We start from the raw sequence: 57,529 nt of genomic DNA on the forward strand, positions 1-57,529 counted from the left end.
ACGGTGGTCGCGCGAATGCCTTTGGCAGCCAAGCACTGTTCGGCGGCATCGAGAAGCCGGTCGTGCACACTGCGGGTATCGGCGGTGTCGGTCACGGGCGATGGGTCCTCGCTGTTGTCGGCCGGGCAGGGGCAAACGTACCAAAACGCGTAGACAGATTCTCGATTCTGTGTACTCTCCGTGTGAACAGGTTCTAGTTTCTGTCTACTTCGCTCGCTAGGAGCCGCTATGCCAGGACCCACCACCGCCATCATCGGCGCCGGAATCAGCGGTCTGACCGCCGGCAAGATGCTGGCCGACTACGGCGTGCCGTACACGTGCTTCGAGATGTCCGATCGGATCGGCGGCAACTGGGCGTTCGGAAACCCCAACGGGCACAGTAGCGCTTACCGCTCGCTGCACATCGACACTTCGAAACACCGGCTGTCTTTCCGTGACTTCCCGATGCCGCAGCACTACCCGGACTTTCCGCACCACACGCAGATCAAGTCGTATCTCGAGGACTATGCCGAGGCGTTCGACCTCAAGGACAACATCGAGTTCGAGAACGGCGTCAAGCATGCCCGACGTTTGGAATCCGGGGGCTGGGAACTGCAGACGCAGGATGGGCAGACGCGGCTGTTCGACTTCCTGGTGGTTGCCAATGGGCACCACTGGGACCCGCGCATGGCGGACTTCCCCGGCGAGTTCACCGGTGAGTCGATTCACGCCCACCACTACGTCGATCCGCAGACCCCGCTCGCGTTCACCGGCAAGCGGATCCTGGTGGTGGGTATCGGCAACAGCGCGGCCGACATCGCGGTGGAGTTGTCGTCCAAAGCGCTGAGCAACCATGTGACGCTGTCCACCCGGTCCGGTGCCTGGATCGTCCCCAAGTACATCGCGGGCCGACCTGCGGACAAGTACTTCAAGACCAGTCCCCACATCCCGCTGTCATGGCAGCGAAAGCTGGTGCAGCTCGGCCAGCCGCTCAGTGCGGGGCGACCGGAGAACTTCGGGCTGCCCACTCCCAATCACAAGTTCTTCGAGGCGCATCCGACGCAGTCGGTGGAACTGCCGCTGCGGCTCGGGTCGGGCGATGTCATCCCCAAGCCCAACGTCAGTCGCCTCGACGGGGCCACAGTGCATTTCGACGACAACACACAGTCCGACTTCGACATCATCATCTACGCCACGGGGTACAACATCACCTTCCCGTTCTTCGACGAGGACTTCGTGAGTGCTCCCGACAACCACATCCCGCTGTACAAGCGGATGTTCAAGCCCGGCATCGACGATCTGGCCTTCGTCGGATTCGCCCAGTCGACACCCACGTTGTTCCCGTTTGTCGAGTGCCAGTCCCGCCTCGTTGCGGCGTATGCGGTTGGTCGCTACCGGCTGCCGCCGGTGGCCGAAATGGAAGAGGTCATCATCAGCGACCAGCAGAAGTACACCGGCCACATGCTCGATCGTCCGCGGCACACACAGCAGGTCGATTTCTTCATCTACGAGCACGACATGAGGGTGAAGGAATTGCCGGACGGACTGCGCCGCGCCAGAGAAATGGGTGCACCGGCATGGGCGGGGGTGTCCTGAGATGAGTTCAGCCGAGAACACCTTCAGTGACGTCACCTTCGAGTCGGGCGGAACCCGTTGCGCTGCCTGGCACTTCACCGCGACCACTGATGCGCTCGATGGCCCGGCCGGCCGGCCGGTGGTGGTGATGGCGCACGGTCTGGGCGGCACGAAGGATTCCGGACTGGCGCCTTTCGCCGAGAGTATCGCCGCGGCAGGCATGGACGTCTTGGCGTTTGACTACCGAGGGTTCGGTGACTCCGACGGCTCGCCGCGGCAGACGGTGTCGATCAGTGGCCAGATCGACGACTACCGCGCCGCGATGACAACCGCGGCCGCCTTGCCGGGTGTGGATCCGAATCGGATTGTGCTGTGGGGGGTCTCGTTGTCCGGGGGACACGTGTTGACCGCCGCCGCGGGCCGGGACGACGTCTGCGCGGTCGTCTCGCTCACACCGCTGGTGAACGGCGCTGCCGCCGGCCGGCTCGCTTTCGCACACCACCCCGTCTCGGCCATCGCGAAATCCACTGCGGCAGGCGTGCGCAGCCGACTGTCAGGGTTACGAGGCGGCGCCGGGATCATGATGCCGATCGTGGGCAGCCCGGGTGAAGTCGCAGCTCTGACACTGGACGGTTCTTACGCGGACTACATGGCCATCGCGGGGCCCACCTGGCGCAACGAGATCGACGCGAGCATCGGGCTCGAGCTGGGTCGCCTCCGGGCCGACAAGTCGGCCAAGGATGTGCGGTGTCCGGTGCTGGTGCAGGTGGCGGACTTCGACCGTAGTGCACCGCCGCACGCCGCGGGCAAGGCGGCGTTCACGGCGCGGGCCGAGGTGCGCCACTATCCGTGCGACCACTTCGGTGTGTGGCCCGGTCAGGACTGCTTCGATTCGGCCGTGACCCATCAGGTCTCGTTTCTCCGCCGACACCTTGAGACGCCGGCGAACGACGAACCCCGGCAAAAGTCCTCCGCGGCCGCCGAACCCGTGGTCGCCGGCTGACGCCGCTGCCGAACCCCACAAACGACCAGTTCCGAACAGATCGAGGTAACGATGGCCGACACGATTCAGCAACTTCTCCGCCAACGCGCTGACGACACGAGTGTGGCGGTGAAGTACGGCGACCAGACGTGGACCTGGAGCGAACACATCGCCGACGCCGAAGCGCAGGCGTCGGCGCTGATCGGCGTCGCCGACAAGGAGCGCCCCCTGCACGTGGGTGTGCTGCTGGCCAACACCCCGGACATGCTCAGCGCCATGGCGGCTGCAGGTCTGGGCGGCTACGTCCTGTGCGGTATCAACAACACCCGGCGGGGTCCGGGGCTGGTTGCCGACATCGTGCGTGCGGACTGCCAGATCCTGATCACCGACGCCGAACACCTGCCACTCCTGGACGGTCTGTCGCTGCCGGGCGTGCGGGTCTTCACCACGGACTCGGCGGAGTGGACCCAGCTCAAGCGCGACGCGGGACCCCTTGTCCCGCACCACGAGGCGCAGGTCACCGACACCTTCATGATGATCTTCACCTCGGGAACCAGCGGCGATCCGAAAGCGGTTCAGGTGGCTCACATGATGGTGCTGTTCGCCGGTCAGATGCTCGCGGAGAAGTACGAACTGGGTCCGGCCGACACGTGTTACCTCTCCATGCCGCTGTTCCATTCCAACGCGGTGCTCGCCGGCTGGAGTGTGGCCGTCAACGCCGGGGCCGCCATGGCTCCGGCCACGTTCTCGGCGTCGCGGTTCGTCGACGACATCCGGCGGTACGGCGCCACGTACATGAATTACGTCGGCAAGCCGCTGGCGTACGTGCTGGCCACCGAAGAGCGGCCCGACGATGCAGACAATCAACTCCGGGTGGCCTTTGGCAACGAGGCCACCGACCGCGACATCATCGAGTTCGGCCGGCGTTTCGGCTGCACCGTCTGGGACGGTTTCGGCTCCACCGAGAGTGCTGTCATCATCACCCGCGAAGAGGGCACACCCCTGGGGTCGATCGGGAAGGGTTTCCCGGGAGTCGCGATCTACAACTCCACCACCATCGAAGAATGTGCTGTGGCGCAATTCGACGAATCGGGTGCGCTGGCCAATGCCGATGAAGCCGTCGGTGAGATCGTCAATCTCGAAGGGGCAGGGTTCTTCTCGGGCTACTACAACGACCCCGGCGCCACAGAGGACCGGATGCGTCACGGGATGTTCTGGTCCGGAGACCTGGCCTACCGCGATGCCGATGGATGGATTTACCTCGCCGGCCGGACCGCTGACTGGATGCGGGTCGACGGGGAGAACATGGCTGCCGCGCCGATCGAGCGGATCTTGCTGCGGCTACCAGAACTCAATCGGGTTGCCGTGTACGCGGTTCCCGACGTCGCGGTCGGCGACCAGGTGATGGCCGCGATCGTGTTGCAGGACGACGCCACGCTGACCCCGGAGCGGTTCGAGGAGTTCTTGGCGGCCCAGCCCGACCTGTCGCCCAAGGCGTGGCCGCGTTACGTGCGAGTGGCAGAGGATCTCCCGTCCACCGCGACGAACAAGGTGCTCAAGCGCGCCCTGGTTGCCGAAGGACCGACCCCGGGTACCGGCGAACTGTGGATCCGGGAGGCGCGAGGCACCTCCTACGACATCGCCAGCACGGCGGTGCACTAGAGGGCAGAAGTCATCGGCGGACCCAGAACAGTCGGGCCCAGAAGAGTCAGGCCCAGAAAAGTCAGGCCCAGAAGAGTCAGGCCCCGTATACGTCCGGACCGACCCGGCGGGTCATCCGCCGGTATCGCGACATGGACCAGGGCCAGTTGTGGGTGTCGAGCCCGTCCGCTTGCTTGTACCAGCTGTCGCATCCCGACGCCCACACCGTGCCCGGTTGCCTCGTGCGCATCGCGGTCATGAACTCGGTGAACACTTTTCGGCGCACTTCGAGGACGCTGACGGCGCCGCGCCGCAGACGCTCGACCGCAGCGACGACGTGGTCGGCTTGGGCCTCCATCAGGTAGATCACCGACCCCGAGCCGAGATTGGTGTTGGGGCCGTACATGAAGAACAGGTTGGGGAAGTCGGGCACCGACAGTCCCAGGTAGGCCTCGGGGGCGTCAGCCCACCTGTCGTGCAGTGTCATTCCGTCACGTCCGGTGATCGACACGCTGCCGGCAAAGCCGGACGTCGCAAAGCCCGTGGCGAATACCAGAACGTCGATCGGACATGCTCCGGCATCGGTCTCGACATGCCCGGGTCGGACACCGCGGATCGTGTCGGTGGACACGGTGACATTCGGACGCTGCAGGCTCTCGTGGTAGCCGTCCGCGATGAGGATCCGTTTGCATCCGATCCGGTGGTCCGGAGTGAGTGCTGTACGCAAGTCTGGATCACGCACCGTGTGCCGCAACATGATCCGGTGGATCAGTGCCAATGAGGTGAGCATCCGGGGCCAGCGCCAGAAGAACATGCCGAAGAACTCGAGGTAGAGCCACATCAGTTGTCGGGCGGCCCTCCTGAGCCGCGGATACCGCCGGTACACCGCGCTGATGCCCGGACCGTACGAACCGTCCGGTTTCGGGAACACGAACGGCGCGGAGCGTTGGAAGACGGTGAGGTGTTCGACCTCCTCTGCGATGGCCGGGATCACCTGGACGGCGCTGGCCCCGGTTCCGATGACGGCGACCCGCTTGCCGGCCAGATCGACATCGTGCCGCCATCGCGCAGTGTGAAAGGCAGGGCCGGAGAACGTCTCCAGGCCCTCGATGTCGGGAACGACCGGAATGTCGAGTTGGCCCGTCGCACAGACCACAACCTGCGCGTCCACCCGGGAACCGTCGGTCAGCTCGAGCTCCCACCGATTGTCGCGCCACGTCGCCGACGTGACGCCCACACCCAGACAAAACCGCTCGGTGATCCCGGCCTCGTCGACGCAGCGCTGAAGATAATCGCGGATCTCCGGACCGGGCGCGAAGCGCCGAGACCAGTCGACCTGCTGGGCAAACGAAAAGCTGTAGACATGGGAAGGTGCGTCGCAGGCGGCACCCGGGTACGTGTTGGCCTGCCATGTACCCCCGACGGCGTCGGCCTTGTCGTAGACCACGAAGTCGCCCTCGCCGGCGGCCCGGAGCTTCAGCGCCATCGCGATGCCGGAGAATCCGGCTCCGATGACGGCAGTCCCGACCGTTGTATGCGCCTGCGGGTCGCGAGCAGTACTCACCCCGGTACCACTCCACCCAGCTCGGCGGTGATGTCATCTGCGGTGTCCCGCAGCCGGTGTCCGATGTCGCGGAGTTCTCCACCGGTGATCGCATCCGGTACGTCGAGCAGGCACAGCGATCCGACGACCGTTCCCTCGCGGTCGAAGACAGGTGAATTGACCGAGAGTGGCCGGTAGAGCTGGGCGTCGTCTATCTCACCGACGAGCATCTCCACGTTGAGCCGTTCCTCCTGGCCTCGGGTGAACCGGGATGCGCGCTCGGAACCGTAGGCGATGGATGTCGCCGAGACCGCCACGTCGCGGAAGGCCGCGGGCTCGGGCGGATACTGCTCCACCGCGAAGCGCCGGTTCCGGATGAGGTCGAGCACCGCCCGATACCGGCTCGAGTCCTCGGCGACAACGGGATTGCGGTCCAGCCACGCGGTGATGGCGAAGTCGTCGCCCCATGCCACCAATACCGAACCCAACGGCGGCCGATGGGTGATCTTGTCCCCGGCTCGCACACCGAGGAGCGGGCGGTCGTCCGGTTCGGGATGGGCCACCTCTGCGACCACGAGGTCGCCACCGGACGGCACGATCAGGCAGCACACGTTGCCCGACTCGATGGCCAATCGCGACATCGGTTTACGGGCCGGCGCGATCGCGTTGACGGCGATCCGCGCCGAGTCACCCACGGGGGCGAGCCGGGGTCCGAGTCGGTAGGTCTTCTTGGTCGGGTGCTTGACCACCCAGCCCACCCGGGTCAGCTCGGTCAGCATCGGGAACAGTGTCGCCTTGTCGGCCCCCAGGGTTCGCGAGATGTCGGCCAGGCTGCGCCCGTCGGTGGGGCGATCGGCCAGGTACTCGACGATCTCCACCAATCGCTCGGTCTGGGGTGAACGCCTGACCATCAAACACCCATTGCGGCCACGTGTTTGAGGATGTCGGGATATCTGCGGGTGTGCGCGCCGCCGTTGAGGTCGAAGGCGGCTCCGCTCACCCACGACGCACGGTCAGAGGCCAGGAATGCAACCATCTCCGCGACTTCCTCCGGTTGTCCGCTGCGGCCGAGGGGTGTGTTCTCGATGTAGTCCTCGGTGAGACCAGGAACCAGGGCCAGGCCCGCAACGAGTGGGGTGTCGACCAGGCCGGGAGAGATCGCGTTGACCCGGATCTTCCGCTCGCCCAGCTCGAGGGCCGCGACCTCGGTCAACATCAGCACGCCCGCTTTCGCGGCGCAGTACGCGGCCATGCCGGATCCCGGCTGCCGGCCGTTCAGCGATGCGATGGTGATCAGGCTTCCGCCGTCCGCGAGGTGCCTGGCCGAGTGTTTGGTCACCAGGAACGCCCCGGTGAGGCAGACATCGATGGTGGTCTGCCAATCAGCCAGGGCCAGGTCGGTTATGGCGCCGGGGATCGTGAGTCCGGCGCAGTTGACGACGCTGTGGAGCTGCCCGTGTTCGGCCACGATCTCGGTGAAGGCGCGGTCGATGGATTCCTCGCTCGTCACGTCGAGCCGCTTGGACGTGACCGACGGGCCGATCTCGGTTGCCCGCTGTGCGGCCTGCTCGGCGTTGATGTCGGCCAGGACAACCGTGTCACCGCCTTCGGCCAGGAGGCGAGAGGTCGCGAGTCCGATACCGGAGGCGCCGCCGATGACAAGCGAGACCTTGCTGTGGGTACTGATGATGGCTCCTGTGTTCTCGCTGGTGCCGGTCAGCCGACCAACACCTGCTGCGGTTCGATGAGTACTTTCTGCTGATTCGACGGCGACCCCAGTTCGGCGATCAGCCGGCCGAGGTCGTCGAGCCCGCCGCGGCCGGTGATGAAATCGGAGACGTCGATCCTGTTTTGCTGCAACAGTTTTGCGGCGAGTGTGAACTCCTGCCTGGTGTAGTACGAGACGAAGCTCATGTCGATGTCCTTCACCACGCCGGCGACGGGCATGAAGCTGTCCTCTTCGAGGCACACTCCGGCCACCACGATCCGGCCGCGGGGCGCGACGGATTCGAGGCAGGCGGCGATCATCCCGGGCGACCCCACACACTCGAAGACGACGTCGAAACCCTCACCTGGGTGACCGGCGGTGGGATCGACAACCGAGGACGCGCCATAGACAAGCGCTGAGGTACGTCGGGAGGCGACCGGATCGGACACCACGATCTCGTCGACGCCTTGGCGGACTGCCCAGAGCAGGATGGCGATACCGACGGGCCCCGCGCCGATGATCAGCACGCGATGACCGGGCTCGATGGCCCCGCGGGCAACGGCGTGCAGCCCCACGGCGAGAGGCTCGGTGACCGCGCCGACCGCGGTGGGCGCGCCGTCGAATCGAACCGTCTCGCGGGCGCTGACCCGGATGTACTCCGCGAACCCACCGGCGCGTCCACCCAGGCCGAAAGCCTCGACCCGCGTGCATCGGGCCACGTCCCCGCACACGCAGGAAAGGCATGTGCCGCAACCGCTCACGGGCATCGCGGTCGCCGGTGTGCCGATTTGCCACTGAGCGGCGACATCGCGCCCGGCAGCGACAACGGTGCCAGAGAACTCGTGTCCCATGATCGTGCCGGCGGGCAGATAGGGCGCGGTCTTGATGTCTGATCCACAGATGCCGCAGGCGCTCACCTCGAGGATCAGATCGCCGGGTCCGGGCGTGGGATCGTCGACCTCGCACACCGAGAACGTTCCGGTGTCGACCACAGCTGCCCGCATGTTCGCTCCCCGATCACGGTCGGTGCACGCACCGGCCATCGATGCGACCCACGTCACATTTGTTCCGTCATTAGTTCACAGCAGGGCGGTACTGTCAACGAGAATCCCGCGTCTGAGTGTCAAGTGGCGCAACCGCTTTCACAATGTGTTTGCACTGTGCAAATCATTGGTGTGCCGGAGCGTGCTCAGTAGACTGCCGCAGGTGACCAATGGGGCAAACGGCGGCGGGACCACGCCGGATCAGGTGACCGTCGGTGATCTGACGTTCGACATCTCGGTGTCGCGGCCGGAGTCACCGCCGGCAGGGACTGTGCTGATGCTGCACGGGTTCCCCGAATCGCGAGCATCCTGGGGAGCTGTTGCCGACCTGCTGCGGGACGCCGGTTACGCGACGTTCGCACCTGATCAGCGCGGCTACTCGGCCGGCGCCCGCCCTGTGGGGGTCGACGCCTACCAACTCGACGAACTCGTCGCGGACGTCATCGCGATCTGTGACGCACTCGGGCTGGACACCGTGCATCTCGTGGGACACGACTGGGGAGCTGCCGTCGCATGGACCGTGGCCGCGCGCCATCCCGAACGGATCTCGTCACTGACCGCTGTATCCGTGCCGCACCCCGTAGCTTTCGCGTGGGCCAAGAGCGAAGACCCCGAGCAGCGGGAGCGTTCGGGGTACATGGAGTACTTCCAGATACCGGACGAGCCCGAGTTCAATCTGCTGGCCGACGATGCCGCTGCGCTCCGGATGGGTTTCGGGGAAGCGGTTCCCAGTGATGTGGCCGACCAACATGTGCGGGTCCTCAGCGCGCCGGGGGCGATGACCGCTGCTCTGAACTGGTACCGCGCTCAGACCCCGGCGAGCGATGACGTTCCCGTCGTCGACGTACCGACTACGTTCGTGTGGAGTTCGGGCGACATCGCGATCGCGAGGGCCGGAGCCGAGCGTTGCGGCGAGTTCGTGCGCGGCGACTACCACTTCATCGAGATCCCAGATGCCTCGCACTGGCTGCCCGACGAGCATCCGGAGGCCATCGCCGACGCGATACTCTCGCGCATCGGCCGGTCGCCGGCCACCACGGCACGAGGAGATGCGCAGACATGACACCACCGATGAGGATGACTCCCGGTCGCTACAGGAAGGTCGTCTGATGGGCGCCGAGTTCGCGGTGCTCAGCGGGGGTGCCGGTCTGTCGCTCATGTCGGCGGTGCCCGGTCCCGACCTGGCCGGCGCCGGGTATGACGAGGGTGAATACGCGGTGTCGGGGGTCGCGACGAGGTACTCAGCCGCCGACCTGCCGGCCGATGGCCGTTTCGACATCGAGCCGGCCGACGACGCCGAGTTCATCACCCGTGTGGTCACGCGAGCGCCCGCCGACGCCGAGCGCTTCAACGGCACGCTGGTGGTGGAGTGGCTGAACGTCAGCAGCGGACAGGACGCGGCCCCCGACTACACCTATCTGAGCGAGGAGATCGTCCGGGGCGGATACGCCTGGGTGGGGGTGTCGGCGCAGTTCTCCGGCGTTCAGGGCGGTTCGGCGACGGTGGCCGTCGGTGATGGCGCGCCCAAGGGCCTGGTCGGTGCCGACCCGGAGCGGTACGGCGGCCTGCAGCACCCCGGCGACGGGTACAGCTATTCGATCTTCTCGGAGATCATCGACACCTTGCGAAACGGCTCTGCGACCCCGCTGGCCCACCTCGACATCCAGCGGGTCCTGGCGGTCGGTGAGTCCCAGTCCGCGCTGGCCATGACCACGTATGCGAACGGCGTCCAGCCGCATGACCGTCTCGTCGACGGGTTTGTCATCCACAGCCGGGCAGGTGCCCCCATGCCGCTGGGGGAACCTGGCCGGGCGATCGATCTCGTCGCCGCTCTGGGCGCACCCGCCGTGCGAATCCGCGACGATCTCGATGTCCCGGTGATCCTCGTGCAAACCGAGACCGACATCTTGGGGCATCTCTGGTACCACCCTGCCCGACAGGATGATTCGGCCCGACTGCGACTGTGGGAAGTCGCAGGCAGTGCGCACGCCGACCGATTCCAGATCGGCGATTTCGAGACGTTCCTCGGATGCCCCACTGCGGTCAACGACGGCCAGCAGCGCTTTGTCGTCCGGGCCGCCCTGCGTCATCTTGATGCCTGGGTGAGCGACGGGCGCGAGCCGCCCGCCGCCGAGCAGATGGCGGTGGACGACACCGGACCCACTCCGCGGTTCGTCACCGATGCGGTGGGCAACGTCGTCGGGGGAGTGCGCACTCCGAGCGTGGAGGTCCCGACGTCGGTCCTCAGCGGGTTCAGCACGGCCACGGCGTCTCGGATCTGCCAGCTGTTCGGGTCCACCGTCCCGTTGTCCCCGTCTGAACTCACCACGATGTACGGCACACCCGAGGCCTACCTCGAGCAGTACACCGCTGCCGCCGACGAGGCGATCGCGCGCGGTTTTGTCCTCGCCGAGGATCGCGCGGAGATCCTCGGCGATGCCCACCGCGCCACTGCAGGGTGGTCGGCAGGCCGATGAAGGCGTAGATCGAAGGTTCAGATCGACTGATCGCTGGGTGAGACCGCGGCCGCGGGCGGTAGAACTGTGGTCGTGAAACTGTTGCTGCTGGCCGACACCCACATCCCCAAGCGCGCCAAAGACCTTCCCTCGGTGGTGTGGGACGAGGTCGACCGGGCGGATATGGTGATCCACGCCGGTGACTGGGTCGACCTGGCAAGCTTCGAAGCACTCGAGCGCCGGGCGAAGCGACTGATCGCGTGCTGGGGGAACAACGACGGCCCTGATCTGCGGTCGCGCATGCCCGAGCGCGCCGATGTCACCCTCGATGGGCTGCGGTTCACCGTCACACACGAGACCGGTGCGTCAGTGGGTCGGGACAAACGGATGTCGATCGCGTACCCCGACACCGATGTCCTGGTGTTCGGTCACAGTCACATCCCGTGGGACACCACCACGGGCACGGGTCTGCGGCTACTCAATCCCGGTTCACCGACAGACCGGCGGAGGCAGCCGCACTGCACGTACATGACGGCTCGCGTGGCCGAAGGCGACCTCGGCGATGTCGTTCTGCATCGGATCGAGAGGTGAACCGCTGACGCCGGGCCCGTGGCAGGACGTCAGCGAACAGGCGTCAGGCCGGTAGCGGCTGACCCGGTGTACCGCTGTCGCGACGCAGCACCCGGAGCGACCCCTGCGCGCCGACTTCGGTGAACTGCCCTGTCTGTAGGGCTTTCTCGTAGATCTCGAACGGTGGCCGGCCACCGTCCTCGGGGTTCGGGAAGACGTCGTGGATGAGCAGGGCGCCGCCCACCCGCACCCACGGTGCCCACCCCGCAAGATCGTTCTGGGCTGCTTCGCTGCTGTGGCCGCCGTCGATGAACACGAAGTCCGCGGCCCGGCCCCAGACCTTTGCCGCCGCCGTCGAGGTGGCGAGCAGTCCGATCACCGTCTCTTCGAGACCGGCGTCCCACATGGTGCGCCGGAACCGGGCCGAGGTGTCCAGTGTTCCCGTGTGCGGGTCCACCAGCGACGTGTCGTGGTATTCCCAGCCGGGCTGATGCTCTTCGGAGCCGCGATGGTGGTCGATGGTGACGATGGTGGCGCCGGTCGGTTCTGCGGCGGCTCCGAGGAAGACGGTCGACTTGCCGCAGTAGGTTCCGATCTCCACCCCGATGCCCACCGCGTCGGGAGCCGACAGGTATTGCTGCGCAACCCGATACAGCGCGACGGCCTCGTCGATCGGCATGAAGCCGGGAGCCTCGGCCGCGGCGTGCAGGTGCCGTTCGCTCGGCTGGTCGTTTCGGGTTTCGGATACAGATGTCATACCGGTGATCCTATCGGCGCCTCCGCGTAGGGTTGTGCGTTATGAAGGCGCAGATACTCACCGAAGAAACCGGCCCGAGCGGATTGTCCCTGAACGAGGTCCCGGACCCGGAGCCCACCGGCACGCAGGTGCTGGTCGACATCAAGTCCTGCGGCGTCTGCTTCCCCGACCTCCTGATGAGCCAGGGCAAGTACCAGCTCAGGGTGCCGACTCCGTTCACCCCGGGCACCGAGGTGGCGGGTGTCGTGTCGTGGGTGCCCGAGGGATCCGACCTGTCGGTGGGCGATCGGGTTCTTGTCATGTCGGTGGTGGGTGGTTTTGCCGAGAAGGTGGCTGCGGCGCCCGAGCAATTGCTGCCCATCCCGGACGGCCTCACATTCGACGAGGGTGCCGCCATGGGCATCAACTTCCAGACCGCGCTGTTCGCGCTGAAGACACGTGCCCATCTCGAACCAGGTGAGACCGTCGGCGTTCTCGGTAGCGCCGGGGGAGTGGGCGTGGCAACCATTCGAGTGGCAAAGGCGATGGGCGCCAGGGTGATCGCCATCGTGCATCGCACCGGTGCCGAAGAGATGCTGCGGGAGATGGGCGCCGACGAGGTGGTTCAGCTCGAAGAAGGCTGGGGTTCGCGGATCAAGGAACTCACCGGCAACGGTGTCGACGTCCTGATCGACCCGGTCGGGGGCGAGGTGTTCGACGAGGCGCTGCGTCAGGTGGCCCCTGACGGCCGGTTCGTGGTCATCGGGTTCGCGGCAGGCGGTATCCCCACGGTCAAGTTGAACCGGGTGCTGTTCCGGAACATCTCGGTGGTCGGCGCTGCCTGGGGCGAGTACGTCCGCACCCACCCCGGCCTGCCGGCGCAGATCCATCAGGAGCTGACCACCATGATCGCCGACGGCATGCGGCCACCGGTGAACGTGACCTATGAACTGGCCGATCTGCCCCAGGCTCTGGACGACCTGGCGGCAGGCAGGGTCCTCGGCAAGGCGGTAGTCAATATATCGGAATAGTGGGAGTGGACAACAATGTGTCGCAACATAACTGAGCTTCGTGGACTCGAACCTCCGGCCACCGACGTCGAGATCGAGGCCGCGGCCCGCCAGTACGTTCGCAAGGTCAGCGGCGTGCAGAAGCCGTCGGAGGCGAACCAGCAGGCGTTCGAACTCGCGGTCCTGAGGGTGACCGCTGCGACTCAGGAGTTGCTCCAGTCATTGCCGCCACGGCGCCAGCCCCCCAAAACCGTTCCGCCCCTGCGTCGTCCCGAGGTGCAGGCGCGGATCGCGGCGCGAGCGGCGCGCGGAGCCTAGTCGAGTCCGAACAACTCCGACGCGTTGTGGTGCAGCACCCGGCGTAACCACTCGTCGCCCATGTCGAGTCGGGTGACCGCACGAAGTGCCGTCGCGTAGCCGTAGGGGATGTTGGGGAAGTCGCTGCCCCACAGGACGCGGTGGCCCAGATCGGCCAGCTGCGCCCTGCGATCGTCGGGAAACGGTGCCATCTCTTCGGCGAAGTCGGTGAACGCCATCGTCGTGTCGAGATGAATCCGTTCGTGCCGGCTCGCGATGTCGAGGAAGTCCGCGTACTCGGGCATGCCCATGTGCGCGATGATCAACGTCAGCGTCGGAAAGCGCTGCAGCAGTTCGGCGATGGGCTCCGGGCCGGTGAAGGTCCCCGGCGCCGGGCCCGATCCGCAATGGATGACAACCGGTGTTCCCGCATCGGCGATGGCACCCCACACCGGATCGAGCAGTGGGTCGAGCGGACTGTAGTCGCCGACCTGGATGTGCGATTTGAACACCGATGTGCCCGATTCGATCGCGGCGCCGACGTACGCCGGTGCAGAGGGCTCCGGGTAGAAGGTGGCGGTTCGCAGACAGTCGGGGGTGTGTGACGCGAACTCCGCCGCCCAGCTGTTGAGCCAGGCGGCCATGTCGGGTTTGTGCGGATAGATCATCGACGTGAACGTCGTGACCCCGAAATCGCGCAGTGTCTGTACGCGCTGTTGTTCGTCGGTGCGGTAGGTGATCGGCCACTGCCTTCCGACGAGCGGGCCGGCGGCATCGAAATAGGCCCAGACCTTGTCCATCACCGACTTCGGCATGAAATGGGTGTGGACGTCGATCATTCCGGGGAGGTCCAGGTCGCTCCAGATCCTGCGAACGGCGTGCACCTCGGCCGGGGACGAGGGGAAAGGGTCGGACACCTCGCCCACGCTACCGACAGGCCCGTCGTGTTCGGCACCGCCTGATTGGACTGTTGTCCAGACACCTGTATGTTTTAATGGTCGGAGTCCGGCGGGGAACTGCTCCGCAAGGCCCGGGATGAAGGCTTGTCGATGTCAACTGATCGCATGCTCGTCACAGGAGCTTTCGGCCTGGTGGGTGCCGAATTGGTCCGCACCCTGCTCACCGATGGCCATGATGTGGTGGCCACCGACCTCGACATCGAGGCCAATCACAAGAAGGCCGCTCGGCTCAGCGGCAAGAACGGGCTCAGGGGCAGCAACGGGCTCGCCGACAGGAACGGGCTCGACGTCAGATGGGCCGACCTGACCGATCCCGCTGCGCTGAATGCGCTTGTGTCCGCGGTTCGCCCGACGGTCATCGTGCACTTGGCCGCGGTCATCCCGCCCGCTTGCTACGCGCGCCCTGACCTCGCCCGCAAGGTCAACGTGACGGCCACGCAGTCCCTGGTCGATGCCGCTGTTGCCCAACCATCCCCGCCGCGGTTCATCCAGGCGTCGAGCGTGGCCGTGTACGGGCCGCGGAACCCACACCGCGTGGACGACGTCCTCACCCCGGACATGGCGCCGGCACCGTCGGACCTGTACGGCGCGCACAAGGCGGAAGCCGAAAAGATCGTCACCGCTTCGCATCTCGATTGGGTGATCCTACGGTTGGGTGGGGTCCTGACAGCTGAACCGCGCTGGGACATTGACAAGGATCTGGTGTACTTCGAAGGGTTGCTGCCCACGGACGGCCGCATCCAGACCGTGGACGTGCGCGATGTCGCCCATGCGTTCGCCGCAGCCGCCACCGGCCAGATGAACAACAAGATCTATCTGATCGGCGGTGACGAGTCGCACCGCATCACACAGGGTTTCCTCGCTCCGGCTGTTTCGGAGGCGATGGGTCTCACCGGTGGACTCCCCGTCGGCAGGCCAGGAAATCCGGACAGCGACCGCGACTGGTTCGCCACGGATTGGATGGACACCAGCTCCGCGCAGGCGGCCCTTGGTTTCCAGCGGCACACGCTTGCAGACCTCATCGCCGAGACCCGCGATCGGGTGGGTGTCAGGCGCTACCCGCTGCGGGTGATCGCCCCGGCGATGCGCAGATACCTGCGCGCTCAGTCGCCGTATCGCCACACGCCGGGCCGGTTCGCCGATCCGTGGGGAGCGATCGCCTCCAGGTGGGGCAACCCATCGCCCGACTCACCGTCCTGACGACCGAAGATCCTGTGAGGCAGCGGATGTGACCCGGCACGGTACACCGTTGACCACCTGTGTGTTGCTCGGAACGTCGAACAGTTCTGGCGGATTGAGCAGGTTGGAGTTCGAGCCGGGGTGAGTGTTGGCGGTGGCGAGCCTCGTGCCGGCCACGCCGTGCCCCCAACCGTGCGGAAGGCACACCACCCCCGGCATCATCTCGTCACTCACCTCCACCGGTGCTGTGAGTGAACCAGCGGACGTGGTGATGTCGGCGGGCGCACCGTCGATGAGGTCCAGCCGTGCAGCGTCGGCTGGGTGCACCAACACGGTGCAGCGGTCGCGGCCGCGCATGAGCGCGGGGACGTTGTGCAGCCATGAGTTGTTGGATCGCAGATGGCGCCGGCTGATGAGCACCAACTCGTCGGCTTCTCGGTCGATGCGCCGTTCGAGTCGGACGATGTCGGCGGTCAGGTGCGGATGCACCAGTTCGATGGTGCCCGAGGGTGTGCTCAGGACCTCGTCGAGACGGTCGCCCTCGAGTTCGCCGAGCCTGAGTCCGTTCGGGTGCTCGCGTACATCGTCGAGTGTGAGGCCGCCGGGTCTTCGACCGAGATCATCTCCCCACGGCCCCAGCCTGATTCCCAGATCGACGAGTCGTTCGGGTCCCACACCCCGGAGGGCTTCAAACGAAGCGGTGGCATCGCGGCCGGCCAAAGGCGTGTCGGAACTGGTGCACAGGGTTGCCACCAGGCCACCGACATAGAGGTCGTCCATGGCGGCCACGTCCACGTCGGGGACCGGGGTGCCCAGCACGGCGCCGCTCAGCCGTAGCAAGATTTCCCACTCGGCGGGCCGGCCCGAGTCCGGGGCGAAGACCGGTTCGGACCACTTCACACACGACGCGGTTGCGTAGTTCCAGTACAGGTCATCGGCGTGGAAACGTTCAAGCGGAGATAGTCCGGGCAAGATGACATGGGCGTGGCGGGTGGTCTCGTTCAACCAGTTGTCCACCGAGATCATGGCGTCGATGGCGCCGAGCGCGGCGTCGAGCCGAGCCGATCCCGGGGCCGAGATCACCGGATTGCCTGCCACACTGATGAAGGCGCGGATCTGCCCGTCACCGGGTGTGTCGATCTCCTCGGCCAGGACACTGATCGGGAACTGGCCGAACACTTCGGGAATGCCCCGGACGCGGCTGTGATATCGGCCGAACTGCCACCCGGGTGCATCCTGATCGGGCGGCTTCATGAACATCGGTGACCAGACGGCGGGTTTCGGGAAGAGTGCGCCCCCGAGACGGTCGATGGCGCCGAGCGCGGTGTTCAGCACAAAGACCAGCCACGTGGCCAACGACCCGAATTCCTGTGTGCACGAACCGATCCTGCTGTACAGGACGGGATTCCCGGCATGTGCGAGCCCGGCGGTGAGTCGACGGATCGAGTCCGCGGGGACGCCGCATGCCGGTGCCACGCGTTCGGGTGTGAACGGCGCTGCCATGGCTATCGCGTCGTCGAGTCCGGTGACCCGGCCCTGAAGGTGTTGCGGCCGCTGCACCCAGCCGTTCGAGGCGAGAGTGTGCAAGATCGCGAACAACAGCAGGGCGTCGGTGCCGGGACGGATGGGTACCCATTCGTCGGCACCCTGCGCGGTGCGCGTGCGTCTGGGATCGATGACCACGACCCGGCCACCGCGCCGCGAGATACCGCGGATCTTGCCCATCACGTCCGGTGTCGAGAGCATCGAACCCTGTGACGCGGCGGGATTGGCGCCGAGCACCACCAGATGATCCGCGCGGTCCAGGTCTGGGATCGGTGCGTTCCACATGCCACCGAACAGCAGTGCACCGACCACATTGAGTGGCCACTGATCAACCGTGCCAGGGGAGTAATAGGTCTGCATCCCCGCGGCCTGACCCATCCCGATCAGGCCGCCGATGTAGGAGCTCAGCGACACATTGTGCGCCACCGGATTTCCCACGTAGACGGTCAGGGCCCGCGCCCCGTGACGTTCGAGGACCGGTCGCAACACCCGCTCCGCCTCCTCGTATGCGTCGTCCCAGGACACCGGAACATGCTCGCCGTTCGCGCGTTTGACCATGGGTTCGCGAAGACGGTCCGGGTCGTCGTGCAGGTGTCCGAGGACGGTCCCCTTGGGACACAGGTGCCCACGCGACCACACGTCGTCGCGGTCGCCGCGGATCGATGTGACGGTGTTGCCTTCGGTGTGGACACGAAGACCGCACATCGCCTCGCACAGTGGGCATGTCACAGGATGATCGGCCGGACCAGCCATGAGGCCCGGGTTCCTCGGTTCAGCTCGGTCGGGCATGGGCGATCACCTCGATGGGAACCCCGTTCATCCGTGCCATCCCCGCGAGCCGCTCGAGATCGGCCGGGTCGCTGGAGATCAGCTGATTGACGTTGGCACCCCCGCTGCCCGAATCGGCCCGGGCGGCGTCGTTTGCGCGTGTCCAGCCGCCGGAACCGTTGTGACCCCAGCCATGCGGGATGGCGACGACGCCGGGTGAGATGTCCGCCGTGACGGTGATCGGCAGGACTATCTCGCCGTGCGCCGACCGCACCGACACGATGTCGCCGTCGGCAACCCCGCGGGCATCGGCGTCGTCAGGATGCATACGCGCCGTGTGGCTTCGCCCGCCGCGCAGGAGCATCGGCGAATTGTGCTGCCAGGTGTTCTCCGAGCGGACCTCACGCATCCCGATCAGAAGCAGTGGCAGGTCGGCGGGCTCGTCGAGGTCGAGGTGCCCGCACTCCTCGATGAGCTCCGGTGCATCCAATTTCACCCTGCGACCACGATGGGTGACCACGGTGCGCAACCGGCCGGGACGGAGGTGCTCGGCGACCACGACGCCACTGGGCTCTGCCCGCAGCCGCGCGAAACTCAATCCACGCCGACGAATGCCGAAGCGATCGCCACCCTGACCCATCCTGATGAGGCCGTCGATCACCCTCTCCGGATTGACCGGACGCCCCAGCCTTCGAGAGACTCTGTCCACGAACGCCATTGCCCGCATCTTGGTCGACAGGTCCGCAAGGCCGCAGGCGAGTTCGTTGAACACCTGCCACTCGGGGCGGCTCTCACCCATGGGCGCGATGACCGGGTCCGTGGCCTGTTTGAAGGGTGTGGTGTACAGCGACTGGAACATCAGTACGTGATCGGGACGTTCGTACATCGTCGGAGCCGGGAGGATGAAGTCGGCGTGGGCGTTGGTCTCATTGCGGTAGAGGTCAAAGGACACGCAGAGATCCGTTTGCCCGAGCGCCTCGGCGAGTTCGGCGCCATTGGGTACCGACAGCACGGGATTGCCCGCGCAGAGGAACAACGCCCGCAGCTGTCCGGGCCCTGGTGTGGTGATTTCCTTGGCCATCACTGACGCCGGTGCCTGCCCGGCCACCTGAGGGAAGCCGCCGATGCGGCTGGTACGTGCACCCCAGCCGAATCCGCCCGACCGCTGCATGGCACGCGCCATCGCGCGCTCGGCTGGAAAGCCCATCGTGCCGAACATCGAGCCGCCGACCGAGTCGAGATTGCCCGCAAGCAGATTGACGATGTCGAGCAAGGCTGTGGTCAACGTACCGTTCCGGCCCAGACACGTGCCGACACGTCCGTAGACGGCTGCGCGAGACGTGCCGGCCAGATCGCGCGCGAGCTTGCGGGCCGTCGCCGCCGGTACCCCCGTTCGCTCCTCGGTCGACTCGGGTGAACAAGGGGCGCTGAGCTTCTCGATGGCGGCAACGCCCGTCGCCTTCGCGTCGACCTCTCGGAGGTCGACGAGCCCCTCGGCGAACATCACGTTGATGAGCGACAGCATCAGCAGGGCATCGGTGTCCGGGCGGATGGGCATCCAGTCGAACTCGCGGGCGGTCTCGGTGCGCCTCGGGTCGATCACCACCACCCGTCCGCCTCGTCGGCGGATGCCGACCAACTTGTCGCGAACCCGAGGAGTGCTCATCAAGCTGCCGTGGGACACGACCGGGTTTGCCCCGACCACAACAAGCAGTTCCACCCTCTCGATGTCCGGGATGGGTACGGCCAGGGCGTTGCCGTAGAGGAAATGGCTTGCTGCGTAACGGTTGTTGGCGTCCTGGGAATTGGAGCTGTAGATATGTGGACTGCCGAGCGTCTGGAAGAACAGTCCACTCCAGATCATCAGCCCGGTGTTGAAGACCGATGGATTGCCGAGGTAGCCGCCGATCGACTCGCCACCGTGCTCGGTGTACACCGTGCGCAGTCTGGCGATGATCTCCGACATCGCCGAGTCCCACGACACCCGATCGAATCCACCGTCGGGCCGTCGGCGCAACGGATGCAGAACCCGGTCGTCGTCGTTGACGATGTCGCTGAACGCGATGCCTTTCGGGCAGGCATATCCCTCACTGAGTGGATGTGCTGGATCAGGTCTCAAGCGGAGCAGGCGGCCGTCCGAAACGGTGGCGATCATGCCGCACATCGGTTCGCAGATGCGGCAGAACGTTGTCTTGTCCACGGGCGCGGTCACGGCGACAACCAGCTCGGCGTAGGTGCGAGCGTCGACCCTGACAACACCATCAGAGCGATGTTGTACGCCAGGAACGCCACGTTGAGCAGACCCGCGAGGGCGAGCAGTCGCACGACGACGGGCAGAACGCCCGGCAGTACGTCGATTCCAGGGTCGAGAACACTGAAGCGGTGGCCCCCGCGGAAGAACATGAGCATGCCCGGTAGCGCCCACAGGAAGCCGAGCATGATGCCCTCGTACACAGGCCACTGATCTGCCGTGCCCGCGCTGATCGCGAGGTTGTCGGCCACCCGGTTCCACACGAGCAGGCCCTGTGCGATCCCGGCCATCTCGAATGCGGCGTCCAGGACGACGAAGATGAGCCACACGGACAGCACCAGCAGAAGTGGTGAGTGGAGACCGATGCGGTGGAGTCCTCGCAGGATGGCGTAGCTGAGCAGACCGAAGATGGGCAACAGGGCGAAGAACACCAGGGCCTCGAACAGAGGCTGCGAGAGGGTGGGCCCGTCGACGGGGGAGAACGGCAGGTGACTCACCCAGTCGCCCCGATCGCGAAGATGGGCGTTGTAGGTGAAGTTGTGGTCCAGAGCGTTGACGAGGGGTTCCTGCCAGTAGACCGCCGACCACGCGAAGGTCAGCAGCAGCGGCCACGTGAGTCCCTTTGCGCGCCAGGAGGAAGAGACCAAAGCCGCAATCCAGACAACAGTCAGGACGATCAGGATCGCTTCCGCGCGATCGACGTTCGTCATCACCGAGGCCGGCACCGGGTCGTTGCCTTCTGGCTGTTCTTTCGGATCGGCGAGAAGCCAGGCGACATAGCCGTAGACCTGGATCGCGACGAAGAACAGTCCGATGGCGGCGAGGATCAGCGCCGTCTTCGACGGTCGCAGTGGACCTTCCGTGCGGTCTGGATGCGTCGGCACCGTGTCTGGCGTGACCGGGGGTCCGGACATGAGTGCTCTTCCGTCCTGCAGTCGGCCACCTCTCGTGGTGGTCGCGTGGATGGGCTGTCGATGGTGGCCGGGGCGTGGTGGTGTCATAGTGCAAACAGTGAGACCTACGTCACATTTCCCGGTGTCATTCAGTCACAGGGCCATCCGAGGTGTCAACACTCCCGGGCTCCTGGCGATTGGCGACTACCGTCGTCTCGGTACGAAGGAGTAGCGTCTGTAAACGAATCTCTTTAGTCGCTAGGAGTCCTCAGTGTCCATTGACCACCCTTCGCCCACGCGCACCGCAGCGTCCGAGGTGCGGGCCGCGCGCCGCAGTCGGATGACACGTGAGAGCGTGATCTCCGAGGCGCAGGCACTCGTCGACGAGCTGGGTACCGAGGCCCTGACGATGACGGCACTGGCCTCCCGATTGCAGGTGCGGGTGTCCTCGCTCTACAACCACGTCCACAGCCTCGAAGAACTGCGCAGCGAACTACAACTCCACGCGATGCGTGAACTCGGTGACCTCGCGCGCAGGGCGGCCATGGGGCGTACCGGGGTGGATGGTCTGCGTGTTCTGGCCAGGGTGTTCGTCGACTATGGCGAGCGCTGGCCCCATCGATGCCGATCGCTGTTGCGAGTTCCCGTCGACCTGCCTGCATTTCGTGCCGCCAGCGCGGAGGCCGGCGAGGCCCTCGCGGTGATGATCCGCACCGCCGGTGTGCCCGAAGGCCGGGTGCTGCAGACGCAGCTCGCGCTGTTCGCTGCGATCAACGGGTTCGTCTCACTGCAGCTGTCCGGGTTCTTCGATGTCGTGGGCAACGCCGACGACGTGTTCGAACAGATCCTCCAGGGTGCAGTCACCGCTGCGGTCCTGGGCAGCTGAACCCGGCCCGGGCCGCCGACGGGTGGCCAGGGCCGGCCCGCGGTGATGTGACAAATCTGGCTGTTGCGGTCCGTGCCTGCTCACGCCCTGATATCGCCGAAGACCAGCGCTGATTCGATTGACAACGTAGTGTCGCGGTTGTACGAATGGCATTCGACAGAAACGAATACCTTTCGTTTTCGCAACCGACTCGACGAGGACATCATGCGGCGCTTGAGTGGAACCGACTCGCTGTTCCTGGCGGCCGAGACACCGTCGTGGCATCAACACGTCGGCGGTCTCACGATCTTGGAACCGGGGGAGTCCGGACTCGGATACGACGACGTCGTTCGGCTCACGCGCGAGCGGATGGAGTACGCCCCCAAGTTCCGCTGGAAGCTCAAGCAGGCCCCGTTCGGGCTCGATCGCCCGGTGTGGGTGGATGATCCGGATTTCGACGTCCGACATCACGTGCACCGCATCGGTGTTCCCTCACCCGGCGGCGCCCGTGAGGTCGGCGAGGTGGCCGGTCTGCTTCTCGGTGCCCAACTCGACCGCAACCGCCCGCTGTGGGAGGTCTGGCTGATCGAAGGCCTCGCCGGTGGGCGGGTGGCACTGCTCATGAAGTACCACCACTGTCTGCTCGACGGTGTCGCCGGCGCCGGTCTCGCCACCGCCATGCTCGATGTCGAACCAGACGCGACAGCTCCGATGGTGCCGAAGCCGTCGCGCGAGGAATCCTCCGCCGGCGATCAGGGTGTGCTCGACGTCGTCGGCGGTCTGGCGAACAGATGGGTCAAAGGCCCCGCGACCTATGCGCGTTATGGATTCGACGTTCTCTCCAAGGCTGCCGCCGTACTGGATGGGGCACGCAGCGGGGGATCATTGGCCTCGGCCATCCCGAGAGGCCCCAGCACTCCGTTCAATGCGTCGATCGGAGTCCGCAGGCAGCTGGCGTTCGCAGGTATCGCGTTCGACGACATCCGTCGAATCAAGGAGGCGCACGGGGTCAAGATCAACGACGTGGTGCTGGCCTTGTGCGGCACCGCGCTGCGTACCTATCTGCTCGCGCACGACGCCCTGCCGGACCGCTCGCTGGTGACAGGCGTGCCGGTGTCGACCCGCGCCGAAGGCGACGACACGCAGGACAACCAGATCACGACCGTGTTCGTGGAGTTGGCCACCCATCTCGATGACCCGATTCAGCGACTCAAGACGGTCAGCGAAACAGCAGCGGGCGCCAAGGAGATGTCGAAAGCGATGAGCGCCAAGCAGATCCAGTCGCTGGGTGAAGTAGCCGCCCCGCTGATCCTCGGTACCGCAATCCGGGCGATCTATTCGACCGAGCTGATCTCAAGGATGCCGCTGCGGATCAACACCCTCATCTCGAATGTCCCCGGTCCGCCGCTCCAGCTGTACATGGGCGGCGCCAAGGTCACCGGTATCTACCCCAGTTCGGTGATCCTGGAGGGGATGGGCCTGAACTTCACGGTGCTGTCGAACATGGAGCGGATGGATTTCGGTCTGCACGTCGACCCGAACCTGGTTCCCGATCCGTGGGAGATCATCGATGCGCTCGATGAGGCGCTTGCCGAGTTGCTGGCGGCCAGCGGTCTCGAAGGTCCTACTGCGGTTGATGATCCGTTTGCTGCCGACGAGCAGCCGGGCGGACGGGGCGGCGAGACGCAACGGCCACGGCCCACGGCGGGCCGGCGGACAAAGAGCGGGGTGAAGTAGTCCGATGGAGCGCATGACCGGACCGGACGCGTTGATGCTCAACATGGAGACCTCGACGACTCCGATGCACACCCTGAAGGTCGCGATTCTGGACGCGTCGAACCGTGGCACACCGGTGACCCTTGCCGAACTGCGCGCGCTGGTACCCCGCTATCTCGGCCACTTCCCCCGGGCGACCCAGCGGATCGAAGCGCTGCGCGGCCATCGCGGGCGTCCTTTCTGGGTGCCCGACATGAGCTTTCGGATCGCCCACCACATCGATGAGCACACCCTTCCAGCCCCTGGCGATCAGTCGCAACTCGATGAACTGCTGGCCGCGCTCGCCACGAAAGGGCTCTCACGCGATCGGCCGCTCTGGGCCATGACGCTGGTACACGGGCTGCGAGACGATCGTCAGGCGGTGGTCATCCGGGTGCATCACGCGGTGGTGGACGGTCTGGCGGCACTGAACTGTTTCCGCACGGTGACCAGCGACAGCCCGGGAGCGGCTGCGGCTGAACCGAATCCCTGGTCGGTCGACGACGCCACACCTCCCGAACGCGCCGAGATGCGTGCGATGGCCCGGCGAGAATCGGTTCGCCTGATGCGCGACCTACCGCATGTGGTGGCAGATGTGTATCGCACCGGGGTGGCGGCCCGACGTTTCGAACAGCGCCGAGCCGTGCCCCACTTCATGGGCGCCGACCGCACGAGCTTCAACACTCCGAGTTCACATCGGCGGCGCTGTGCCAGTGCGTCGATTCCGCTTGCTGACGTGCGGCGGGTGGCGGTTGCCACGGGCACAACCGTCAACGGCGCGTTTCACGGGATCGTGGCAGGCGCGATCCGAGCGGAGCGTCTGGCCCGCCGAGAGCGCACCGATCGCCCCGCCGTCGGGATGTTCGGGGTGTGCCGCGACCTCTCTTCGCCCCGCCGCCAGGGCAACGAGCTGGCGACGGCGACGGTCTACCTCCACACCGAGATCGTCGACCCTGTCGAGCGGGTGCGCGCGACCGCATCGAGTTGCGCTGCGGCCGTGTCCCTTCGCAGGCAGCTGGGTTTCGACCTCACCGAGCATCTCGCGACCTACACCGGTCGCCTGGGACCCTGGGCGCGTCCGATCGCAGCGCCCATCGCACCTCTGGTGATGAACCACATCACCACGGCGAACATGCCAGGACCCAAAGAACATCGATGGATCGGCGACGTGAAAGTGGAGCAATGGACGTCCTTTGCACTGGCGATAGCCCCGGCAGATGTCAACCTGACCGCGTACAGCTACGCAGGGCAACTGTCGATGGGCCTGATCACCACACCCGAGTCCATGGCTGACCCGGCGGCATTCCTCGGCCGGGTCCAGTCGTCTCTCGACGAATTGACCTCGGCACTGCGCACGGCTGAGAGGCTGGATCGATGACGGCCACACCCGGGCCGGATCGTGGCCGCTGGCAGAACAGATTCGACTCGTCGCTCACACGGATGTCGCTGCTGGCCGAAGTCCTGCCCCGGGCGGTGCTGAGCTCGCGCAGCGCCAGCCACCGCGCCGCGGCCACGGGCATCCCACCGTCGGCGTTCGGCGTCCGCCAGGTGGGTGAAACAGCGCTCGACGAGTTCTTCATCGCCGGCTTCTCGCTGCTGCGCGCCGTGCCCGATGAAGACGACATCCGAGCGAACGTGGACAGGTGTGCGCTGGTGGGCAGCAGGCTCAGGGCGCTGCCGATGCACGAGGCGAACCCGGATCCCCCCGAGCTCCGGATCCAGCGGTCGATCCGCCGGAAATTGGGGCCGGTGGCGTACGAGCGGCTGGACTACGCGAGTCCGGACCCCCACCCGTTGTTGCTCTCGGGCGACAAGACCAAGACGGCGGCAACCGTGCGGGTCCTGGAACACCGCGAGCGGGGGCACCCGTGGCTGCTCTGGATCCATGGCGCCGGTCAGGGCCGGATCGACGACCTGATGTCGTTGCGCGCAGCGTTCCTGCACGAGGAACTCGGCTACAACGTCGTGTTCCCGGTCCTGCCCGGGCACGGATTGCGACGCAGCAAAGGCGTGACCTTCCCCGGCTTCGATCCGATGGCCAACGTCGCGCTCACCGCTCGTGGGATCGCGGAGGTCCGTGCCCTGGTCCGGTGGATGCATGCGCAGGATCCGACCCCCATCACCGTCGGTGGCATCTCGCTGGGTGGTCCGGTCGCCGCAATCGTGGCCGGCCTCGAACCGCAGGTGCAATCGGTGATCGCAGTGGTTCCGATGTTGGACCTGCACGCAACCATGGCCCATCATCTGCTCCGCGGCGGTGACCGGGGTCGTGCGATCGCAGACCTGTTGCGGTCGGATCCGGTGCAGGACGTGACGAGCGTGGTGGATCCCCTCAGGGTGGTACCTCATGCGCAGGCGGACCGCCGTCTGGTGGTGGCCGCCCTGAACGACAGGGTGACCTCGGTTGCCGCCGCGGAACGTCTGCACGCCCATTGGTCGGGGCCGGTGCACTGGTACCCGGGTGGACACATCGGCGGGGTGATGTCGTCGGCCGTGCGTGCGGCGATCACCGACTTCGCCTCGGCGCAGACCTAGAACGGCCCGCGCCTGAGGCGCCCTGTGCCGAGTGGTCGGCCGGAGCAGGTTGGTGACCCACGTGGCGGTCGGGGTACCGTTGCCAGCTGTGCCTGATCAGTCCCCGGTTGAAGCCACTCGTCGACGATTGACGGGCAAACGTGCCGACACGGTGTTGAAACTGGGTGCGGCCACCGTCGAGGTACTCGGCGAAGTGGGCTACTCGGAGCTGACGGTGCCTCTCGTCGCGGCCAAGGCGGGCCTGGCCCGCGCGACCGCCTACATCTATTTCTCCTCGAAGGAACACCTCGTCGCAGAGGTGTACTGGCGTCGGTTGACCACGGCCACACCTCCGGCCAACGACTCTCCCGAGATGATCGAGCGCGTCGTGAGTGTGCTGCGGTACCTGGCCCTCAACGTCGCCGACGAGCCCGAGTTCGCTGCGGCGGTGACGCAGGCATTGCTCAGCAATGACTCTGACGTCGAACAGCTCCGCTTCCAGATCAGCCGCGAGATCCATCGGCTCCTGGTGGCAGCCGTGGGGTCGGAGGGAAGCTCAAGAGACGTGGGACTGCTGGAGTTGGTCTACACCGGTGCGATGGTTCGCGCGGGGATGGGTCACCTGTCCTACGGCGAGGTCGCGGACCAGCTCGAGGCTGCCGCGCGCCAGATTCTGGCCTGAACGCTCGCGCCTTCAATAGGCAAGTCGTCTAATAGCTTTCGCCAGTTCCCGACGCTGAATGCGCGCTGGGTCCGGTACCTCTCGACCGCTGTCGAGAACTCCACTCAATCACACAACTGGACACCCGTCTATACGGTTGACGATACGAATGTCTGTGCGTAATGTCTGACTGGCTTCGAACAAAGTGATCTGCATCACCAGCCGCCCCATCTCCCGCTCCTCGCGAGCCCACTGAGAAACCAGTCCTCCGTCGTGGATGGCCGGGCGATGGCGTCTGGCGCTCGATCGCCCCATCCATGGATCGTGAAGGGTATGAAATATGAAGTCACGCAGGACAAGTCGCAGCCGCGGCCAAGTCATCTTCGGCGTCGGTGCCTCGGTGTTGTTGACAGTTCTCGGCGTCAGCGCGTGCAGCGACGGTTCCGACAGTGACTCTCCGGATTCGTCACTGCCCACAACGTCTCTGCCGGCGGACGCGGCCACTGGCGCCCCGATCAAGGTGGGCTTCATCAACAGCGAAGGCGGCTCGTTCGCCTCTTTCCCGGCCAACCGCGAAACCGCTCAGGCCGCAGCCGAATACATCAACGCCAACGCGGGCGGGGTGGACGGACGGCCCATCGAACTCGTCATCTGCAAGCAGCAGGAAGAACCGGCTTCGGCGACGAACTGCGCCAACCAGATGGTCGAGCAAGGTGTTGTCGCAGTGGTGGTTCCCGGTGGAGCCCAAGGGCCGGCGATGTTGCCGATCCTCTCCGGCGCAGGTATCCCGTACGTCGGCCCGGTCGGCGTCACCCCCGTCGAGCTGACCTCGCCGGACTCCTTCATGTTCACCGCCGGACTGCCCGGCGTGCTGGCCGGCATGGCTCAATACTCGGCGCAGAACGGCATCAAGAAGCTGGCCCTCATGTCGGGTGACGGCGGAGGCACCCCCGCGGCGATCTCGGCGATCGGCAACCCGATCTTCCAGGCGGCAGGTATCGAACTCAAGGTCGTACCCATTCCGACCGCCGTGCCGGACCCCACGCCGCAGCTCACCGCAGGACTGTCCGACAACCCCGATGCCGTCGCCATCGTCGGTGACGCCAACATGTGCATATCGGTGCTGAAGACCATGCAGACCGTCGCCCCGGGCAAAGACCGACTGGTCGTGCCCACGTGCGTCGCCCCTGATGTGGTGAAAGCCGTTGGCGGACCGGTCATGGAAGGTATCAAGGACTTCACCACCGTCGACATCTACTCAGACGATCCTGACTCGGTGCTCTACCGCTCCGTGATGGCGCAGTACGCGCCGGAGACCGACATCGGCGGCTATGGCTACACCGGATACCAAGGTGTTCTCGGCCTGTACCGGGTGATCGAGAACCTGACCGGCGACATCTCGCCCGCAACGGTGACCGGAGCGCTCAAGGCAGCCAAGGACATCCCGCTCCCCATCGGGGCCGGACTGAAGTTCACCTGCAACGGCACCGCGATCCCGCAGCTGCCGTCGATCTGCAGCAAGACGTTGCTCGTCGGTCCGGTCGACAGCGAGGGCAAGCCCACGAACCTGACGAGCGTCGGCTAGATCCAGCGCGAGAAGACCCACCTGAATCATCGAAAGAAGTTGGAACAGTAGATGACCGAGCACTTTGCCTATCTTTTTCTCGGCCTGGGCAACGGAGCGGTCTACGCCGCCCTCGGACTCGCGTTGGTGATGACCTTCAAGAGTTCGGGGGTGGTGAACTTCGCGACGGGAGCTGTCGCGCTGTACACCACGTACACGTATGGGTTACTGCGTGAGGGAGAACTCCTCATCCCGGTACCCGGCTTCCCGTCGACGATCGAATTGGGTGGCGAACTCGATCTCGTTCCCGCCGTCGCGATCTCCCTGGTGATCGCGGCGGCGCTGGGAGCGCTGCTCTATCTGGTGGTGTTCCGACCGATGCGGTCGGCGCCGGTGGTCGCCAAAGCTGTTGCGTCGATCGGTCTCATGCTGGCCATCCAGGCGCTCCTCGCGCTCCGGGTCGGCACCACAGCGGTGCCGGTGGCACCGATCTTCGAACCGGGAGTTCTCTCCATCGGGGAGAGTCAGGTGCCCACAGACCGCATCTGGCTCGCCGTGGTGATCGTGGCCCTGGCGACAGTGGTCGCGCTGGTGTACCACTTCACGCGGTTCGGCGTGGCCACCGAAGCCGCCGCCGAATCGGAGAAAGGTGCATTCGTCACCGGGCTTTCGCCCGATCGCATCGCAGTGAGCAACTGGGCTCTGTCATCGGTGATCGCCGGACTCGGCGGTATCCTCATCGCCCCGATCGTGCCCCTGAGCCCGATCGCGTACACGATGTTCATCGTGCCCGCGCTGGCTGCGGCGCTGGTGGGCAACTTCTCGTCCATGGCTTTGGCCGTCGCGGCCGGGCTGGGCATCGGCATACTGCAGGCAGAGGGAACGCACCTGCAAAGTCTCTACAGCTGGATTCCGAAATCTGGTGTATCCGAGGCGATCCCGCTGCTCTTGATTTTGGTGTTCCTGGTGGTCAAAGGTCGGCCGTTGCCCAGTCGCGGCGGTATCGTGCACCAGAACCTCGGTCGGGCTCCCCGTCCGAGACGGATCTGGACGCCGGCAGTTGTCGCCACCATCATTGCCGTCATCGCCCTGTCGGCGACGTCGGGCAGTTACCGCGGGGCGATCATCGCCACGTTCATCTTCGCCATCCTCGGACTCTCGCAGGTGGTGGTGACCGGGTTCGCCGGACAGGTATCGCTCGCCCAGCTGACCCTCGCGGGTGTCGGTGCCTTCGGGTTGAGTGTGGTGAACACCGAACTGGGGATACCATTCCCGTTCGCGCCGATCCTGGCCGCACTGATGGCCACGGTCATCGGGGTGGTTGTCGGGCTGCCCGCCCTCCGGATCCGGGGGCTCCCGTTCATGGTGGTCACGCTTGCGCTCGCGGTGTTCTTGGAAACCTTCTGGTTCCGCAATCCGTCGTTCAACGGCGGACTCGAGGGCTCGAACTTCGACGCACCGAGCATCTTCGGGATCGATCTGGGTATCGGCGCCGGGGAGAACTACCCGAGGGTCTCGTTCGGGATCCTGTGCCTGATCATCGTGGTGATCGCTGCGGTCGGCGTCGGTCTGCTGCGGCGCAGTCGGCTCGGCTCGGCCATGCTCGCCGTCCGCGCCAACGAGAGGTCCGCGGCCGCCGCGGGTATCAACGTGTCGCGAACCAAATTGGCCGCGTTCGCAATCGGCTCGTTCCTCGCCGGGCTCAGCGGCACACTGCTCGCATACCAACAAACTCTCGCAACCGCTGATCCGTTCAGTGTGTTCGCCGGCATCGCGATCTTCGCCATCATCTACACCGCCGGGATCACGTCCGTGTCGGGCGCCCTGCTCGCAGGTGTCCTCGCTCCCGGTGCGTTGCTGTACATCGTGCTCGACCGGGCCTTCGACTTCGGTGACTACTACGCGCTGGCCAGTGGGGTGCTCCTCATCTTGACGGTGATGATCAACCCGGACGGCATCGCCGGACGCATCACCTCTCTGGTGCAACGGTTCTCGCGGTCCGAGACACCTCGAGCCCCGGCAGGGGAGACCGATGCCTCGACGACGCCGACATCCGGTCGGCTCGACGCCGGTACACCGGTGATCGATCGTGACCGGACGCTGCTGAACGTCGACTCCGTATCGGTGCAGTACGGCGCAGTCACCGCTGTGAGTGAGGTGTCGTTCGAGGTGTTCGACGGCGAGATCGTCGGGCTGATCGGGCCGAACGGTGCCGGGAAGACCACTCTGATCGACGCCATCAGTGGATTCGCGTCGGCGTCGGGACACATCACTCTCGACGGAACCGACGTGACCGACCTGGCTCCGCACCGACGCAGCCGACGTGGATTGGGTCGCACGTTCCAGGATGTCGAGCTGTACGACGACCTTTCCGTGCGGGAGAACGTGACCGTCGGCGCGCGTGGCGGTAAGGCTTCCACGAGCGACGAGAGCGTCGACGATGTTCTCGGCTTGCTCGATCTGCATTCGGTCGCCGATGTCACCGTTGCCTCACTGTCACAAGGACAACGGCAATTGGTGTCGATGGCGCGGGTGCTCGCGGGCAACCCCTCGGTGGCACTTCTCGACGAGCCCGCCGCCGGCCTCGACAGCAACGAGAGCCGGTGGCTCGGTGAACGGCTACGCGCCGTCCGCAACAACGGCATGACGATGCTCCTCGTCGACCACGACATGGAACTCGTTCTGTCCGTGTGCGATCGGATCATCGTTCTCGATCTCGGCAAGGTCATCGCCAGTGGGACCCCCGACGCCATCCGGGCCGATGAGCATGTCATCCGCGCCTATCTGGGTGTGCCTGCGGGTGGTCGGGACACCGCCGAGGCCACATCGGCGGCTGGGCTCACGGAACAGAAGGTCATCTCATGAGCGTGCTGGAATGCAAGGGCCTGGAGGCCGGGTACTTCAAGCGCAGCCCGTGTGTGCGCAACGTCCACCTGAACATCGGCGCGGGCGAGGTGGTGTCGCTGCTGGGGCCGAATGGTGCAGGCAAGACCACGTTGTTGCTCACCTTGGCCGGGTTGCTGCCGAGTTTCGGCGGAGACGTCTCGGTGGGTGGGCAGACCCTTCGTCGCGGAAGTCCGCGCGCAGCAGTGGGATCGGGCCTCGTGCTGGTGCCCGACGACCGCGCGCTCTTCCGCGGGCTGAGCGTGCGCAAGAACCTCCAGCTCGCTACCCGCGGACGTGACCGTGGCAAGCAGGCCCTGAACGAGGTGCTCGAGTACTTCCCGGCGCTCGGTGCTCGCCTCAAAGTCGACGCCGGCCAGCTGTCCGGAGGTGAGCAGCAGATGCTGGCCATCGGCCGCGCACTCATCCAGCGGCCGAAGGTACTGCTCATCGACGAGCTGAGCATGGGGCTCGCACCCGTTGTGGTGGAATCGATCCTGCCGATCATCCGGGCGGTCGCGGACCGGGGCGACACAGCGGTGGTGCTCGTGGAACAGCACGTCCACCTCGCCCTCGGGATCGCGGACCGAGCCGTGATCATGGTGCATGGTGAAGTGGTCCTCGACCAGCCGGCGTCGGTTCTGTCGGACGATCCGTCGTTGGTCGAGCGGGCGTACATGGGTGCGCGCAAAGAGGACTCGGAGAGTGTTGCCGGGTAGCCGCTGACCGTGCCGATAACGCCGTCGACCGGGCCCAAACTCGCGTCGACCGGGCCCAAACTCGCGTCGATCGGGCCGATAACGCCGTTGACCGGGCCCAAATTCGCGTCGACCGTGCCGATAACGCCGTCGACCGGGCCCATGATGCAGTGTGGACCTCACACCGCAAGCGTAATTTGGTGCAGCACTAGTACCAACGGTCGATTCAGCTCGTTCTGAGGCACGGTCGGTGCCGAGAAAGGCACGGTCAACGGCCGTTTCGGCACGGTCGGTGCCGAGAAGGGCACGGTCAACGGCTATTTCGGCCCGGTCGACGGCGTTTTCGGCACGGTCAGCGGCGTTCTCGGCCCGGTCGACGGCGATTTCGGCACGGTCGGCGGGTCAGTTCCTCAGTGCGGGGAGTACCTTCTCGCCGATGAGATGCACGCTGTCCCAGGATGGTTGCTCAGGCATCCCGCCACACAGCGGGTGACTCGTCACCAGGCGCACTTCGCGACTACGGCATTTCTCCACCAGGTCGTCCGGGGTGCAGACCAGATAGCCCGTGCCGCTGCGAAGTTCGTCCACGGTGGTGGAGCTGTCTCGAACATGCGAGGCGTGATCGCCGTGCCATGCCTCGTACGCCTTGGCGTCGGCGAGGAGGTACGAGCCGTAGTGGTGCCAGAACCGGTCGGGATCTTCGGAGCAGAACACCGTCGACGGCCCTGGCGGCGGCATCATCACGAAACCCGGTTCGCGGCCGTGCGCACGGCATTCCGACTCGTACAGGTCACGTAACGCGGGGTCGGCGACCTGGGGTTGGAAGCCGAGGTCGAGTCGGGCGGCGCGCAGAGCAGCAGCTCTGGAGCCGCCGCCGTAGAACAACAGCGGATGGGGCGTGGACAACGGCGCCGGAGTCACCTGCGCTGTCCGTCCTTCGAACTCGAACGGTTCTCCAGTCCACGCGGCCCGAAGAACGCCGATGAGTCGTTCGATATCGGCGCCCCGACTGACCCACGGCCGACCGAGTTGGGCGTACTCGTGGGGCAGGTACCCGAGACCGAGCGTGTACGACACCCGGCCCCCGCTGAGGTGGTCGAGGACGGCGATGTCCTCGGCCAGCCGCAGCGGGTCGTACAGATTCGCGACAAGCGCCGACACCGTGATCGAGATCCGAGTCGTTCGCGCAGCGAATGCGGACGCCACCAGCATCGGACTCGGGAGGTAGCCGTCGGGCGAACCGTGGTGCTCCGACAACATCAGGGCGTCCTGGCCGTGGGTGTCGAGGTACGCCGCCTGCTCCACCGACCGCGCGAACAGGTCGCTGCGAGCGGCGGGGGTGGCGCCTGGAGCGCGGAAGTCGAATCGGGTCGCGAAGAATGTCACAGGACGACTCTCAGTCCGCTGCCCGCGTCGCCTTCTTGTGCTTCTTGATGACCTCGCCGAACATCATGTTGAGCCGGGTACCTTGCGGCCAGCCGATGTAATAGCAGAGGAACAACGCTATTTCGAGTAGCTGATCAGCATCGAGTTCGCCGTTCCCGAGCGCGGCGCCGGCCTGGATCTCGGCGACATCGGTCTGCCCGGTTGCGGCCAGCGCACCCAGCAGTAGCAGTCGCCGATCTCGTACCGTGAGCCCCTCACGGGTCCACACCTCGGCGAACAGCTGATCGGCCGTGTGTGCGAAGAAATCGCCCGGGCCGTCCTGCATTTCCCAGCCGTACACCTTGGACATCATGTCCAGGCCCCGTTGACGTCGCTCTGACGTGCCCTCAGTAGTCATTGTTTTGCCTTTCCCACACCCAAGCCGTCAGCGAAACGATCCAAAGAGATATGTCCGAGCGGCAGATCGACCCCGAGTTCGGCGCCGAGCTGCAAGGCGAGTGCGAGGTCCTTCTCACCGAGATCCCGTACGTGCGTGAAGATCCCGTACCAGAAGTCGTCGGGGTCGATGGGCGCCGTGGTGTCCCGCAGCATGATCGCACCCGGCCCACCCGTAATCGCATCGGTGTGCCGGACCACCTTGCCGAGCTTGGCGATGTCGATGCCCGCCGCCTCCGCCAGACGCGCCGCCTCGGTGGTCGCGGTGAAAGCGATGAAGTGAAGCAGATTGCGGGCCAACTTCATCCGGGTACCGGCACCCACCGGTCCGGCGTGCACCATCATGTCCGAGACCGATGAGTACGGCTCTTTCAACTGAAGATAAGCCGACCGCTCACCGCCGACCATGATGGCGAGCTTGCCCTGTTGCGCCCCTGGGGCGCCCCCGGAGACCGGTGCATCCACCAGCTCCACGCGGGACTTCGCGCACACCGCGGCGAGATCGATCGCGGTCTGCGGACCGATCGTGGAGTGGATCGCGATGACCGTGCCGGGCGCCGCGGTCTGCAGGATGCCGTCGGGACCGGAGACGACCGTCTTGACCTGCTCGTCGTTGAGGACGGTGATGCCGATGACCCCTGCGGTCTTCGCGACCTCGGCGGGCGAATCCGCCAGCGTGGCGCCGGCTTCGATCAGCTTGTCGGCCGCCTCGGGCCGGGTGTCGCAGACAACCAGGCCGCCTGGCCAGGCGAGTAGGCGCTCGGCCATGGGGGCACCCATGTTGCCCAGGCCGATGAAGCCGACTGCTTTCTGATCTGTCATGACCGGATGATCTGTCCGCCATCGACATTGAAGATCTGACCGGTGATCCAGCCGGCTCCGTCCGACAGCAGGAACAGGAGCATGCCGACCAGATCGTCGGGTGTGCCCATCCGGGACAGCGGAAGTTTGCTGACCATGTCCTTGACCATGCTGCCCGGCGTTGTCGACTTCGTCGCCTCGGTGTCGATGGGCCCCGGTGCGATCGCGTTGACGCGGATGCCGGAACCGCCGAGTTCGGTGGCGAGCTGTTGGGTCAGACCGTTCACTCCCACCTTGGCCAAGCCGTAGAAGCCGCTGTACAGCCATGCCGCCGTGGAGGACTGGTTGACGATCGCGCTACCGGGCTTCATGTGACCGTAGACGGCACGGGTCACGTTGAGGGCGCCATCGAGGTTCACGCTCATGAACTTCTTGTAGTAATCCCAGGGGACGGTGATGAGGAAGTCGAGCTTCATCCCGCCGTAGATCGCGGCGTTGTTCACGAGATAGTCGATCTGCCCGTAGGCATCGAGGGTGGCGGTGGCCAGGGCCTGCGCCGACTCGGGATCGGAGACGTCGGTGTTGACGTAGAGCCCACCGAGGTCGGTGGCGACCTGCTTGCCTGCCTCGTCGTTGAGGTCGGCGACCACGACGTTGGCGCCCTCGGCGGCCAGACGGCGTGCATAGATCTCGCCGATACCACCGGCGGCGCCGGTGACGATGGCGGTTTTGCCTTCAAATCGGTTGTTGCTCATACATGCTCCTTATGCTGGTGCCGCGATGGCTTTGAGTTCCAGGTATTCTTCGAAGCCGGCGACGCCCATCTCGCGTCCGATGCCGGATTGCTTGTAGCCGCCGAACGGCACGTCGGCGCCGTACCAGATACCGCCGTTGATGCTCATCGTCCCGGTGCGTACACCGTCGACAACGTGCTGGATGCGCTCGGGGTCGGTGCCCCATACAGCACCGGACAGGCCGTAGGGGGAATCGTTGGCGATGTTGATCGCGTCGTCGTCGCCGTCGTGGGGGATGATCACGAGCACGGGACCGAAGATCTCTTCTTGCGCAACACGTGCGGAGTTCTCCACCCCCGAGATCAGAGTGGGCTCGATGTAGTAGCCCTTCTCTTTGTCCGCGGGCCTACCGCCACCGATCTCGATGGTGCCGCCCTCGTCGCGCGCCAGTTTCAAATAGCCCTCGACGCGGTCTCGCTGCGTCGCGGAGATGACCGGACCACAGATGGTCCCGGCATCGGAGGGGTCACCGGCAGGTAGTCCCGCCATCGAATCACGGGTCAGCGCAATGGCTTCGTCGTACTTCTCGCGGGGAACCAGCAGTCGGGTGGTCAACGCGCAGCCCTGGCCCGCATGGGTGACCACGGAGAAGCCGGCCATCGAGCAGGCCGATGCGAGGTCGGCATCGTCGAGCACGATGAACGCCGACTTGCCGCCGAGTTCGAGGAAGACGCGCTTGAGGCTGTCGGCAGCTGCCGCCATCACCTTCTTGCCGGTCGCGGTGGAGCCGGTGAACGAGACGATGTCGACGCGGGGATCGCTCGAAAGTACCGCTCCCACAGAATGATCGCTCGAGGTGACGATGTTGATCACACCGGCCGGGATGTCGGTTTCCTCGGCGATGACCTTGCCGACCAGTGCCGCGCACCAAGGGGTGTCGGGCGCGGGCTTGAGGACCACCGTGCAACCGGCGGCCAGCGCGGGGCCGATCTTCGCGAAGTTGATCTGGTGCGGGAAATTCCACGGTGTGATGGCGCCGACCACACCGGCGGCCTCACGCTGCACGCGCCGCTGGGTCTTGATACCCATCGGTTTGGCCCGACCGAGATCGCTTTCCCATTCGTAGCTCTCGGCGAGGTCGGCCAACCAGCCCAGATCATTGATCGGGCCCTCGAGCTGCGGGCCTGAGGTCAGAAAGTGAGGGGCACCCACCTCGGCGATGGTGATCTCGCGGAGCTCTTCGATGTGGCCCTGCAAGGCGTCGCGGAGTTGGCGCAGGCACTTCGCGCGGAAGGCGTGGTCGTGGCGCCAGGTGGTGGTGTCGAATGCCGTGCGCGCGGCGGCGATGGCGGACTCCATGTCGGCGACGGTGCCGTCGGCGGCCTGCCCGATCACCTCCTCGGTGGCCGGGTTGATGATGTCGAAAGTGCCACCGGAACCGGGTACGAGCTTCCCGTCGATGAGCAGCTCAGAGCTGGTTTCTGGCTTCAGCGCCATTGCTGGTCGCCTCCTTCTGGACACGTGTCTGGACTCGAGTATGAACCTAGTGTAATGTCAGCGTCCATGTCCAGTCCGGTTTCTTTCGAATCCACTCGCCGGCGGCTCACGACCGCTCAGGCGGAGACCGTCAACCGGTTGACCGCCGCGGCGGTGGAGGTGTTGCGGGAAGTCGGATACGACGCCTTGACTGTGCGATCGGTGGCCAAGCGCGCAGGCGTCGCACCGGCCACCGCCTACACGTACTTCAGTTCCAAGGGGCATGTGGTGGCCGAGCTCTTCTGGCGCCGGCTGGCCGAGGGGATCACCGACCCCGACCCCTCGTTGCCCAGAACCGAACGGGTTGTCACCCAATTACGTTCGGTGGCGTTGGCTGTCGAGGACGACACCCATCTGGCCCGTGCGGTGACCGCCTCGCTCCTGGGCTCGGATCCGGATGTCGAGCACCTCCGGTTGCGGATCGGCGTACTGATCCGGCAACGACTGGCCACCGCCCTCGGCGGTGACCCCGAGGCCCCTGAGAACGAGGCGCTGCTCGAGGCGCTCGAAATGCTGTACTCCGGCGCGCTCGTGCGTGCCGGCATGGGATACGAAACCTATTCCGCCATCGCCGACCGGCTCGACGCGGCGGCACGACTACTGCTGGAGAACCGATGACCACAGGTATGCAGACCCGGGTCCCGTTCGACCCCTACGACTACAACTTCCACGAAGACCCCTATCCCACGTATGCCCGCCTGCGCGCCGAGGCGCCGGTGTACCACAACGCGGACATGGACTTCTGGGCGTTCGCCAAGCACGAGGACGTACGCAACGGGTTCCGCGACGCGGTCCGGTTGTCCAACAGCTGGGGTGTGTCGATGGACCCGGCCGCTTACGGTCCCGATGCGCACAAGTCGATGTCGTTCCTTGCCCTGGACGACCCGAAGCACATGCGTATCCGCAAACTGGTCTCCAAGGGCTTCACGCCCAAGCGGGTCGCGGAGCTGGGTGACCGGATCGCCGAACTGACCCAACAACACTGGAGTCGCTGCCTGGAGATGGGGGAGTTCGACTACGTCACCGAGTTCGCCGGGCTGTTGCCGATGGATGTGGTGTCGGAGTTGCTCGACGTGCCAGTGGCCGACCGCGCCCATCTGCGTACCCAGTCCGACCTGCTGATCCACCGCGAAGAGGGCGTCTTCGATGTTCCCGAGGCCGCGGTGCTCGCCTACTTCGAGCTGACCCGCTACTACACCGAGCTGCTCGTCGAGCGCCGCAAGAAGCCGGGTACCGACCTGGTGTCCGCACTTCTCGAAGCCGAGGTCCTCGACGACGAGACGGGTGAGAAGACCAGGCTCACCGAGGACGAGATCATCGGGTTCATGGTCCTGATGATCGTCGCAGGCAACGAGACGACCACCAAACTGCTTGCGAATGCGGTGTATTGGGGATGGCGGTTCCCCGATCAGCTGGCGATACCGATGGCCGACCCCGAGGCCGTGCCCCAGTGGACCGAAGAGACCCTGCGGTACGACAACTCCACCCAGATCGTCGTCCGTCGGGTCATGGAGGACGTCGAGTACGGCGGCTACACCATCCCCGCCGGTCAGCGTGTGCTCTTGCTCCTGGGCTCGGCGAACCGCGACGAGGACGTGTTCGAGAATCCCGACAACTACGACATCACCAGGGACAGCTCGCAGGCCCTGACCAGCTTCGGCCTCGGCACCCACTTCTGCCTCGGAGCACACCTCGCGCGGCTGGAAGCCAATGTCGCACTGGGACAGATCGTCAAGTCGATCGACCAGATCGACATCGACATCGAGAACGCCGCCCGGGTGCACTCGGTCAACGTCCGCGGGTTCGCAGCCCTGCCCATGAAAGTGAAGGTGCGCTGATGCCACGGTTCCCCGGACACCCAGAACGCAGGCCGGTGGTCGTCGCCGGTGCCTCGTCCGGCATCGGCGCAGCGACGGCCGTCATGCTCGGTGCGGCCGGCTATCCGGTGGCACTGGGCGCCCGGCGGGTGCAGAAGTCACAGGAGTTCGCCGACCAGATCAACGAAGCGGGTGGCGAGGCGATCGCCCTTCCGCTCGACATCACCGATGCCGACTCGATCGACGAGTTCGTCACCAAGGCCGAAGCCCAGCTCGGTTCCATCGAGGTGGCCGTGTCCGGTGCCGGTGACCTGGAACCGGGACGCTCGTTCGAGGTGTCCACCGACGACTTCGCCGCGCAGGTGAACATCCACCTGTTCGGCGCACAACGTCTGTACCGCAGGCTGATTCCCGAGATGATCGGTCGCCGACGTGGTGATTTCGTGTTCATCAGCTCCGATGTGGTGGTGTCGCCGCGTCCGCAGATGGGCGCCTACGTGGCCGCGAAGTGCGGTGTCGAAGGACTCGCCGAGGTCGCCAGGATGGAGCTCGAGGGCACCGGTGTGCGCGCCAGCCTCGTCCGTCCCGGCCAGGTGATGACCGGCATGGGGATGAACTTCTCGCCCGAGGTCGCCGAATCGGTACTCAACGACTGGATTCCGTGGGGCCTGGCCCGGCACGGCAACTTCCTCAAGCCCGTCCATCTGGCCACGGCGGTCACAACCATCGTTTCAATGCCTCGGGGTGCACACATGCGCCTGGTCGAGGTCGAGGCCGAAGCCCCGGTCGCTCGTACTGAAGGAGACAGCAAATGACACTGACCAAGCCCAAGCGTGTATCCGGTGGCGACGGTGAGCACGGCCACCTCGACGAGTTGTCCACCGATCCCATCGGCCTGTTCAAGAGAGTCCGCGAAGAATGCGGCGACGTCGGGATCTTCCAGCTCGCCGACCGCGAGGTCGCGCTGGTCTCGGGCGCGGCGGCCAACGAGGCCTTCTTCCGTGCATCGGAAGAGGACCTGGACCAGGCGGCGGCATACCCGTTCATGACGCCCATCTTCGGTGAGGGTGTGGTGTTCGACGCGAGCCCCGAGCGGCGTTCGGAGATGCTCCACAACCAGGCGCTCAAGGGCGCTCACATGAAGAACCATGCCGTGACCATCCCGCTCGAGGTCGAGCGCATGATCGCCGATTGGGGTGATTCGGGTGAGATCGATCTGCTCGAATTCTTCGCCGAGTTGACCATCTACACGTCGTCGACCTGCCTGGTGGGCAAGAAGTTCCGCGAACAGCTCGACGGCCGGTTCGCGCACCTCTACCACGATCTGGAAAAGGGCACCGACCCGATCGCGTACGTGGACGCCCATGCCGACATCGAGAGTTTCCGCAAGCGTGATGCCGCCCGCGAGGGACTGGTCGCCCTGGTCCAAGAGATCATGGACACCCGCATCGCCGAGCCGGACGAGAGCGACGACAAGGACCTGCTCGACGTCCTGGTCTCGATCCGCGACGAGGAGGGCAACCTCCGTTTCACCGCGGACACCATCACCGGGATCTTCATCTCGATGATGTTCGCCGGACACCACACCACATCCGGCACCGCCGCCTGGACGCTGATCGAACTGCTGCGCCACCCCGACTACATGAAGCAGGTCACCGACGAGCTCGACGAGATCTACTCCGGTGGTGCCGAATACAGCTTCGGTGCGATGCGTCAGATCCCCAAGCTGGAGTCGGCGCTCAAAGAAGCCTTGCGGTTGCACCCTCCGCTGATCGTGTTGATGCGCGTGGTTCAGAACGAGTTCATCGTCGAGGACTTCGAGATCACCGCCGGCCAGACCATCGCCGCGTCGCCTGCCATCTCCAACCGGTTGCCGGAAGACTTCCCGAACCCGGACAGCTTCGACCCGGACCGCTACCTCGAGCCCCGTCAGGAAGATCTCGCCAACCGGTGGACGTGGATCCCCTTCGGTGCGGGCAGGCACCGTTGCGTCGGCGCGCAGTTCGCCATCATGCAGCTCAAGGCGATCTTCTCCGTGCTGCTGCAGAACTATGAGTTCGAGATGAGCCAGCCGTCCGAGTCGTACAAGAACGATCACTCGAAAATGGTTGTGCAGCTGGCCCAGCCGTGCAAGGTGAAGTACCGCAAGCGCGCTCGCTGAAGACAGGAACAGCCGATGAGAATCGAAGTCGACCTGGATCTGTGCCAGGGACACGCAATGTGCGAGATGGAAGCACCGGAGATCTTCGAAGCTGAGCGTGAATCGGTGAATCTTCTTGACCCGCAACCGGATGATAGCCATTTGGAGGACGTCAAGCGCGCTGTGCGTTACTGTCCCACTCAGGCCCTCAAGATCATTGAAGAATGAAAGTTGGTTATTTCCATGGCATTTGATCGCGCTGAGCTCGACGAGATGGTCGAGCGCTGGCTGCAGGGGAACGTCGACTGCGAGAAAGCCGGCGACTGGCGTCCGCTTGCAGAGTTCTACACCGAAGACGCCACATACGGCTGGAACTACGGCGCCAAGCATGACTTCATGGCGGTCGGTCGAGATGAGATCCGTGACTACGCGATCGGCTACGAGATGGACGGTCTCGACGGGTGGACCTACCCCTACCAGACGTGGGTGATCGACGAGAAGACCGGCGACATGCTCGGACTGTGGAAGCAGATCTTCGAGGCCACCCGCCCGGACGGTTCGCACTATGGGCTGGAAGGGATTCAGGGCAGCTGGTTCAAGTACGCCGGCGATTTCAAGTGGGGCTGGCAGCGAGACTTCTTCGACTACGGCAACGTCACCGCTCTGTTCATGGAGATGATGACCGACGGCGTGATGAGCAAGGGAATGCAGGGCCGCATCGACCGGGTCCTCAACGCCAAGGAGTTGCTGCCAGGGTGGTACCCCCTCGGCAAGACTCCGGTTCCGATGTGGTGACCGGCAGATGTCATACGCGGACCTGAGTCGCGCCCAGCTGGCCAAGCTGGTGCCAGAACTACTGCTGTCCGGCCAGTTGATCGACCGGTCCGGAATGGCGCACTGCATAGCCGCTTTCGGCCGCGAGACCATGGCGCAGATCGCGATCGAGGAGTGGATGGCCGCGAGTCCGGTCTACACCGGGCGGATGCGAACCGCTCTGCAGATCGACGGCGACGGCGTGGCGGACATGTTCAAATGCCTGCAGCTCGACATCGGCGCACCACCTCAGTTCATGGACTTCCGGTACACGATCTTCGACAAGTATCACGGGGAGTTCGTCCTCAACCACTGCGGCGCGTTGATGGACGTGGAGCCGATGGGCGACGACTACGTGACCTCGATGTGCCACGACATCGAAGACCCCACCTTCGACGCCACCGCGATCGCCACCAACCGGCGGGCACGGATTCGCCCGATCCACCGACCACCTCGCCGTCCGGCGGATCAGCACCCGCACTGCGCGTGGACGGTCACCATCGAGCCGGACCGCGAAGAGCTACCGCTGCCTCCCGAATCCATCGAGATGTCGAAAACACAGGCTGCGAAGATCGAACTGTCGCCGATCGACCCGGAAAGCGAGGGCCACGGGGACTACATCGGGCCGGTCTGGGAAGACCTGCGTTTCGAGGACTGGTCCCACTCGGCCCTGGTGCGCATCGCCGAAGAGGTTGCACTGCAACACCATCTGCTGGCGTTGGGCTTTCTGATGTCGGTTCGGGGCAAGACCGACATAGACAAGGCAGCCGAGATCTTCCGCAAGCAGCTGACGGGAATATCCGGTCTGACGGCCGATCGGTTGCGTAAATGCCTTGGCCTCGGACAGGGCGCCGAAGATCTGGCCGCGGTACTGCGGGTGCATCCGATCCTCGGCCCCGATCAGTACGCCGGCACCGAGGTGTCGGTTCACGGCACCGGGGAGTCCGCCATCGTCCGGCTGCGTATCCCTGCCGATTCCAGTGCGGTCGCCGACGGCGGCTGGCTGGCACACATCGATCCAGACCATCTCGAACCGATCCTGGCGATGGCCACCGGTGTCGATCTCACCTGGTCGGCGGTGACCGGTTACCGCGACGGTGGCGACGTGGTGGTCGAGATCGCACATGCCGAAGCCATCAAGGAACTCGGCGAGGTCGCGATCGCGCGATTCAGCGGCGGATCGACTTTCGAGTTCGCCGATCGAGGTATCCCGCTGTCGATCACGCCGGTCAACACGGGCGCCTGACCTCCGTGGCCGAACAGCATCTCTCCGGCAAGTGCGTGGTGATCGCCGGTTCGAGCCGGGGAATCGGTCGCGCCGTGGCCGAACTCCTTGTCGCCGACGGTGCATCGGTGGTGATGAACGGACGCGACGGTGAGGTGGCGTCCCGCGCTGCCGCTGATATGAGGGGCCTCGGCGGCGTCGCGGTGGCAGTTGCCGGTTCGGCGGCCGATGACGGCGTCGCCGAAGCACTGATCGCGGCATCGACCGACGAGTTCGGCGGTCTGGATGCGGTGATCAACTGCGCCGGGATCGCCGAACCCGAACAGTCGTCGATCCTCACCATGTCGACTGCCGACTTCCGCGCGCAGCTCGACGCCCACCTGCTGAGCACTTTCGAGTTGGCTCGGGTGGCGGCGCCGGTCCTGTCCCGGCAGGGTCACGGGTCGATCGTGGCCACGGGCTCTGCGGCCGCGGCCGGCAACTTCGGTGGCACCGGATATCCGGCGGCCAAAGGCGGCGTCAATGGTCTGGCGCTGGCGCTGGCCGCGGACCTGAAGCCGCACGGTGTCCGGGTCAACGTCATCTGTCCCGGTGGGAGAACCCGACTGTCGACCGGCGCCGGCTACGAAGCGCACATCAGGGGTCTCTTCGAGCGCGGGCTGCTCGACGAGTTCACCCGTGACGCCGCGCTCGATCCGGCACCGCCGGATTACGTGGCCCCGCTGTACGCCTACCTGGTGAGTGATCTGGCGTCCGAGGTGACCGGCCAGATATTCAGTGCCGCAGGAGGGTTCATCGGCCGATACCCGGCGTTCGAGCCTGCTTTCGTGGCGTATCGCGGACACCAGGACGAACCGCCCTACACATTGCCGGAGTTGCATCGACTCGTTCCCGACTGATCTGCGTGGGCGACGGTCGTGATAGGCAGTGGACATGACCGAATCGTCTGGGCCGCTGACCTCGCTCGCCATCGAGTACTCGAAAACCGACGCGGGGGTTCGTTCTTTTCGCCAGTACGTGGGGACCGGATTGCTGGATCACCGGGGCGATGCCGGACTGACCTCGGTCGCCACACTCGCCGAGATCGTGGGCGGTTCCGAGTTCTATCATTCGCAGCCCCCAGGATCGGCGACCGTCCAGGCCAGGCTCGCGTTGTCGATGCCGGTACCCGTGACCGTCGGCACCTTCGTACAGGGGTTCGGTCGAGTGGTCGGGATGACGGGCGGACACGGGGTGACGTCGGCCGAACTGGTCGACGACGCCGGCCACGTGGTCTGTTTGGCGATCGGGCGAGGGATCGTCGTCAGCAGACCGACCGGCGAGGTACCCGAGGGAGAGGCCGGCCACGCCGCGGGGTCTGCCCGCCGTGATCCTGAGGCGCCCGCGCCCCCACCTCTCGACGACGCGCTCACCGGTGTCGACATACTTCGTGGTCTGGCAGAAGGAAGCATCGGGCACGGACCCGTGCAGCGGATGTTCGGTATCCGGGTCGCCGCGGTGGGCGACAAGAACATCACCGTCGCCGTCACGCCGACCCCCGGGATGGCCAATCGGATGGGCACCATGCACGGCGGCGTGGTGGTGGCCGCGATGACGGAGGCGTGCTCGCTCGGCGCCGAGTTGCCCGCCGCCGCGGGAGTTCGTTTCCGGATCGTCGACATCACGCTCAGCTACTTCCGATCGCCCGCGATAGAAGGAGGTGAGCTGGCCATCTCGGTCCAGTTGATCAAGGCAGGCCGCCGGATCGTCTCGCTGCTGGCCACCATGGTGGGCGCCGACGGAACTGTCCTCGCCGAGGCCACGGCCGATGCCGCAGTGGTACCACCGGGCTAAAACAAGCAGCAGTGCTTGCTTTAGCTCCCGGGTCGTGTGATGCTGGCCCGGTGAGCATCGTGGCCGAGTTGGTGGCAGACCTGTCCGCCGAGATCGACGTCGTTGACAGCATGGTTGCAGATCTACCCGAATCCGGTTGGTTTGCAAGCACTCCCGCTGTCGGGTGGAAGGTCATCGACCAGGTGGCGCACCTGTCGTGGACCGACGAGCAGGCTCGCGTCGCGGCCACCGACCCCGCAGCGTTCGACGACATCCTCAAGACGGCATGGGAGAAACCCGCCACGTTCGTCGATGACGGGGCTCGTGAAGAGGCGGCGAAGTCGCCCGCGCAACTCCTTGCCGAATGGCGTACGCGTCGACGTGCTCTGATGGACGCGCTCTTGTCCCACCCGCCCGGCGAGAAGCTGCCGTGGTTCGGGCCGCCCATGTCGGCGGCATCGATGGCCACGGCCCGGCTCATGGAGGTGTGGGCTCACGGCCTCGACATCGCCGATGCGCTGGGAATCTCCAACGAACCGACCGCTCGACTGAAGTCGATTGCACACTTGGGGGTCAGAACCCGTGATTTTGCGTATCAGGTGAACCAGATCATTCCTCCCGCCGAGGAATTCCGGTATGAGCTGACGGCTCCCGACGGTTCGGTGTGGACGTGGGGGCCAGAGGGGGCTGCGCAGAAGGTGTCCGGTTCGGCTCTCGACTTCTGCCTCTTGGTGACCCAACGCCGGAACCCAGCGGATGTCGACATCCGCACCGAGGGTGACGATGCGGCCCGGTGGGTGACCATCGCGCAGTGCTTCGCGGGTCCTCCTGGAGGCGGCCGATGAGCGCGGTACGCATCGGCAACGCGTCAGGTTTCTACGGTGACCGCTTCGCCGCGATGCAGGAGATGCTCACCGGCGGTGAACTCGACTACCTGACCGGCGACTACCTCGCCGAGCTGACCATGCTCATTCTCGGACGTGACCGACTCAAGGACTCCACGCTCGGTTACGCGAAAACCTTTCTGCGACAGATGGAGACAAATCTCGGCACGGCGATGGATCGCGGTGTCAAGATCGTCAGCAACGCGGGCGGGGTGAACCCGGCGGGCCTGGCCGAGGCGTTGACCCGGCTGGCAGGCGAACTCGGCCTCTCACCCTCCATCGCCTACGTCGACGGCGACGACCTCACCGCGAGTGCCGCCGATCTCGGGCTGGGAACGCCACTGACAGCAAACGCGTACCTCGGTGGCTTCGGCATCGCCGCCGCCCTGCAAGCCGGTGCCGACATCGTGGTGACCGGTCGCGTCACCGACGCGTCACTGACCGTGGGTCCCGCCATCGCCCACTTCGGTTGGGAGCCGGACAATCTCGATCAGATCGCCGGTGCCATGGTCGCTGGCCACATCATCGAATGCGGCACCCAGGCAACCGGCGGCAACTATGCGTTCTTCACCGAGATCGCAGACCTGCGTCACCCGGGATTCCCGATCGCCGAGGTCGAGGCCGACGGGTCGTCGGTGATCACCAAACATGCCGGAACGGGCGGAGCGGTCACGGTCGGAACCGTCACAGCTCAGTTGCTGTACGAGGTAGGCGGGCCGCGCTACCTCGGGCCCGATGCAACCACCTGTCTCGACACGATCGAGATCGAGGATCTCGGCGACGACCGCGTGCGGGTGACCGGTGTGCGAGGTGAGGCACCACCGGACACCCTGAAGGTGTCGCTGAACCATTTGGCCGGATTCCGTAACGAGATCACCATGATCCTCACGGGTCTGGACATCGAGGCGAAGGCAGAACTGGTGCGGACGCAGTTCGAGTCCGAGCTCCACCACGCACCGGCCGACCTCACCTGGACCCTCACGCGCCTCGATCACACCGACGCACCGACGCAACAACAGGCGAGTGCAGTGCTCCAGTGTGTCGCCAAGGACCCTGACCCGAAGGTCGTCGGGCGCCAGTTCTCCTCGGCTGCGGTCGAATTGGCGCTGGCCAGTTACCCGGGTTTCACGATGTCCGCCCCGCCGGGGACAGGCTCGCCCTTTGCGGTGTTCGAGCCCGGATATGTACCGGCACACAGCGTTCCTCACCGGGTGCATCTCGCGGACGGAACGACGCTCGACATCGACGCCAGCCCGGTGGCGACGTCGGCTCCGGTTGCCGACACGTCATCGCCGGACGAGCCGGCCGATCCCGCCCGCTGGGGCCTCACCCGACGGGCGCCGCTGGGCGACATCGCCGGCGCGCGCAGTGGAGACAAGGGCGGAAGCGCCAATGTCGGTGTGTGGGTGCGCAACCCGGACCACTTCGAGTGGCTGGTGGCAACCCTCACGACGGATCGGTTCACAGCCTTGATTCCCGAAGCCGCCGAACTGACGGTCCATCGCCACGTCTTCCCGAACCTGCTGGCGATCAACTTTGTGATCGAGGGCATCCTCGGTCGCGGTGTCGCGGACAACGTCCGGTTCGACCCACAGGCCAAAGGCCTGGGGGAATGGCTGAGATCACGACACATCGACATCCCCATCGAATTCGGAGAACTGACGTGAGAACACTCGAGACCCCGGCGTGGAGAACTGACGAGCGGGCGCAATTGCGCAGTACCGTCAGGGCTTTCGCGCAGCGACACATCTTGCCGCACCAGGACGAGTGGGAGCGCCTCGGCGAGCTGCCGCTGGACCTGCACAAGCAGGCCGCAGAGGTGGGGCTCCTCGGATTGGGCTTTCCCGAAGAGGTCGGCGGCTCGGGCGGAGACCTGATCGACGCCACGATCCTGGGCGAGGAACTGCACTACGCAGGTGTGTCCGGTGGCGTGTTCTCGTCGCTGCTCACCTGCGGGATCGCGCTACCGCATCTGATCACGGCACGAGATGCCGAGCAGATCGAGAAGTGGGTTCGGCCCACGTTGGCCGGAGAGAAGATCGGAAGTCTCGCGATCACCGAACCCGGAGGCGGCAGCGATGTCGGCCACCTGACCACCGCTGCGGTTCGCGACGGTGATCACTACATCGTCAACGGCACCAAGACCTACATCACCTCAGGTGTACGTGCGGACTTCGTCGTCACCGCGGTACGCACCGGCGGGCCGGGCGCCGGTGGCGTCTCCCTACTGGTGGTCGAGCGCGGCACCCCCGGCTTCACGGTCACCCGCAAGCTCGACAAGATGGGTTGGCGCGCATCGGATACCGCTGAGCTGTCGTACGCGGACGTCCGCGTGCCCGCCACCAACCTCGTCGGTGCGGAGAACTCCGGGTTCGTGCAGATCGCGCAAGCTTTTGTCACCGAACGGGTCGGCCTGGCCGTGCAGGCCTACGCCAGCGCCCAACGGTGTCTCGACCTCACCCTGGAGTGGATCCGTGAGCGGCACACCTTCGGCAAACCGCTGATCGCCCGGCAGTCGGTGCAGGAAACGGTCACCGAGATGGCCCGCAAGATCGACGTGGTCCGCACCTACACCCACGCGATCGTGGACGCCGCGGCCGCCGGCGAGACCGATCTGATCGCCGAGGTCTGTTTCGCGAAGAACAGCGCCGTCGAGGCCGGGGAGTGGGTGGCCGACAAGGCAGTTCAGCTGTTCGGTGGGGCGGGGTACATGACCGGCACCGAGGTCGAACGCCAGTATCGCGACATGCGAATCATCGGTATCGGCGGCGGAACAACCGAAATCCTCACCGGCCTCGCCGGAAAACGATTGGGGTACCACCCGTGAGCGCGCCCGAGATCGACGACGCCACCACTTCGATGCTCGGCAAGATCGCCGAGATCGAGGAACTGTTCGCTCAGGCTGCGGCCGGTGGCGGCGAGAAGAAGGTGGCCCGCCACCGCGAACGCGGCAAGCTGCTTGCTCGCGAACGCATCGAGTTGCTGGTAGATGAGGACAGTCCGTTCCTGGAACTGTCGCCCATCGCCGCGTACGGATCCGATTTCCCTGTGGGGGCCTCGATCGTCACCGGCATCGGTGTGATCGAAGGGGTCGAATGTGTACTCGTGGCCAACGACCCGACCGTGCGTGGCGGCACATCCAATCCCTGGACACTCCGTAAGGGACTGCGCGCCAATCAGGTCGCTCTGGAGAACCGTCTTCCACTGATCAATCTCGTGGAATCCGGGGGAGCGGACCTGCCCACGCAGAAAGAGGTGTTCATCCCCGGAGGCGCGATGTTCCGGGACCTCACCAGACTCTCTGCGGCCGGGATACCGACGCTGTCACTGGTTTTCGGCAACTCGACCGCCGGTGGCGCCTACCTGCCGGGCATGTCCGACCACACCGTGATGATCGAAGGCCAGTCCAAGGTTTTCCTCGGCGGACCGCCGCTGGTGAAGATGGCCACCGGTGAGGTCAGCGACGACGAGTCCCTCGGCGGCGCCCAGATGCACGCACGTACGTCCGGGCTCGCCGACTACTACGCGACCGACGAACGCGACGCCATCCGAATCGGTCGCCGGATCGTGGCCCGGCTCAACTGGCGTAAGCGCGGCCCGGGCCCGGTGGCAGCGAGTGTCGAACCGCGCCATCCCGAATCGGATCTGCTCGGGATCGTGCCGGGAGACCTGAGGATCCCGTTCGATCCTCGCGACGTCATCACCCGCATCGTCGACGACAGCGTGTTCGACGAGTTCAAACCCGAGTACGGATCGTCGCTGTGCACTGGATGGGCGCGCATCCATGGCTATCCGATCGGGATCCTGGCGAATGCCCAGGGGGTGCTGTTCAGCGCCGAGGCGCAAAAGGCAACCCAGTTCATCCAGCTCGCGAACCGCTCGGACACCCCTTTGCTGTTCTTGCACAACACCACCGGATACATGGTGGGTCAAGAATACGAGCGGGGCGGCATCATCAAACACGGCTCGATGATGATCAATGCGGTATCGAACTCCACCGTCCCGCACATCTCGTTGCTGATCGGCGCGAGCTACGGGGCTGGCCACTACGGCATGTGCGGACGGGCGTACAACCCCCGCTTCCTGTTCAGCTGGCCGAGTGCGAAGTCGGCGGTGATGGGGGCGGCCCAACTGGCCGGAGTGATCTCGATGGTGTCGCGCGCCGCGACCGAGGCCAGGGGCGGAACGGTCGACGAAGAGGCCGACGCCGGGATGCGGGCGATGATCGAAGCCCAGATCGAGAAGGAGTCGATGCCGGCGTTCCTCTCGGGAATGCTGTACGACGACGGCATCATCGACCCCCGGGACAGCCGTACGGTTCTCGGGCTCTGCCTCTCGGCGATCGACAACGGGCCGGTGCAAGGCACCAGCAACTTCGGCGTCTTCCGGATGTGATGGGAAACATGCAAACAGTACTGGTGGCCAACCGCGGCGAGATCGCACGCCGGGTCTTCGCCACATGCCGCCGTCTCGGATTCGGCACCGTTGCGGTGTACTCGGACCCCGACGCCAACGCTCCTCACGTCCGTGAGGCAGATGTGGCAGTTCGGTTGCCGGGCAACACTTCTGCCGATACCTACCTCAAGATCGATGCGGTGATCGCTGCCGCGCGTGCCGCCGGTGCCGATGCGGTGCACCCGGGATACGGCTTCCTGTCCGAGAACGCCGCCTTCGCCCGAGCGGTGATCGGGGCCGGGCTCACCTGGATCGGCCCCGATCCATCGGCGATCGATGCGATGGGTTCGAAGGTGAACGCCAAGGCGCTCATGGCCGACGCCGGTGTACCGGTGTTGAGCAACCTGGATCCGGCTGCCATTGCCGCCGAGGATCTTCCGGTACTGATCAAGGCATCCGCCGGCGGTGGTGGCCGGGGTATGCGCATCGTTCGCGACCTCGCCGACCTGGCCGCAGAGGTGGCGACCGCAGCTCGTGAAGCGCAATCGGCGTTCGGTGACGCGACGGTGTTCTGCGAGCCGTACATCGAGCGCGGCCACCACATCGAGGTGCAGGTGCTGGGCGACGCAGCAGGAAACGTGTGGGCGGTGGGCGAGCGGGAGTGCTCGATACAGCGGCGCCATCAGAAGATCATCGAGGAGGCGCCGTCACCGCTCGTGGAGCGAATCGGCGCCGCATTGCGCCGCGAACTCTTCGACGCCGCGGTGGCCGCTGCCTCGGCCATCGGTTACACCGGAGCCGGGACCGTCGAGTTCCTCGCCGACGACAACGGACGGTTCTTCTTCTTGGAGATGAACACCCGGCTGCAGGTCGAACACCCCGTCACAGAGGAGACCAGTGGGCTCGACCTGGTCGCGTGGCAACTGCACATCGCCGAGGGCGCACATCTGCCACCCGAAGCTCCGGAACCGCAGGGTCATTCGATCGAGGTTCGCCTGTATGCCGAGGATCCCGGCGCCGACTGGCAACCCCAGTCCGGCAGGGTCGATCACGTCCACATCGCGGGCGATGCGGCCTTCCGCCGGCTGGGTGCACCCGGTGTGCGAGTGGACTCGGGCATCGAGGGCGGAAGCGAGATCTCGGTCTTCTACGACCCTATGCTCGCCAAGGTGATCAGCTGGGCACCGGATCGACGCACCGCGATCAACATCCTGGCGGGGGCGCTCGAGTCGGCGGAACTCCACGGTCCACGCACCAACCGCGACATGCTGGTGACGATGCTGCGCCGCAACGAGTTCCGTGCTGGCGACACCACCACCAAGTTCATCGACGAGATCGGTCTCGACGTCCTCTCGGCGCCTCTGGCCGGTGAGCAGCGACGACGCGAGGCCGTCATCGCCGCCGCACTCGCCGACGCCGCCGACAACCGGAGCCGTGCGGGCGCGGATGGGGAACTGCCGTCGGGCTGGCGCAACCTGCCGTCGGCCACACAGACGAAGAACTACACGTTCGGTGAGAACACCGACGAGACGACGGTGCGATACCGGGTGACACGTGACGGTGTGGTGCTTCCGGACGACCCGGCGGTGGCCGTGAAGACGATGCACAGAAACGCAGTGACCCTCACCGTCGCCGGCGTGGACCGCACCTTCCGGGTACGTCGACGCGACGACGCGCGCTGGGTCGATTTCGCAGGCGGGTCGGTGACGCTGAGCCGGGCACCGCGATTCGTCGATCCCGCGGAGATGAGTGCCCCCGGGTCGTTGCTCGCCCCGATGCCGGGGTCGATCATCCGGATCGCCGTCGTGGAAGGTCAGACCGTCACGAAGGGCGAGCCGCTGCTGTGGCTCGAGGCGATGAAGATGGAGCACACCATCTCGGCCTCCGCAGACGGAATCGTGGAGAAGCTGCCCATCGGGGCAGGACAACAGGTGGCCGTGGGCGAAGTGCTCGCCGTCATCTCAGAACATCGGCCGAACGAGATCGAGGGAGAGTCAGCATGAGCTTCGTGGAAACAGATGAGCAGAAGGCGTTACGCAGTTCGGTGGCCGGTCTCGGCGGCCGTTTCGGCCACGAGTACTTCCTCGATTGCGCCCGCAGTGGCCGCAAGACGGACGAATTGTGGTCTGAGGCAGGAAAGCTCGGCTTCATCGGTGTGAACCTGCCCGAGGAGTACGGCGGCGGTGGCGCGGGAATGTACGAACTGTCGATCGTGATGGAAGAACTGGCCGCCATCGGTAGCGGACTGCTGATGATGGTGGTCTCCCCGGCAATCTGCGGAAATGTCATCGCGCGCTTCGGTACCGAAGACCAGAAGAAGCAGTGGCTGCCCGGACTCGCCGACGGGTCGATCACCATGGCTTTCGGTATCACCGAACCCGATGCGGGGTCCAACTCGCACAACATCACCACCACTGCGCGGCGCGACGGTGGCGATTGGCTGCTCTCGGGTCGCAAGATCTACGTGTCCGGCGTGGACCAGGCCCAGGCCGTGCTGATCGTGGCCCGCACCGAGGACGCAAAGACCGGCCGGCTCAAGCCCGCGCTGTTCATCCTGCCCACCGACGCACCGGGTTTCGAGTTCAATCAGATCGAGATGGACCTGATCAATCCCGAGAAGCAGTTCCTGCTGTTCCTCGACGACGTGCGCCTGCCGTCGACCGCGTTGGTCGGTTCCGAGGATGCGGCGCTGAGTCAACTGTTCGCCGGTCTCAATCCCGAGCGCATCATGGCAGCGGCGTCAGCTGTCGGGATGGGACGCTTCGCTCTCGCCCGAGCAGTGGAGTACGTCAACGAGCGGACCGTGTGGAAGACGCCCATCGGCGCACACCAGGCCATCGCACATCCACTGGCAGTCGGCAAGATCGAGATGGAGCTGGCCAAATTGATGATGCAGAAGGCCGCGACGCTGTACGACGCCGGTGACGACTGGGGTGCGGCCGAACCGGCGAACATGGCCAAGTATGCGGCGGCCGAGGCGTGCGTCAAGATCGTCGACTCCGCCGTACAGTCGCTCGGCGGCAACGGCCTGTCCACCGAGTACGGGCTCGCGCCGCTGCTCAACCTGTGCCGGATCGCCCGCGTGGCGCCCGTCAGTCGCGAGATGATCCTGAACTTCGTGGCGCAGAACAGTCTCGGCCTACCCAAGTCGTACTGAGAGCGGAACCCGAGAACCGATATGGACGACATCGTCGGATACGCCGCCGAGGCGGGAATCGCGACCATCACCCTGGATTCGCCAGGAAACCGTAATGCGATCTCAGGCGCGCTGGTCGAGCAGCTGACGGCACGACTGGACGCTGCCCGCGACGACCAGGCGGTGCGAGCGGTGGTGTTGACACACACCGGCGGGACCTTTTGTGCAGGAGCCGATCTCAGTGAGGCGGGCAGAACCGGGCCAGAGGTGATGATCCATCTCATGCGGTCGATCCTCGAGTTGCCCAAGCCGGTGATCGGTCGGATCGATGGCCACGTACGAGCAGGCGGGTTCGGGTTCGTCGGGGCCTGCGATCTGGTGGCGGCGGGCCCGGCGAGCACCTTCGCGTTGACCGAAGCGAGAATCGGCGTCGCGCCATCGATGATCTCGCTCACGGTGCTCCCCAGACTCACGTCGCGGGCGGCCGGCCGATACTTCCTCACCGGCGAGAAGTTCGACGCTCCCGTGGCCGAGGAGATCGGGCTGATCACCACCGCGGCGGCGGACTCCGAGGCGCTGGGCGGCATCGTGGCGAAATGGTGCGCCGACCTGCGCAAGGGTTCTCCGCAGGGACTCGCGGCCAGCAAGCGGCTGACCACAACGGCGATTCTGCGTGAATTCGACCGCGACGCAGCACGATTGGCAAGCGAATCGGCAGTCCTGTTCGGTTCGGATGAGGCCAGGTCTGGAATGCTCGCGTTCTTGAACAAGCAACCGCCTCCGTGGGTGGCCGAGCACCCATGACGCGCGGCCCGGTACGAACTCCCCAGCAGGACCGCAGTCGGGCGACGCGCCAACGCCTGCTCGACGCGACCATCGACGTCCTCGCCGTCGATGGCTGGGCGGCGTGCAGCGTGGGTGTGGTTGCCGGCCGTGCGGGGGTGTCCCGCGGTGCGGCGCAACACCATTTCCCGACCCGCGAGGACCTCATCACCGCTGCTCTCGAGCATGTCTTCGAGAACCTGACGATGCGTGCCACCGACGAGGCCGAGCGACTCCCACCTGGTGCCGGACGGATCGAGGTCGCCGTCGCCACGGCCGTCGAGTTCTACACCGGTCAGGAGTTCAAGGCGGCATTACAGGTGTGGTGCGCAGCAGCATCCGACGAATCGCTGCGCCGGTTGATCCTGCCACTCGAGGGCCGGTTCGGAGCCGCGGCCCATTCGATGACGGTGCACATGCTGGGGGTCGACGATTCGGACCCCAAGGTCCATCGGCTGGTGCAGGCGACCCTGGACTTCGCGCGTGGGCTCGGACTGGCCGATACGTTGTCCGACGACTCCGCGCGCCGCAGGCAGGTCGTCGGGGCCTGGGCGGAGCAACTGCGGGCGTCTCTGCGCTGATTTGTGCAACCAGAAGGTTGCATATCGGAGCCGGGATGTGCAATCCTGGGGTTGCAGATCAATCCGACACGGAGGACACCATGACCGAAGACTTCGACCGCATCGAGCGGCAGATCGACATCGACGCACCGGCGGATCGGGTGTGGTCGCTGATCAGTGAGCCCGGTTGGTACATCAACGACTCCGAGATCACCCCCCACCGGATCGAGCGGTCCGGCGACGTCGACATCGTGCATGATCCGGTGCACGGTGCTTTTGCCCTTCGCACCGTCACGCTGGACCCGCCGAAGTACGCTGCTTTCCGCTGGATCGCCGATGTGGACGACACCGCGGGCGCCTCGACGTTGGTCGAGTTCTGGATCGACGAGATATCCTCGGGGTCAGTGATTCTCAGGGTCGCCGAGAGCGGGTTCGCGTCTCTGCCCGGGGACGCCACCGAACGGCGAAAGAAGTTCGACGACAACACCGAGGGATGGACCCAGGAGCTGGTTATCGCGAAGCGGCATCTCGAACTCGCTCAGGTCGATGTCCGGAGCTGACACCGAACTGCCGGCAGTCTTCGCCGCGCTCGCCGACGACACCCGCTGGGGGCTGCTCGTCAGGCTGGGCAGGTCCCCGGCGTCCGCGTCGGCGCTCGCGGCGGAGTTCCCGGTCTCGCGACAGGCCATTGCCAAGCATCTGGCGATCTTGGAGGAGACGGGTCTGGTCTCGTCGTCGAAGTCCGGCCGCGAGGTGAGGTTCACCGCGGTGGGCGCTCGGCTCAGCCGGATCGGCCGCGAACTCGATGGCATCGCGGCCGGCTGGGATCGTCGTCTTGCCGACATCAAGACCCGTGCCGAGGCCGATCCAAACAGCTAGGGCCGTCTTCATCCGCTGCCGGCGGGCCACCTGATATGAATCGGTGATGACTGACACGAGCGGGGACGCAGCAGGCCGGCAGCGGGTGACCTGTGAGGTCGCCGATGGGGTCGCGCAGGTGCGGCTCAATCGGCCGGACAAGATGAACGCCCTCGATCCGGCGATGTTCGAGGCGCTCGTCGACGTCGGGTCAGCGCTCATCGACCGCACCGACGTCTCCGCCGTGGTGATCGCCGGTGAAGGCCGGGCGTTCTGTGCCGGTCTCGACATGGGACAGTTCGAACTGATGCAAGGTGGGGCTGCCGACGTCGTGGCCGACCGCGAACGTCTGGGCGCGGCAACAGCTTTGGGCCAACAAGCCGTGCACGTGTGGTCGCTGGTGCCCGTACCGGTCATCGCCGCCCTCCACGGCGTCGCGTTCGGTGGGGGATTGCAGGTGGCGCTCGGCGCGGACATCCGGATCGCCGCGCCCGACACCACACTGTCGGTGATGGAGATCGTCTGGGGGCTGATCCCGGACATGACCGGCACGCAGATACTGCCGGAGCTCGTCGGCCGCGACGTCGCCAAGGAGCTGGTGTTCACCGGTCGCAGAATCAGTGGAAGCGACGCAGCCGCACTGGGTCTGGTGACCCGCACCGACGACGAACCGCTGTCCGCGGCCACGGCGCTGGCCACCGAGATCGCAGGCAACTCCCGGGGCGCACTGGTCGAGGCCAAGGCTCTGCTCGAACTGGCCGGGCGAGTGGACCTCGCCGCGGGATTCGACGCCGAGCAGGTCGCCATCCGGAAGCTGATCGGCTCACCCGAGCAGATCGAGGTCGTCCGCAGACGCACCGAGGACATGGCACGCCGCCGACGCTGACGCACGATGTACGACGAAGGCCCGCACCCCTGGCGAGAGAGGTACGGGCCTCGTCGGGACTCGTCACGCCGCGTGGTGGATGACCCCGCGAATGTTCTTGCCGTCGCGAAGATCCTGGTAGCCCTGATTGACCTGTTCGAGTGAGTAGGTCTGAGTGATCAGCTCATCCAGTTTCAACTGGCCGGCGTCGTACAGCCGCAGAAGTTTGACGATGTCGTACTGCGGATTCATCGATCCGAAGAGCGACCCCTTGATCGTCTTCTGGTTCAAGGTCAGATCGGTGCCCGACACCTGCACCGTCAACTTCGTCGGGTCCGCCAGGCCGGTGATCACCACTGTGCCGCCCTTGCCGATCACCGCGGTCGCGGCCGACACCACGTCCTGGTCGACGGTGCCGACCAGGATCAGGGCCGCGTCGGCGCCTTGGCCCCAGGTGAGTTCATTGACCTTCTCAGCGGCACTGGCCGCATCGGCGAATGCGTGTGTGGCACCGAACTTCAGCGCGGTCTCGCGCTTGAGCGGCACGGGGTCGACCACCACCACGTATTTGCAGCCGGCGCCCACCGCACCCTGTACGGCGTTGATACCCAGCCCTCCGATGCCGTAGATCACCGCCGTGTCGCCGTTGCGGAGGTTGCCGGCATTGACCGCTGTTCCCCAGCCGGACGGCACACCGCAGCCGACCAGGACGGCGGTCTCCAGCGGAAGCCAATCGTCGACCTTCACAACCGAGTGCTGTGAGATGGTGGCGCGTTCGGCGAACGTACCGAGCATGCACATGGCGCCGAAATCTTTTCCGCCTCCGTGGAATCGGAAGGAACCGTCGGGCATCGAGCCCTCCAGGATGGTGGCGCCCATGTCGCAGAGGTTCTGCCGACCGGTCGAGCAGTAGCGACAGGTGCCGCAGTTGGGGATGAAGCTACACACCACGTGGTCGCCGGGCTTCACCTTGGTGACGCCGGGTCCCACCTCTTCGATGATGCCCGACCCTTCGTGTCCGCCGACGATCGGATAGCGGGGTGGTAGGTCGCCGTCGGTCAGGTGCAGGTCGGAATGGCAGAGTCCGGCGGCGGTGTACTTGATGAGCACCTCGCCGGGGCCCGGCCCGTCGAGTTCGAGTTCCATGATCTCGAACGGTTTGCCGGCCTCGAGTAGCACTGCGGCTTTGGTTTTCATGATGGTCCTTTCGATGGTGTGTAGGGAGATGCCAGGAA

53 protein-coding genes (1 of these 53 only partly in view) are annotated in these 57,529 nt (G+C 65.6%); 37 read left to right on the top strand and 16 right to left on the bottom strand.

Annotated features, from left to right (window positions below; translation table 11 throughout):
- Positions 1-95, bottom strand: partial view of a TetR/AcrR family transcriptional regulator gene (locus CSW57_RS17140; protein ID WP_223249321.1) — the 5' portion only. 508 nt of this gene lie to the left of the window's left edge; 95 of the gene's 603 nt are visible here — the first part of the coding sequence; it begins with the start codon at positions 93-95; the stop codon falls past the left edge of the window.
- A gap of 133 nt (positions 96-228) precedes the next feature.
- Between CSW57_RS17140 and CSW57_RS17145 the strand changes: the two genes are divergently transcribed.
- From CSW57_RS17145 to fadD1, 3 genes are read left to right on the top strand one after another with little or no spacing between them, the layout of a single operon-like run.
- On the top strand, positions 229-1,575 hold the full coding sequence (locus CSW57_RS17145) for a flavin-containing monooxygenase (RefSeq protein WP_099383869.1): 1,347 nt from the start codon (positions 229-231) through the stop codon (positions 1,573-1,575).
- Position 1,576: 1 nt separating this feature from the next.
- Positions 1,577-2,557 carry an alpha/beta hydrolase gene (locus CSW57_RS17150; RefSeq protein WP_099383870.1) on the top strand — a complete coding sequence of 327 codons (981 nt, stop codon included), beginning with the start codon at positions 1,577-1,579 and terminating at the stop codon, positions 2,555-2,557.
- 51 nt (positions 2,558-2,608) lie between these two features.
- Positions 2,609-4,198, top strand: a complete 1,590-nt coding sequence (gene fadD1 / locus CSW57_RS17155) for a fatty-acid--CoA ligase FadD1 (RefSeq protein ID WP_099383871.1) — start codon at positions 2,609-2,611, stop codon at positions 4,196-4,198.
- 76 nt (positions 4,199-4,274) lie between these two features.
- Here the strand turns inward: fadD1 and CSW57_RS17160 are convergent, their stop codons facing one another.
- The 4 genes from CSW57_RS17160 to CSW57_RS17175 are packed head-to-tail and all read right to left on the bottom strand — an operon-like array spanning position 4,275 to position 8,489.
- On the bottom strand, positions 4,275-5,741 hold the full coding sequence (locus CSW57_RS17160) for a flavin-containing monooxygenase (RefSeq protein ID WP_099383872.1): 1,467 nt from the start codon (positions 5,739-5,741) through the stop codon (positions 4,275-4,277).
- Entirely contained in the window at positions 5,738-6,631 is an 894-nt protein-coding gene (locus tag CSW57_RS17165) for an IclR family transcriptional regulator (protein ID WP_099383873.1), read from the bottom strand. Before CSW57_RS17165 ends, CSW57_RS17160 begins: the two co-directional genes overlap by 4 nt.
- A complete protein-coding gene (locus tag CSW57_RS17170) occupies positions 6,631-7,407 on the bottom strand; it encodes an SDR family NAD(P)-dependent oxidoreductase (protein WP_099384558.1) in 777 nt (258 codons plus the stop codon). Before CSW57_RS17170 ends, CSW57_RS17165 begins: the two co-directional genes overlap by 1 nt.
- A gap of 29 nt (positions 7,408-7,436) precedes the next feature.
- Positions 7,437-8,489 carry an alcohol dehydrogenase catalytic domain-containing protein gene (locus tag CSW57_RS17175; protein ID WP_317615603.1) on the bottom strand — a complete coding sequence of 351 codons (1,053 nt, stop codon included), beginning with the start codon at positions 8,487-8,489 and terminating at the stop codon, positions 7,437-7,439.
- Positions 8,490-8,634: 145 nt separating this feature from the next.
- Here CSW57_RS17175 and CSW57_RS17180 point away from each other — a divergent pair, with 145 nt between their 5' ends.
- From CSW57_RS17180 to CSW57_RS17190, 3 genes are all read left to right on the top strand, one after another.
- Positions 8,635-9,534 carry an alpha/beta fold hydrolase gene (locus tag CSW57_RS17180; protein WP_223249322.1) on the top strand — a complete coding sequence of 300 codons (900 nt, stop codon included), beginning with the start codon at positions 8,635-8,637 and terminating at the stop codon, positions 9,532-9,534.
- Complete coding sequence (locus CSW57_RS17185) at positions 9,521-10,948, top strand: alpha/beta hydrolase domain-containing protein (RefSeq protein WP_223249323.1); 1,428 nt, start codon at positions 9,521-9,523, stop codon at positions 10,946-10,948. The genes CSW57_RS17180 and CSW57_RS17185 overlap by 14 nt, the downstream gene beginning before the upstream one ends.
- A gap of 72 nt (positions 10,949-11,020) precedes the next feature.
- Positions 11,021-11,518 carry a metallophosphoesterase family protein gene (locus CSW57_RS17190; RefSeq protein WP_099384561.1) on the top strand — a complete coding sequence of 166 codons (498 nt, stop codon included), beginning with the start codon at positions 11,021-11,023 and terminating at the stop codon, positions 11,516-11,518.
- Between the two features lie 43 nt (positions 11,519-11,561).
- On the opposite strand, the gene CSW57_RS17195 is transcribed toward CSW57_RS17190, so the two are convergent.
- Positions 11,562-12,254 (bottom strand): class I SAM-dependent methyltransferase, encoded by a 693-nt coding sequence (locus CSW57_RS17195; RefSeq protein ID WP_030165055.1) that lies wholly within the window; start codon positions 12,252-12,254, stop codon positions 11,562-11,564.
- A 41-nt stretch (positions 12,255-12,295) separates the two neighbouring features.
- Here CSW57_RS17195 and CSW57_RS17200 point away from each other — a divergent pair, with 41 nt between their 5' ends.
- Both CSW57_RS17200 and CSW57_RS17205 read left to right on the top strand, forming a co-directional pair.
- Positions 12,296-13,264 carry an NADPH:quinone oxidoreductase family protein gene (locus CSW57_RS17200; RefSeq protein ID WP_099383875.1) on the top strand — a complete coding sequence of 323 codons (969 nt, stop codon included), beginning with the start codon at positions 12,296-12,298 and terminating at the stop codon, positions 13,262-13,264.
- Between the two features lie 15 nt (positions 13,265-13,279).
- Positions 13,280-13,561 (top strand): DUF2277 domain-containing protein, encoded by a 282-nt coding sequence (locus CSW57_RS17205; protein ID WP_062798993.1) that lies wholly within the window; start codon positions 13,280-13,282, stop codon positions 13,559-13,561.
- On the opposite strand, the gene CSW57_RS17210 is transcribed toward CSW57_RS17205, so the two are convergent.
- Positions 13,558-14,457, bottom strand: coding sequence for an amidohydrolase family protein (locus CSW57_RS17210; protein ID WP_370623980.1), 900 nt, complete (start codon positions 14,455-14,457; stop codon positions 13,558-13,560). The genes CSW57_RS17205 and CSW57_RS17210 overlap by 4 nt on opposite strands.
- A 132-nt stretch (positions 14,458-14,589) precedes the next feature.
- Between CSW57_RS17210 and CSW57_RS17215 the strand changes: the two genes are divergently transcribed.
- Positions 14,590-15,699: an NAD-dependent epimerase/dehydratase family protein gene (locus CSW57_RS17215; protein WP_099383876.1), complete on the top strand. Its 1,110-nt coding sequence runs from the start codon at positions 14,590-14,592 to the stop codon at positions 15,697-15,699.
- On the opposite strand, the gene CSW57_RS17220 is transcribed toward CSW57_RS17215, so the two are convergent.
- Genes CSW57_RS17220 through CSW57_RS17230 form a run of 3 tightly spaced genes read right to left on the bottom strand, consistent with a single transcriptional unit; the run spans position 15,688 to position 21,156 of the window.
- Entirely contained in the window at positions 15,688-17,976 is a 2,289-nt protein-coding gene (locus CSW57_RS17220; RefSeq protein WP_099384563.1) for a molybdopterin-dependent oxidoreductase, read from the bottom strand. The two genes, CSW57_RS17215 and CSW57_RS17220, sit on opposite strands and share 12 nt — an antisense overlap.
- A 19-nt stretch (positions 17,977-17,995) precedes the next feature.
- Positions 17,996-20,203 carry a molybdopterin-containing oxidoreductase family protein gene (locus CSW57_RS17225; protein ID WP_223249324.1) on the bottom strand — a complete coding sequence of 736 codons (2,208 nt, stop codon included), beginning with the start codon at positions 20,201-20,203 and terminating at the stop codon, positions 17,996-17,998.
- Positions 20,200-21,156: a spirocyclase AveC family protein gene (locus tag CSW57_RS17230; RefSeq protein WP_189339301.1), complete on the bottom strand. Its 957-nt coding sequence runs from the start codon at positions 21,154-21,156 to the stop codon at positions 20,200-20,202. Before CSW57_RS17230 ends, CSW57_RS17225 begins: the two co-directional genes overlap by 4 nt.
- A gap of 250 nt (positions 21,157-21,406) precedes the next feature.
- Here CSW57_RS17230 and CSW57_RS17235 point away from each other — a divergent pair, with 250 nt between their 5' ends.
- From CSW57_RS17235 to CSW57_RS17270, 8 genes are all read left to right on the top strand, one after another.
- Positions 21,407-22,021, top strand: coding sequence for a TetR/AcrR family transcriptional regulator (locus CSW57_RS17235; protein ID WP_143696559.1), 615 nt, complete (start codon positions 21,407-21,409; stop codon positions 22,019-22,021).
- Between the two features lie 213 nt (positions 22,022-22,234).
- Positions 22,235-23,737, top strand: coding sequence for a WS/DGAT/MGAT family O-acyltransferase (locus CSW57_RS17240; RefSeq protein WP_189339302.1), 1,503 nt, complete (start codon positions 22,235-22,237; stop codon positions 23,735-23,737).
- Positions 23,738-23,750: 13 nt separating this feature from the next.
- Positions 23,751-25,133, top strand: coding sequence for a wax ester/triacylglycerol synthase domain-containing protein (locus CSW57_RS17245; protein ID WP_189339303.1), 1,383 nt, complete (start codon positions 23,751-23,753; stop codon positions 25,131-25,133).
- The gene (locus CSW57_RS17250; protein WP_099383881.1) at positions 25,130-26,290 is read left to right on the top strand and encodes an alpha/beta hydrolase; all 1,161 of its coding nucleotides are present in this window, start codon (positions 25,130-25,132) and stop codon (positions 26,288-26,290) included. Before CSW57_RS17245 ends, CSW57_RS17250 begins: the two co-directional genes overlap by 4 nt.
- A gap of 88 nt (positions 26,291-26,378) precedes the next feature.
- Positions 26,379-26,951: a TetR/AcrR family transcriptional regulator gene (locus tag CSW57_RS17255; protein ID WP_038252633.1), complete on the top strand. Its 573-nt coding sequence runs from the start codon at positions 26,379-26,381 to the stop codon at positions 26,949-26,951.
- A gap of 319 nt (positions 26,952-27,270) precedes the next feature.
- A complete protein-coding gene (locus tag CSW57_RS17260; protein ID WP_099383882.1) occupies positions 27,271-28,515 on the top strand; it encodes an ABC transporter substrate-binding protein in 1,245 nt (414 codons plus the stop codon).
- Between the two features lie 51 nt (positions 28,516-28,566).
- The gene (locus tag CSW57_RS17265; protein WP_099383883.1) at positions 28,567-31,359 is read left to right on the top strand and encodes a branched-chain amino acid ABC transporter permease/ATP-binding protein; all 2,793 of its coding nucleotides are present in this window, start codon (positions 28,567-28,569) and stop codon (positions 31,357-31,359) included.
- On the top strand, positions 31,356-32,096 hold the full coding sequence (locus CSW57_RS17270) for an ABC transporter ATP-binding protein (RefSeq protein WP_099383884.1): 741 nt from the start codon (positions 31,356-31,358) through the stop codon (positions 32,094-32,096). Before CSW57_RS17265 ends, CSW57_RS17270 begins: the two co-directional genes overlap by 4 nt.
- Before the next feature lie 381 nt (positions 32,097-32,477).
- Here CSW57_RS17270 and CSW57_RS17275 read toward each other — a convergent pair whose 3' ends face one another.
- Genes CSW57_RS17275 through CSW57_RS17295 form a run of 5 tightly spaced genes read right to left on the bottom strand, consistent with a single transcriptional unit; the run spans position 32,478 to position 36,928 of the window.
- Positions 32,478-33,461 (bottom strand): LLM class flavin-dependent oxidoreductase, encoded by a 984-nt coding sequence (locus tag CSW57_RS17275; protein ID WP_099383885.1) that lies wholly within the window; start codon positions 33,459-33,461, stop codon positions 32,478-32,480.
- 10 nt (positions 33,462-33,471) lie between these two features.
- Positions 33,472-33,858, bottom strand: a complete 387-nt coding sequence (locus tag CSW57_RS17280; RefSeq protein WP_099383886.1) for a carboxymuconolactone decarboxylase family protein — start codon at positions 33,856-33,858, stop codon at positions 33,472-33,474.
- On the bottom strand, positions 33,855-34,718 hold the full coding sequence (locus CSW57_RS17285) for an NAD(P)-dependent oxidoreductase (protein ID WP_099383887.1): 864 nt from the start codon (positions 34,716-34,718) through the stop codon (positions 33,855-33,857). The genes CSW57_RS17280 and CSW57_RS17285 overlap by 4 nt, the downstream gene beginning before the upstream one ends.
- Complete coding sequence (locus tag CSW57_RS17290; RefSeq protein ID WP_099383888.1) at positions 34,715-35,452, bottom strand: SDR family oxidoreductase; 738 nt, start codon at positions 35,450-35,452, stop codon at positions 34,715-34,717. Before CSW57_RS17290 ends, CSW57_RS17285 begins: the two co-directional genes overlap by 4 nt.
- A 9-nt stretch (positions 35,453-35,461) precedes the next feature.
- The gene (locus tag CSW57_RS17295) at positions 35,462-36,928 is read right to left on the bottom strand and encodes an aldehyde dehydrogenase (RefSeq protein ID WP_099383889.1); all 1,467 of its coding nucleotides are present in this window, start codon (positions 36,926-36,928) and stop codon (positions 35,462-35,464) included.
- Positions 36,929-36,994: 66 nt separating this feature from the next.
- On the opposite strand from CSW57_RS17295, the gene CSW57_RS17300 reads away from it, so the two are divergent.
- The 20 genes from CSW57_RS17300 (at position 36,995) to CSW57_RS17395 (ending at position 56,315) form a co-directional block, all read left to right on the top strand.
- A complete protein-coding gene (locus tag CSW57_RS17300; RefSeq protein ID WP_099384565.1) occupies positions 36,995-37,585 on the top strand; it encodes a TetR/AcrR family transcriptional regulator in 591 nt (196 codons plus the stop codon).
- On the top strand, positions 37,582-38,805 hold the full coding sequence (locus CSW57_RS17305; RefSeq protein ID WP_099383890.1) for a cytochrome P450: 1,224 nt from the start codon (positions 37,582-37,584) through the stop codon (positions 38,803-38,805). Before CSW57_RS17300 ends, CSW57_RS17305 begins: the two co-directional genes overlap by 4 nt.
- Complete coding sequence (locus tag CSW57_RS17310) at positions 38,805-39,599, top strand: SDR family oxidoreductase (protein ID WP_099383891.1); 795 nt, start codon at positions 38,805-38,807, stop codon at positions 39,597-39,599. The genes CSW57_RS17305 and CSW57_RS17310 overlap by 1 nt, the downstream gene beginning before the upstream one ends.
- Positions 39,596-40,945 carry a cytochrome P450 gene (locus tag CSW57_RS17315; protein ID WP_099383892.1) on the top strand — a complete coding sequence of 450 codons (1,350 nt, stop codon included), beginning with the start codon at positions 39,596-39,598 and terminating at the stop codon, positions 40,943-40,945. Before CSW57_RS17310 ends, CSW57_RS17315 begins: the two co-directional genes overlap by 4 nt.
- A gap of 15 nt (positions 40,946-40,960) precedes the next feature.
- Positions 40,961-41,152 carry a ferredoxin gene (locus CSW57_RS17320; protein ID WP_023956183.1) on the top strand — a complete coding sequence of 64 codons (192 nt, stop codon included), beginning with the start codon at positions 40,961-40,963 and terminating at the stop codon, positions 41,150-41,152.
- A 15-nt stretch (positions 41,153-41,167) separates the two neighbouring features.
- Positions 41,168-41,719, top strand: a complete 552-nt coding sequence (locus tag CSW57_RS17325; RefSeq protein WP_099383893.1) for a hypothetical protein — start codon at positions 41,168-41,170, stop codon at positions 41,717-41,719.
- Between the two features lie 7 nt (positions 41,720-41,726).
- A complete protein-coding gene (locus tag CSW57_RS17330) occupies positions 41,727-42,983 on the top strand; it encodes a hypothetical protein (RefSeq protein WP_099383894.1) in 1,257 nt (418 codons plus the stop codon).
- A 5-nt stretch (positions 42,984-42,988) separates the two neighbouring features.
- Positions 42,989-43,861 (top strand): SDR family NAD(P)-dependent oxidoreductase, encoded by an 873-nt coding sequence (locus CSW57_RS17335; protein ID WP_099383895.1) that lies wholly within the window; start codon positions 42,989-42,991, stop codon positions 43,859-43,861.
- 34 nt (positions 43,862-43,895) lie between these two features.
- Positions 43,896-44,795 (top strand): PaaI family thioesterase, encoded by a 900-nt coding sequence (locus tag CSW57_RS17340; RefSeq protein ID WP_143696561.1) that lies wholly within the window; start codon positions 43,896-43,898, stop codon positions 44,793-44,795.
- Between the two features lie 59 nt (positions 44,796-44,854).
- On the top strand, positions 44,855-45,619 hold the full coding sequence (locus CSW57_RS17345; RefSeq protein WP_099384566.1) for a TIGR03084 family metal-binding protein: 765 nt from the start codon (positions 44,855-44,857) through the stop codon (positions 45,617-45,619).
- Complete coding sequence (locus CSW57_RS17350; protein ID WP_099383897.1) at positions 45,616-47,325, top strand: acyclic terpene utilization AtuA family protein; 1,710 nt, start codon at positions 45,616-45,618, stop codon at positions 47,323-47,325. The genes CSW57_RS17345 and CSW57_RS17350 overlap by 4 nt, the downstream gene beginning before the upstream one ends.
- Entirely contained in the window at positions 47,322-48,485 is a 1,164-nt protein-coding gene (locus CSW57_RS17355) for an acyl-CoA dehydrogenase family protein (RefSeq protein ID WP_223249325.1), read from the top strand. The genes CSW57_RS17350 and CSW57_RS17355 overlap by 4 nt, the downstream gene beginning before the upstream one ends.
- Before the next feature lie 32 nt (positions 48,486-48,517).
- Positions 48,518-50,053, top strand: a complete 1,536-nt coding sequence (locus CSW57_RS17360; RefSeq protein ID WP_223249400.1) for an acyl-CoA carboxylase subunit beta — start codon at positions 48,518-48,520, stop codon at positions 50,051-50,053.
- An 8-nt stretch (positions 50,054-50,061) separates the two neighbouring features.
- On the top strand, positions 50,062-52,056 hold the full coding sequence (locus CSW57_RS17365; protein WP_223249326.1) for an acetyl/propionyl/methylcrotonyl-CoA carboxylase subunit alpha: 1,995 nt from the start codon (positions 50,062-50,064) through the stop codon (positions 52,054-52,056).
- Complete coding sequence (locus tag CSW57_RS17370; protein ID WP_099383900.1) at positions 52,053-53,210, top strand: acyl-CoA dehydrogenase family protein; 1,158 nt, start codon at positions 52,053-52,055, stop codon at positions 53,208-53,210. The genes CSW57_RS17365 and CSW57_RS17370 overlap by 4 nt, the downstream gene beginning before the upstream one ends.
- A 21-nt stretch (positions 53,211-53,231) precedes the next feature.
- The gene (locus CSW57_RS17375) at positions 53,232-53,993 is read left to right on the top strand and encodes an enoyl-CoA hydratase family protein (protein WP_099383901.1); all 762 of its coding nucleotides are present in this window, start codon (positions 53,232-53,234) and stop codon (positions 53,991-53,993) included.
- Complete coding sequence (locus CSW57_RS17380) at positions 53,990-54,592, top strand: TetR/AcrR family transcriptional regulator (RefSeq protein ID WP_099383902.1); 603 nt, start codon at positions 53,990-53,992, stop codon at positions 54,590-54,592. Before CSW57_RS17375 ends, CSW57_RS17380 begins: the two co-directional genes overlap by 4 nt.
- An 80-nt stretch (positions 54,593-54,672) precedes the next feature.
- On the top strand, positions 54,673-55,131 hold the full coding sequence (locus CSW57_RS17385) for an ATPase (protein ID WP_099384568.1): 459 nt from the start codon (positions 54,673-54,675) through the stop codon (positions 55,129-55,131).
- Entirely contained in the window at positions 55,118-55,450 is a 333-nt protein-coding gene (locus CSW57_RS17390) for an ArsR/SmtB family transcription factor (RefSeq protein ID WP_099383903.1), read from the top strand. The genes CSW57_RS17385 and CSW57_RS17390 overlap by 14 nt, the downstream gene beginning before the upstream one ends.
- 46 nt (positions 55,451-55,496) lie before the next feature.
- The gene (locus CSW57_RS17395; protein ID WP_099383904.1) at positions 55,497-56,315 is read left to right on the top strand and encodes a crotonase/enoyl-CoA hydratase family protein; all 819 of its coding nucleotides are present in this window, start codon (positions 55,497-55,499) and stop codon (positions 56,313-56,315) included.
- A gap of 63 nt (positions 56,316-56,378) precedes the next feature.
- Here the strand turns inward: CSW57_RS17395 and CSW57_RS17400 are convergent, their stop codons facing one another.
- Positions 56,379-57,491 (bottom strand): NDMA-dependent alcohol dehydrogenase, encoded by a 1,113-nt coding sequence (locus CSW57_RS17400; protein ID WP_099383905.1) that lies wholly within the window; start codon positions 57,489-57,491, stop codon positions 56,379-56,381.
- Between the last annotated feature and the right edge of the window lie 38 nt (positions 57,492-57,529).

It is taken from the genome of Williamsia muralis, assembly GCF_002735905.1.
GTDB lineage: Bacteria > Actinomycetota > Actinomycetes > Mycobacteriales > Mycobacteriaceae > Williamsia > Williamsia muralis_A.

Excerpts from the sequence above, each read along its gene's own strand:
- CSW57_RS17350 (WP_099383897.1), top strand. The coding sequence starts at position 45,616 with ATGAGCGCGGTACGCATCGGCAACGCGTCAGGTTTCTACGGTGACCGC.
- CSW57_RS17300 (WP_099384565.1), top strand. The coding sequence starts at position 36,995 with ATGTCCAGTCCGGTTTCTTTCGAATCCACTCGCCGGCGGCTCACGACC.
- CSW57_RS17200 (WP_099383875.1), top strand. The coding sequence starts at position 12,296 with ATGAAGGCGCAGATACTCACCGAAGAAACCGGCCCGAGCGGATTGTCC.
- CSW57_RS17185 (WP_223249323.1), top strand. The coding sequence starts at position 9,521 with ATGCGCAGACATGACACCACCGATGAGGATGACTCCCGGTCGCTACAG.
- CSW57_RS17205 (WP_062798993.1), top strand. The coding sequence starts at position 13,280 with ATGTGTCGCAACATAACTGAGCTTCGTGGACTCGAACCTCCGGCCACC.
- CSW57_RS17390 (WP_099383903.1), top strand. The coding sequence starts at position 55,118 with ATGTCCGGAGCTGACACCGAACTGCCGGCAGTCTTCGCCGCGCTCGCC.
- CSW57_RS17260 (WP_099383882.1), top strand. The coding sequence starts at position 27,271 with ATGAAGTCACGCAGGACAAGTCGCAGCCGCGGCCAAGTCATCTTCGGC.
- CSW57_RS17230 (WP_189339301.1), bottom strand. The coding sequence starts at position 21,156 with ATGTCCGGACCCCCGGTCACGCCAGACACGGTGCCGACGCATCCAGAC.
- CSW57_RS17320 (WP_023956183.1), top strand. The coding sequence starts at position 40,961 with ATGAGAATCGAAGTCGACCTGGATCTGTGCCAGGGACACGCAATGTGC.
- CSW57_RS17325 (WP_099383893.1), top strand. The coding sequence starts at position 41,168 with ATGGCATTTGATCGCGCTGAGCTCGACGAGATGGTCGAGCGCTGGCTG.
- CSW57_RS17310 (WP_099383891.1), top strand. The coding sequence starts at position 38,805 with ATGCCACGGTTCCCCGGACACCCAGAACGCAGGCCGGTGGTCGTCGCC.
- CSW57_RS17400 (WP_099383905.1), bottom strand. The coding sequence starts at position 57,491 with ATGAAAACCAAAGCCGCAGTGCTACTCGAGGCCGGCAAACCGTTCGAG.
- CSW57_RS17220 (WP_099384563.1), bottom strand. The coding sequence starts at position 17,976 with ATGGCTGGTCCGGCCGATCATCCTGTGACATGCCCACTGTGCGAGGCG.
- CSW57_RS17270 (WP_099383884.1), top strand. The coding sequence starts at position 31,356 with ATGAGCGTGCTGGAATGCAAGGGCCTGGAGGCCGGGTACTTCAAGCGC.
- CSW57_RS17385 (WP_099384568.1), top strand. The coding sequence starts at position 54,673 with ATGACCGAAGACTTCGACCGCATCGAGCGGCAGATCGACATCGACGCA.
- CSW57_RS17380 (WP_099383902.1), top strand. The coding sequence starts at position 53,990 with ATGACGCGCGGCCCGGTACGAACTCCCCAGCAGGACCGCAGTCGGGCG.
- CSW57_RS17375 (WP_099383901.1), top strand. The coding sequence starts at position 53,232 with ATGGACGACATCGTCGGATACGCCGCCGAGGCGGGAATCGCGACCATC.
- CSW57_RS17215 (WP_099383876.1), top strand. The coding sequence starts at position 14,590 with ATGTCAACTGATCGCATGCTCGTCACAGGAGCTTTCGGCCTGGTGGGT.
- CSW57_RS17165 (WP_099383873.1), bottom strand. The coding sequence starts at position 6,631 with ATGGTCAGGCGTTCACCCCAGACCGAGCGATTGGTGGAGATCGTCGAG.
- CSW57_RS17360 (WP_223249400.1), top strand. The coding sequence starts at position 48,518 with ATGCTCGGCAAGATCGCCGAGATCGAGGAACTGTTCGCTCAGGCTGCG.
- CSW57_RS17250 (WP_099383881.1), top strand. The coding sequence starts at position 25,130 with ATGACGGCCACACCCGGGCCGGATCGTGGCCGCTGGCAGAACAGATTC.
- CSW57_RS17365 (WP_223249326.1), top strand. The coding sequence starts at position 50,062 with ATGCAAACAGTACTGGTGGCCAACCGCGGCGAGATCGCACGCCGGGTC.
- CSW57_RS17370 (WP_099383900.1), top strand. The coding sequence starts at position 52,053 with ATGAGCTTCGTGGAAACAGATGAGCAGAAGGCGTTACGCAGTTCGGTG.
- CSW57_RS17265 (WP_099383883.1), top strand. The coding sequence starts at position 28,567 with ATGACCGAGCACTTTGCCTATCTTTTTCTCGGCCTGGGCAACGGAGCG.
- CSW57_RS17150 (WP_099383870.1), top strand. The coding sequence starts at position 1,577 with ATGAGTTCAGCCGAGAACACCTTCAGTGACGTCACCTTCGAGTCGGGC.
- CSW57_RS17330 (WP_099383894.1), top strand. The coding sequence starts at position 41,727 with ATGTCATACGCGGACCTGAGTCGCGCCCAGCTGGCCAAGCTGGTGCCA.
- CSW57_RS17245 (WP_189339303.1), top strand. The coding sequence starts at position 23,751 with ATGACCGGACCGGACGCGTTGATGCTCAACATGGAGACCTCGACGACT.
- fadD1 (WP_099383871.1), top strand. The coding sequence starts at position 2,609 with ATGGCCGACACGATTCAGCAACTTCTCCGCCAACGCGCTGACGACACG.
- CSW57_RS17395 (WP_099383904.1), top strand. The coding sequence starts at position 55,497 with ATGACTGACACGAGCGGGGACGCAGCAGGCCGGCAGCGGGTGACCTGT.
- CSW57_RS17305 (WP_099383890.1), top strand. The coding sequence starts at position 37,582 with ATGACCACAGGTATGCAGACCCGGGTCCCGTTCGACCCCTACGACTAC.
- CSW57_RS17315 (WP_099383892.1), top strand. The coding sequence starts at position 39,596 with ATGACACTGACCAAGCCCAAGCGTGTATCCGGTGGCGACGGTGAGCAC.
- CSW57_RS17285 (WP_099383887.1), bottom strand. The coding sequence starts at position 34,718 with ATGACAGATCAGAAAGCAGTCGGCTTCATCGGCCTGGGCAACATGGGT.
- CSW57_RS17145 (WP_099383869.1), top strand. The coding sequence starts at position 229 with ATGCCAGGACCCACCACCGCCATCATCGGCGCCGGAATCAGCGGTCTG.
- CSW57_RS17340 (WP_143696561.1), top strand. The coding sequence starts at position 43,896 with ATGACCGAATCGTCTGGGCCGCTGACCTCGCTCGCCATCGAGTACTCG.
- CSW57_RS17195 (WP_030165055.1), bottom strand. The coding sequence starts at position 12,254 with ATGACATCTGTATCCGAAACCCGAAACGACCAGCCGAGCGAACGGCAC.
- CSW57_RS17290 (WP_099383888.1), bottom strand. The coding sequence starts at position 35,452 with ATGAGCAACAACCGATTTGAAGGCAAAACCGCCATCGTCACCGGCGCC.
- CSW57_RS17280 (WP_099383886.1), bottom strand. The coding sequence starts at position 33,858 with ATGACTACTGAGGGCACGTCAGAGCGACGTCAACGGGGCCTGGACATG.
- CSW57_RS17295 (WP_099383889.1), bottom strand. The coding sequence starts at position 36,928 with ATGGCGCTGAAGCCAGAAACCAGCTCTGAGCTGCTCATCGACGGGAAG.